This is a genomic window from Luteimonas endophytica, from assembly GCF_029887875.1.
Lineage (GTDB): Bacteria > Pseudomonadota > Gammaproteobacteria > Xanthomonadales > Xanthomonadaceae > Luteimonas > Luteimonas endophytica.
In genome coordinates this window covers 257,852-313,113 of sequence record NZ_JARXRM010000043.1, presented here as the reverse complement: position 1 = coordinate 313,113, position 55,262 = coordinate 257,852, and the positions used below count along the sequence as shown (strand labels likewise).

54 protein-coding genes and 3 tRNA genes are annotated in these 55,262 nt (G+C 71.1%); 19 read left to right on the top strand and 38 right to left on the bottom strand.

Features of this window, described 5'->3' with window-relative positions:
* The first annotated feature begins 137 nt into the window (after positions 1-137).
* Positions 138-779 carry a pyroglutamyl-peptidase I gene (gene pcp / locus QFW77_RS14925; RefSeq protein ID WP_280575566.1) on the top strand — a complete coding sequence of 214 codons (642 nt, stop codon included), beginning with the start codon at positions 138-140 and terminating at the stop codon, positions 777-779.
* 99 nt (positions 780-878) lie between these two features.
* Here the strand turns inward: pcp and dcd are convergent, their stop codons facing one another.
* A complete protein-coding gene (dcd, locus tag QFW77_RS14920) occupies positions 879-1,448 on the bottom strand; it encodes a dCTP deaminase (protein ID WP_280575565.1) in 570 nt (189 codons plus the stop codon).
* Between the two features lie 319 nt (positions 1,449-1,767).
* Positions 1,768-2,637: an iron-sulfur cluster carrier protein ApbC gene (apbC, locus tag QFW77_RS14915; protein WP_280575564.1), complete on the bottom strand. Its 870-nt coding sequence runs from the start codon at positions 2,635-2,637 to the stop codon at positions 1,768-1,770.
* 151 nt (positions 2,638-2,788) lie between these two features.
* On the opposite strand from apbC, the gene QFW77_RS14910 reads away from it, so the two are divergent.
* The 3 genes from QFW77_RS14910 (at position 2,789) to rnfB (ending at position 5,966) form a co-directional block, all read left to right on the top strand.
* The gene (locus QFW77_RS14910) at positions 2,789-3,223 is read left to right on the top strand and encodes a DUF2147 domain-containing protein (protein ID WP_280575563.1); all 435 of its coding nucleotides are present in this window, start codon (positions 2,789-2,791) and stop codon (positions 3,221-3,223) included.
* Positions 3,224-3,379: 156 nt separating this feature from the next.
* A complete protein-coding gene (gene metG, locus QFW77_RS14905; protein ID WP_280575562.1) occupies positions 3,380-5,482 on the top strand; it encodes a methionine--tRNA ligase in 2,103 nt (700 codons plus the stop codon).
* Between the two features lie 10 nt (positions 5,483-5,492).
* Positions 5,493-5,966 carry an Rnf electron transport complex subunit RnfB gene (gene rnfB, locus QFW77_RS14900; RefSeq protein WP_280575561.1) on the top strand — a complete coding sequence of 158 codons (474 nt, stop codon included), beginning with the start codon at positions 5,493-5,495 and terminating at the stop codon, positions 5,964-5,966.
* A 168-nt stretch (positions 5,967-6,134) separates the two neighbouring features.
* Here rnfB and QFW77_RS14895 read toward each other — a convergent pair whose 3' ends face one another.
* From QFW77_RS14895 to QFW77_RS14870, 6 genes are all read right to left on the bottom strand, one after another.
* The gene (locus tag QFW77_RS14895; protein ID WP_280575560.1) at positions 6,135-7,109 is read right to left on the bottom strand and encodes a TraB/GumN family protein; all 975 of its coding nucleotides are present in this window, start codon (positions 7,107-7,109) and stop codon (positions 6,135-6,137) included.
* 40 nt (positions 7,110-7,149) lie between these two features.
* Positions 7,150-8,133, bottom strand: coding sequence for a DUF1684 domain-containing protein (locus tag QFW77_RS14890; RefSeq protein ID WP_280575559.1), 984 nt, complete (start codon positions 8,131-8,133; stop codon positions 7,150-7,152).
* A gap of 7 nt (positions 8,134-8,140) precedes the next feature.
* Complete coding sequence (gene mutL / locus QFW77_RS14885; protein WP_280575558.1) at positions 8,141-9,958, bottom strand: DNA mismatch repair endonuclease MutL; 1,818 nt, start codon at positions 9,956-9,958, stop codon at positions 8,141-8,143.
* A 289-nt stretch (positions 9,959-10,247) separates the two neighbouring features.
* Complete coding sequence (locus QFW77_RS14880) at positions 10,248-11,732, bottom strand: N-acetylmuramoyl-L-alanine amidase (protein WP_280575557.1); 1,485 nt, start codon at positions 11,730-11,732, stop codon at positions 10,248-10,250.
* An 81-nt stretch (positions 11,733-11,813) separates the two neighbouring features.
* Entirely contained in the window at positions 11,814-12,302 is a 489-nt protein-coding gene (gene tsaE, locus QFW77_RS14875) for a tRNA (adenosine(37)-N6)-threonylcarbamoyltransferase complex ATPase subunit type 1 TsaE (protein ID WP_425603345.1), read from the bottom strand.
* An 8-nt stretch (positions 12,303-12,310) separates the two neighbouring features.
* On the bottom strand, positions 12,311-13,828 hold the full coding sequence (locus QFW77_RS14870) for an NAD(P)H-hydrate dehydratase (protein WP_280575556.1): 1,518 nt from the start codon (positions 13,826-13,828) through the stop codon (positions 12,311-12,313).
* 23 nt (positions 13,829-13,851) lie between these two features.
* Here QFW77_RS14870 and queG point away from each other — a divergent pair, with 23 nt between their 5' ends.
* Positions 13,852-14,934 (top strand): tRNA epoxyqueuosine(34) reductase QueG, encoded by a 1,083-nt coding sequence (gene queG / locus QFW77_RS14865; protein ID WP_280575555.1) that lies wholly within the window; start codon positions 13,852-13,854, stop codon positions 14,932-14,934.
* Between the two features lie 153 nt (positions 14,935-15,087).
* Here the strand turns inward: queG and QFW77_RS14860 are convergent, their stop codons facing one another.
* From QFW77_RS14860 to pcnB, 7 genes are all read right to left on the bottom strand, one after another.
* Positions 15,088-15,600: a GNAT family N-acetyltransferase gene (locus QFW77_RS14860; protein WP_280575554.1), complete on the bottom strand. Its 513-nt coding sequence runs from the start codon at positions 15,598-15,600 to the stop codon at positions 15,088-15,090.
* A gap of 103 nt (positions 15,601-15,703) precedes the next feature.
* Positions 15,704-17,233, bottom strand: a complete 1,530-nt coding sequence (gene pgi / locus QFW77_RS14855; RefSeq protein WP_280575553.1) for a glucose-6-phosphate isomerase — start codon at positions 17,231-17,233, stop codon at positions 15,704-15,706.
* A gap of 2 nt (positions 17,234-17,235) precedes the next feature.
* On the bottom strand, positions 17,236-17,616 hold the full coding sequence (gene panD / locus QFW77_RS14850; protein WP_180677035.1) for an aspartate 1-decarboxylase: 381 nt from the start codon (positions 17,614-17,616) through the stop codon (positions 17,236-17,238).
* A 103-nt stretch (positions 17,617-17,719) separates the two neighbouring features.
* A complete protein-coding gene (panC, locus tag QFW77_RS14845) occupies positions 17,720-18,577 on the bottom strand; it encodes a pantoate--beta-alanine ligase (protein WP_280575552.1) in 858 nt (285 codons plus the stop codon).
* 48 nt (positions 18,578-18,625) lie between these two features.
* Positions 18,626-19,435, bottom strand: a complete 810-nt coding sequence (gene panB, locus QFW77_RS14840) for a 3-methyl-2-oxobutanoate hydroxymethyltransferase (protein ID WP_280575551.1) — start codon at positions 19,433-19,435, stop codon at positions 18,626-18,628.
* On the bottom strand, positions 19,432-19,989 hold the full coding sequence (gene folK / locus QFW77_RS14835; RefSeq protein WP_280575550.1) for a 2-amino-4-hydroxy-6-hydroxymethyldihydropteridine diphosphokinase: 558 nt from the start codon (positions 19,987-19,989) through the stop codon (positions 19,432-19,434). Before folK ends, panB begins: the two co-directional genes overlap by 4 nt.
* The gene (pcnB, locus tag QFW77_RS14830) at positions 19,986-21,326 is read right to left on the bottom strand and encodes a polynucleotide adenylyltransferase PcnB (RefSeq protein WP_280575549.1); all 1,341 of its coding nucleotides are present in this window, start codon (positions 21,324-21,326) and stop codon (positions 19,986-19,988) included. The genes folK and pcnB overlap by 4 nt, the downstream gene beginning before the upstream one ends.
* Before the next feature lie 143 nt (positions 21,327-21,469).
* Between pcnB and QFW77_RS14825 the strand changes: the two genes are divergently transcribed.
* Positions 21,470-21,545 (top strand) — tRNA-Glu (locus QFW77_RS14825).
* 241 nt (positions 21,546-21,786) lie between these two features.
* Entirely contained in the window at positions 21,787-22,110 is a 324-nt protein-coding gene (gene fdxA, locus QFW77_RS14820) for a ferredoxin FdxA (RefSeq protein ID WP_280575548.1), read from the top strand.
* Between the two features lie 95 nt (positions 22,111-22,205).
* On the opposite strand, the gene QFW77_RS14815 is transcribed toward fdxA, so the two are convergent.
* Together QFW77_RS14815 and dapA are read right to left on the bottom strand one after the other, a co-directional pair.
* A complete protein-coding gene (locus QFW77_RS14815) occupies positions 22,206-22,727 on the bottom strand; it encodes a hypothetical protein (RefSeq protein ID WP_280575547.1) in 522 nt (173 codons plus the stop codon).
* Between the two features lie 14 nt (positions 22,728-22,741).
* Positions 22,742-23,647 (bottom strand): 4-hydroxy-tetrahydrodipicolinate synthase, encoded by a 906-nt coding sequence (gene dapA / locus QFW77_RS14810; protein ID WP_280575546.1) that lies wholly within the window; start codon positions 23,645-23,647, stop codon positions 22,742-22,744.
* Between the two features lie 139 nt (positions 23,648-23,786).
* Between dapA and QFW77_RS14805 the strand changes: the two genes are divergently transcribed.
* The 8 genes from QFW77_RS14805 to QFW77_RS14770 all read left to right on the top strand — a co-directional run bounded on the left by QFW77_RS14805 (position 23,787) and on the right by QFW77_RS14770 (position 30,831).
* Positions 23,787-24,404, top strand: a complete 618-nt coding sequence (locus tag QFW77_RS14805) for a glycine cleavage system transcriptional repressor (protein WP_425603355.1) — start codon at positions 23,787-23,789, stop codon at positions 24,402-24,404.
* 29 nt (positions 24,405-24,433) lie between these two features.
* The gene (locus tag QFW77_RS14800; protein WP_280575544.1) at positions 24,434-24,913 is read left to right on the top strand and encodes a peroxiredoxin; all 480 of its coding nucleotides are present in this window, start codon (positions 24,434-24,436) and stop codon (positions 24,911-24,913) included.
* Between the two features lie 109 nt (positions 24,914-25,022).
* Positions 25,023-26,420, top strand: a complete 1,398-nt coding sequence (locus QFW77_RS14795; RefSeq protein WP_280575606.1) for a PhoH family protein — start codon at positions 25,023-25,025, stop codon at positions 26,418-26,420.
* Between the two features lie 9 nt (positions 26,421-26,429).
* Complete coding sequence (locus QFW77_RS14790; protein WP_280575543.1) at positions 26,430-27,035, top strand: GNAT family N-acetyltransferase; 606 nt, start codon at positions 26,430-26,432, stop codon at positions 27,033-27,035.
* Between the two features lie 131 nt (positions 27,036-27,166).
* Complete coding sequence (locus tag QFW77_RS14785; protein ID WP_280575542.1) at positions 27,167-27,418, top strand: helix-turn-helix domain-containing protein; 252 nt, start codon at positions 27,167-27,169, stop codon at positions 27,416-27,418.
* Positions 27,419-27,422: 4 nt separating this feature from the next.
* Positions 27,423-29,129 carry a SulP family inorganic anion transporter gene (locus QFW77_RS14780; RefSeq protein ID WP_280575541.1) on the top strand — a complete coding sequence of 569 codons (1,707 nt, stop codon included), beginning with the start codon at positions 27,423-27,425 and terminating at the stop codon, positions 29,127-29,129.
* A 5-nt stretch (positions 29,130-29,134) separates the two neighbouring features.
* Positions 29,135-29,941, top strand: a complete 807-nt coding sequence (gene thiD / locus QFW77_RS14775) for a bifunctional hydroxymethylpyrimidine kinase/phosphomethylpyrimidine kinase (RefSeq protein ID WP_280575540.1) — start codon at positions 29,135-29,137, stop codon at positions 29,939-29,941.
* On the top strand, positions 29,938-30,831 hold the full coding sequence (locus QFW77_RS14770) for an alpha/beta hydrolase family protein (RefSeq protein WP_425603344.1): 894 nt from the start codon (positions 29,938-29,940) through the stop codon (positions 30,829-30,831). Before thiD ends, QFW77_RS14770 begins: the two co-directional genes overlap by 4 nt.
* On the opposite strand, the gene QFW77_RS14765 is transcribed toward QFW77_RS14770, so the two are convergent.
* The 16 genes from QFW77_RS14765 to QFW77_RS14690 form a co-directional block, all read right to left on the bottom strand.
* Complete coding sequence (locus tag QFW77_RS14765; RefSeq protein WP_280575539.1) at positions 30,792-31,616, bottom strand: EcsC family protein; 825 nt, start codon at positions 31,614-31,616, stop codon at positions 30,792-30,794. The genes QFW77_RS14770 and QFW77_RS14765 overlap by 40 nt on opposite strands.
* Positions 31,617-31,736: 120 nt before the next feature.
* Positions 31,737-31,813 (bottom strand) — tRNA-Arg (locus QFW77_RS14760).
* 349 nt (positions 31,814-32,162) lie between these two features.
* Positions 32,163-32,255, bottom strand: a tRNA-Ser gene (locus QFW77_RS14755).
* A 75-nt stretch (positions 32,256-32,330) separates the two neighbouring features.
* Positions 32,331-32,534 (bottom strand): carbon storage regulator CsrA, encoded by a 204-nt coding sequence (gene csrA, locus QFW77_RS14750; RefSeq protein WP_280575538.1) that lies wholly within the window; start codon positions 32,532-32,534, stop codon positions 32,331-32,333.
* Between the two features lie 150 nt (positions 32,535-32,684).
* Positions 32,685-35,315 (bottom strand): alanine--tRNA ligase, encoded by a 2,631-nt coding sequence (alaS, locus tag QFW77_RS14745; RefSeq protein ID WP_280575537.1) that lies wholly within the window; start codon positions 35,313-35,315, stop codon positions 32,685-32,687.
* Between the two features lie 157 nt (positions 35,316-35,472).
* On the bottom strand, positions 35,473-35,964 hold the full coding sequence (locus tag QFW77_RS14740) for a regulatory protein RecX (RefSeq protein WP_280575535.1): 492 nt from the start codon (positions 35,962-35,964) through the stop codon (positions 35,473-35,475).
* A 48-nt stretch (positions 35,965-36,012) separates the two neighbouring features.
* Positions 36,013-37,059, bottom strand: coding sequence for a recombinase RecA (gene recA / locus QFW77_RS14735; RefSeq protein WP_280575534.1), 1,047 nt, complete (start codon positions 37,057-37,059; stop codon positions 36,013-36,015).
* 195 nt (positions 37,060-37,254) lie between these two features.
* On the bottom strand, positions 37,255-37,902 hold the full coding sequence (gene lexA / locus QFW77_RS14730; RefSeq protein ID WP_280575533.1) for a transcriptional repressor LexA: 648 nt from the start codon (positions 37,900-37,902) through the stop codon (positions 37,255-37,257).
* Between the two features lie 33 nt (positions 37,903-37,935).
* The gene (ubiB, locus tag QFW77_RS14725; RefSeq protein WP_280575532.1) at positions 37,936-39,621 is read right to left on the bottom strand and encodes a 2-polyprenylphenol 6-hydroxylase; all 1,686 of its coding nucleotides are present in this window, start codon (positions 39,619-39,621) and stop codon (positions 37,936-37,938) included.
* A gap of 43 nt (positions 39,622-39,664) precedes the next feature.
* Positions 39,665-40,156: a CinA family protein gene (locus QFW77_RS14720; RefSeq protein WP_280575531.1), complete on the bottom strand. Its 492-nt coding sequence runs from the start codon at positions 40,154-40,156 to the stop codon at positions 39,665-39,667.
* A gap of 191 nt (positions 40,157-40,347) precedes the next feature.
* Complete coding sequence (locus tag QFW77_RS14715; RefSeq protein WP_280575530.1) at positions 40,348-42,999, bottom strand: TonB-dependent receptor; 2,652 nt, start codon at positions 42,997-42,999, stop codon at positions 40,348-40,350.
* Between the two features lie 335 nt (positions 43,000-43,334).
* The gene (gene arsJ / locus QFW77_RS14710) at positions 43,335-44,543 is read right to left on the bottom strand and encodes an organoarsenical effux MFS transporter ArsJ (protein WP_280575529.1); all 1,209 of its coding nucleotides are present in this window, start codon (positions 44,541-44,543) and stop codon (positions 43,335-43,337) included.
* The gene (locus QFW77_RS14705; protein ID WP_280575528.1) at positions 44,540-45,565 is read right to left on the bottom strand and encodes an ArsJ-associated glyceraldehyde-3-phosphate dehydrogenase; all 1,026 of its coding nucleotides are present in this window, start codon (positions 45,563-45,565) and stop codon (positions 44,540-44,542) included. The genes arsJ and QFW77_RS14705 overlap by 4 nt, the downstream gene beginning before the upstream one ends.
* 10 nt (positions 45,566-45,575) lie before the next feature.
* On the bottom strand, positions 45,576-45,899 hold the full coding sequence (locus QFW77_RS14700) for an ArsR/SmtB family transcription factor (RefSeq protein ID WP_280575527.1): 324 nt from the start codon (positions 45,897-45,899) through the stop codon (positions 45,576-45,578).
* 107 nt (positions 45,900-46,006) lie between these two features.
* Positions 46,007-46,651, bottom strand: a complete 645-nt coding sequence (locus QFW77_RS14695) for a cation efflux transmembrane domain-containing protein (protein ID WP_280575526.1) — start codon at positions 46,649-46,651, stop codon at positions 46,007-46,009.
* 202 nt (positions 46,652-46,853) lie between these two features.
* On the bottom strand, positions 46,854-47,729 hold the full coding sequence (locus QFW77_RS14690; RefSeq protein ID WP_280575525.1) for an acetolactate decarboxylase: 876 nt from the start codon (positions 47,727-47,729) through the stop codon (positions 46,854-46,856).
* A 93-nt stretch (positions 47,730-47,822) separates the two neighbouring features.
* On the opposite strand from QFW77_RS14690, the gene QFW77_RS14685 reads away from it, so the two are divergent.
* Positions 47,823-48,731 carry a LysR family transcriptional regulator gene (locus QFW77_RS14685; protein WP_280575523.1) on the top strand — a complete coding sequence of 303 codons (909 nt, stop codon included), beginning with the start codon at positions 47,823-47,825 and terminating at the stop codon, positions 48,729-48,731.
* Positions 48,732-49,297: 566 nt separating this feature from the next.
* On the opposite strand, the gene QFW77_RS14680 is transcribed toward QFW77_RS14685, so the two are convergent.
* Positions 49,298-50,521, bottom strand: coding sequence for a hypothetical protein (locus QFW77_RS14680; protein WP_280575522.1), 1,224 nt, complete (start codon positions 50,519-50,521; stop codon positions 49,298-49,300).
* Between the two features lie 344 nt (positions 50,522-50,865).
* Between QFW77_RS14680 and QFW77_RS14675 the strand changes: the two genes are divergently transcribed.
* Positions 50,866-51,174 carry a hypothetical protein gene (locus QFW77_RS14675; RefSeq protein ID WP_280575521.1) on the top strand — a complete coding sequence of 103 codons (309 nt, stop codon included), beginning with the start codon at positions 50,866-50,868 and terminating at the stop codon, positions 51,172-51,174.
* 76 nt (positions 51,175-51,250) lie between these two features.
* Here QFW77_RS14675 and QFW77_RS14670 read toward each other — a convergent pair whose 3' ends face one another.
* Entirely contained in the window at positions 51,251-52,870 is a 1,620-nt protein-coding gene (locus QFW77_RS14670; RefSeq protein ID WP_280575520.1) for a MobA/MobL family protein, read from the bottom strand.
* Positions 52,871-53,145: 275 nt separating this feature from the next.
* Between QFW77_RS14670 and traD the strand changes: the two genes are divergently transcribed.
* Positions 53,146-53,472 (top strand): conjugal transfer protein TraD, encoded by a 327-nt coding sequence (gene traD, locus QFW77_RS14665; RefSeq protein WP_280575519.1) that lies wholly within the window; start codon positions 53,146-53,148, stop codon positions 53,470-53,472.
* Between the two features lie 4 nt (positions 53,473-53,476).
* On the opposite strand, the gene QFW77_RS14660 is transcribed toward traD, so the two are convergent.
* From QFW77_RS14660 to QFW77_RS14650, 3 genes are read right to left on the bottom strand one after another with little or no spacing between them, the layout of a single operon-like run.
* Positions 53,477-53,986 (bottom strand): hypothetical protein, encoded by a 510-nt coding sequence (locus tag QFW77_RS14660; protein ID WP_280575518.1) that lies wholly within the window; start codon positions 53,984-53,986, stop codon positions 53,477-53,479.
* A 26-nt stretch (positions 53,987-54,012) separates the two neighbouring features.
* On the bottom strand, positions 54,013-54,315 hold the full coding sequence (locus QFW77_RS14655) for a hypothetical protein (protein WP_280575516.1): 303 nt from the start codon (positions 54,313-54,315) through the stop codon (positions 54,013-54,015).
* A 13-nt stretch (positions 54,316-54,328) separates the two neighbouring features.
* Complete coding sequence (locus tag QFW77_RS14650) at positions 54,329-54,784, bottom strand: hypothetical protein (RefSeq protein WP_280575515.1); 456 nt, start codon at positions 54,782-54,784, stop codon at positions 54,329-54,331.
* Between the two features lie 59 nt (positions 54,785-54,843).
* On the opposite strand from QFW77_RS14650, the gene QFW77_RS14645 reads away from it, so the two are divergent.
* A complete protein-coding gene (locus tag QFW77_RS14645) occupies positions 54,844-55,233 on the top strand; it encodes a helix-turn-helix domain-containing protein (protein ID WP_331487962.1) in 390 nt (129 codons plus the stop codon).
* Positions 55,234-55,262 lie beyond the last annotated feature (29 nt).

The window sequence follows — 55,262 nt, the reverse complement described above, 5'->3', positions numbered from 1 at the left end:
GTCGAACGCCTTGCGGCGATGGCCGCCCTCCCCTTGCCCATGGCGGCAAGGGTGCCGTCGACGCGCACCGCCTGCGGCGACCCGTGGCCCGCGACCCGGCCCGGGCCCGCCTGATGGCCAGGCGGGCGATCCGGAACATGCCGACGGTGCTGCTGACCGGGTTCGCCCCGTTCGGCGGCGAGGCGGTCAACCCGAGCTGGCAGGCCGTGGCGTCGCTGCAGGGCGCGCGCATCGCCGGGCATCGCGTCGTCGCCCGGGAGCTGCCGGTGGAGTTCGGCACTTCGCTGCGGGCGCTGCGCGCGGCGATCCGCGAGGTCGTCCCGGCGCTGGTGCTGTGCGTGGGCCAGGCCGGCGGCCGCGCACGGCTGTCGCTGGAGCGGGTGGCGATCAACGTCGACGACGCGCGCATTCCCGACAACGCCGGCGCGCGGCCGGTGGACTGCGCGGTGGTGGCGGACGGACCGGCGGCGTACTTCGCCACCCTTCCGATCAAGGCGATGCTGGCGGCGCTGGGCGAAGCCGGCATCCCGGCCGAGGTGTCGCAGAGCGCCGGCACCTATGTGTGCAACCACGTGTTCTACGGGCTGATGCATGCGCTGCGCGCGCGGCGGGTGCGCGGGGGGTTCATCCACATCCCCTATTCGCCGGAGCAGGCCGCGCGGCACCCGGGTGCGCCGAGCATGGCCGTGGAGACCGTGGTGGCCGGCCTGCGGGTGGCCCTGCGCACCGCGCTGGCGACCGGCGCCGACCTGCGCGTCAGCGCCGGCGCCGAGCATTAGCCGGAGACGCGCCCGAACTCGCAGGAGCGGCCCATGGCCGCGAAGGCCGCGGGAAATCCGGTTGGCGCGCGCGATCGGCCGGTGGGGCGCCGTGATGGCTCAGGTGCGCGGCAGGGTCACGCCGCGCTGGCCCTGGTACTTGCCGCCGCGGTCCTTGTAGGAGGTCTCGCAGACCTCGTCGGACTGGAAGAACAGCATCTGCGCCACGCCCTCGTTGGCGTAGATGCGCGCCGGCAGCGGGGTGGTGTTGCTGAATTCCAGGGTCACGTGGCCCTCCCACTCCGGCTCCAGCGGGGTGACGTTGACGATGATGCCGCAGCGCGCGTAGGTGCTCTTGCCCAGGCACACCACCAGCACGTCGCGCGGGATGCGGAAATACTCGACGGTGCGCGCCAGCGCGAACGAGTTCGGCGGGATGATGCACTCGTCGGCTTCGATATCGACGAAGCTCTTCGGATCGAAGTGCTTCGGGTCGACGATCGTCGAGTTGATGTTGGTGAAGACCTTGAACTCGCGCGAGCAGCGCACGTCGTAACCGTAGCTGGAGGTGCCGTAGCTGACGATGCGGTGGCCGTCGGCGGCGTGCTTGACCTGGCCCGGCTCGAACGGCTCGATCATGCCGCCGTTCTCGGCCATGCGCCGGATCCAGAGGTCGCTCTTGATGCTCATGCGGTGCGGTCCGGCCAGTGCGGAGAAGCCGGGTATTGTAGGGGTGGAACCCCCGCCCTTCATCTCGGGGCCACCGCTCGCAGAAGCGACGGCTGTGGCGACACCGCGGAACCGGGCCGCCCCGGTCTTCACGGCGCCGGGGCGGCCCGTTGCGGCTGCCGTCGCTCCCACGAAGCCCGGCGCCTTCGCCTGGGCGGACACGACCGCTCCGGCGCTGCCGGGGCCGCTACGGTGGCCCGGCCGGCCAGCGGTGGTGGCCGCCGCGCTCAGGTGGGGGCAGACGTCGAACGCGCGACCGGCCGAGCGCCCGCGGCCGACGTCACACCAGCGACGCCGAGATCGGCATCGACGCGCGCGGCCGCTTGCCCAGCTCCTCGACCAGCCGGTGCGCGGTGTCGCGATAGGCCTGGGCCGCGGCGGAGTCCGGCTGCGCCGCCACCACCGGCACCCCGGCGTCGCCCTGCTCGCGGATGCCGCCTTCCAGCGGCAGCGATCCCAGCAGCGGCACCCCGTACTGCTCGGCCATGCGCGCGCCGCCGCCCTGGCCGAACAGGTGCTCGACGTGGCCGCAGTTCGAGCACACGTGCTGGGCCATGTTCTCGACCAGGCCGAGCACCGCCACGTCCACCTTGCGGAACATCTGCAGCGCCTTGCGCGCGTCCAGGGTGGCCACGTCCTGCGGGGTGGTGACGATGACCGCGCCGGCCACCGGGATCTTCTGCGCCAGGGTCAGCTGGATGTCGCCGGTGCCCGGCGGCAGGTCGACGATGAGGTAGTCGAGGCCGTTCTCGCCGCCCCACAGGGTCTCGCCCAGCAGCTGGGTGAGCGCCGAGGTGGCCATCGGCCCGCGCCAGATCATCGGCGTGTCCTGCTCGACCAGCAGGCCGATCGACATCGCCTCGATGCCGTGCGCGCGCATCGGCACGATCGACTTGCCGTCCGGGCTGTCGGGGCGCCCGGACAGGCCAAGCATGGTGGGGATGCTGGGCCCGTAGACGTCGGCATCGAGCACGCCGATCCGCGCGCCCTCGCCGGCCAGCGCCAGCGCCAGGTTCACCGCGGTGGTCGACTTGCCCACCCCGCCCTTGCCCGAGCCGATCGCGATGATGTTGCGGACCCGCGGCAGCGGCTTGAGGCTGCCCTGGACGGCGTGCGCCTGGGTGCGGGTGGATGGTGTTTCCGTTTTCATCCCCCCAGTCTACTCCTGGCCCCGACTGCGACCCCGCGCCGGCTCATGAATGGACGGTGCGGCGGCGGACCCGCCGCCGCACCGATCGGTTATAAAGGCGCTGACCTGCCGCCTGGCCGGGGCCGGACCGACTGATCATTCGGAGGGAATCATGTCCATGTCCATACGCTCAATCGCACTCGTCGTGCTCGCGGCACTGCCGCTGATGGCCGGCGCCCAGGACGGCCCCACCGGCCGCTGGAAGACCATCGACGACGAGACCGGCCGCGCCAAGTCGATCGTCGAGATCACCGAGGCCGCCGACGGCACCCTGACCGGCCGGGTGGTGGAGATCCTGCAGTCCGACCGCGGCCCCAACCCGACCTGCGACAAATGCAGCGGCGAGCGCAAGGACCAGCCGATCGAGGGCATGACCATTCTCTGGGGCCTGGAACGCGACGGCGACGCCTGGTCCGGCGGTACCATTCTCGACCCGGCCAAGGGCAAGACCTACCGCTCGAAGGCGCAGCTGATCGAACCCAACCGGCTCGGCGTGTCCGGCTGCGTGGCCTTCATCTGCCGCGAGCAGGTCTGGCAGCGGGAGTGAGCCTCCCGCGGCGCTGAACCCCGAACGGCCCGGCTCCCGCCGGGCCGTTCGCGTTTGGGACGATGGGGAGGCGAAGCACCGCGCCGCAGCCCGCGCGGGCGGCGGGAGCCCGCGGCGGGCATGCGATAATCGCCGGCCGTCCCCGCGCCGGCCGCCATGTCCCGCACCGCGATCGTCACCACCGCCCTGCCCTATGCCAACGGCCCGCTGCACCTGGGCCACCTGGTGGGCTACATCCAGGCCGACATCTGGGTGCGGGCGCGGCGAATGGCCGGCCAGACCACCCACTTCGTCTGCGCCGACGACACCCACGGCACCCCGATCATGCTCGCCGCGGAGAAGGCCGGCACCACTCCGGAGGTCTTCATCGCCGCGGTGCAGGCCGGGCACGAGCGCGACTTCGCCGACTTCGGGGTCGCGTTCGACCACTACGACTCCACCCATTCGGCGCGCCACCGCACGCTCACCGAGGCGTTCTACGCCAAGCTCGAGCGCAACGGCCACATCGCGCGGCGCGCGGTCGAGCAGTTCTACGATCCGGCCAAGGGCATGTTCCTGCCCGACCGCTACATCAAGGGCACCTGCCCCAACTGCGGCACGCCCGACCAGTACGGCGACAACTGCGAGCACTGCGGCGCCACCTACGCGCCGACCGACCTGAAGGAGCCGCGCTCGGTGCTGTCCGGGGCGACGCCGGAGCTGCGCGAGTCGGAGCACTTCTTCTTCGAGGTCGGCGACTTCGAGCCGTTCCTGCGCGAGTGGCTGCAGGGCGGCGTGGCGCCGCCCGGGGTCAAGGCCAAGCTGCGCGAGTGGCTCGACGGCGAGGGCGGGCTGCGCGCCTGGGACATCTCCCGCGACGCGCCCTACTTCGGGTTCCAGATCCCCGGCCATCCGGGCAAGTTCCTGTACGTGTGGCTGGACGCGCCGATCGGCTACCTCAGCAGCTTCCAGGCCCTGTGCGAGCGCGAGGGGCTGGATTTCTTCGGTTTCCTGGCGCCGGGCTCGGACTCCGAGCTGCACCACTTCATCGGCAAGGACATCGTGAACTTCCACGGCCTGTTCTGGCCCGCGGTGCTGCACGGCGCCGGCTTCCGCGCGCCGACCCGGCTGCACGTCAACGGCTATCTCACCGTCGACGGCGCCAAGATGTCGAAGTCGCGCGGCACCTTCGTGATGGCGCGCACCTACCTGGACTGTGGGCTGCCCCCCGAGGCGCTGCGCTACTACTACGCCGCCAAGTCCTCCGGCGGCGTCGACGACCTCGACCTGAACCTGGCCGACTTCGTCGCCCGGGTGAACGCCGACCTGGTCGGCAAGTTCGTCAACCTCGCCAGCCGCTGCGCCGGCTTCATCGGCAAGCGCTTCGACGGCCGCCTGGCGGCGGCGCTGCCGGAGCCGGCCATGTACGACCGCTTCGTCGCCGGGCTGGCGCCGATCCGCGAGGCCTACGGCCGCAACGACGCCGCGGCCGCGCTGCGCGCGGCGATGGCGCTGGCCGACGAGGCCAATCGCTACATCGACGAGAAGAAGCCCTGGGTGATCGCCAAGGCCCCCGGCGCCGAGGCCGAACTGCAGGCGGTGTGCACCCAGGGGCTGAACCTGTTCCGGGTGCTGGCGGCGGCGCTGCGCCCGGTGCTGCCGGCGCTGGCGGCGCAGGTGGAGCACTTCCTCGCCGCGCCGATGGGGCAGTGGCGGGACCTCGATGCCCCGCTCCTGGACCATCCGATCCAGCCGTACGCGCCGCTGTTCACCCGACTCGACCCGAAGCAGATCCAAGCCATGACCGAAGCCAGCCGCGACACCATGGGGGGCGCTGCCGCCGGCGCCGCGACGCCCGATGCCGAATCCACCAAGGGCAAGCCCGAGCCTGCCAAGGCGGGCGCCCAGGGCAGCAAGGCCGGCGGAAAAGTCGCTCCCCAGCAAGCCGGCACGATCGCCATCGACGATTTCGCGAAACTCGACCTGCGCATCGGCCGGGTGCTGGCCTGCGAGTTCGTGGAGGGTTCGGACAAGCTGCTGCGCTTCGAGCTGGATGCCGGCGAGCTCGGCCGGCGCCAGATCTTCTCCGGCATCCGCGCCAGCTACGGCGAGCCGGACACGCTGGTCGGACGCAACGTGGTGTTCATCGCCAACCTGGCGCCGCGCAAGATGCGCTTCGGGCTGAGCGAGGGCATGATCCTGTCGGCCGGTTTCGATGGCGGCGCGCTGGCGCTGCTGGACGCCGACCAGGGCGCGCAGCCGGGCATGCCGGTGCGGTGAACGGCCACCGATGAGCGGCAGCGCCGACATCGTCGAGCGCATCGACCGGCTGCTGCCGCAGACCCAGTGCCGGCAGTGCGGCTTCGACGGGTGCCGGCCGTACGCGGTGGCCCTCGCCGCCGGCGATGCCGACATCGACCGCTGCCCGCCCGGCGGCGACGCCGGCGCGCGGGCGCTGGCGCGGCTGCTCGGGCGCGAACCGCGGCCCTACGACCGCACGCGCGGCGAGCACGCTCCGGTCCCGCAGGTGGCGCTGGTGGTCGAGGCCGACTGCATCGGCTGCACCAAGTGCATCCAGGCCTGCCCGGTGGACGCCATCGTCGGCGGCGCCAAGGCCATGCACACCGTCATCGAGCCGCTGTGCACCGGGTGCGAACTGTGCCTGCCCGCCTGCCCGGTGGACTGCATCGTGATGATCGCGGCAGCGCCCAACGGGAGCTGCGCTCCGGCCGCCGCTACGCCGCTGGATCCGTCGCCCCTGTAGGAGCGGCCCATGGCCGCGAAGGCCGCGGGCGCCTCCGATCCGGATGGCGGCGATTCCCGGCGGTGGCGGCCATGGGGGCTTTCGCGTGCATGGCACGCTCCTACGGGGAGCAGGCCGCTGCGTGACCTGTAGGCGCGGCCGATGGCCGCGACCGGGACGTCCGCCGCATCAGCGGCACGCCGTGCAGATCCGCTCCACCTCGAGTCCCTTCACTTCCAGCTTGGCGACCACACCGTCTTCGCCGAGCAGGTGCAGCGCGCCGACCACGACCAGGGCGTCGCCTTCCTCGGCCAGGATCGCCTCCAGCTTCGGCACCCAGGCGTCGTTGCGCTCGACGTTGATGCGGCGGTACAGCTCCGGGAACTGTTCGCGCATCTGCGCGGCCATGCCTTCCCACATGCCCTGCGCATCGCCGTCGCGCCAGGCCTTGTGCAGCTTCTCGATCTCCTCGCGGCCCTTGTCGCCGGTGGCCTTCAGCGATTCCTGCAGGAACTGCAGCTGCTCCTTGCGATCCATGCCGTCGAGGAAGGCGATCTGCTGCTCGCCGGTCTCCAGCCCCGAGGTGGGCTTGCCGGCATCGGCGGCGCGCTTGGCCAGGTGCGCGTCCAGCCCCAGCGCGGGGTCCAGGCCGTACTTGGTCATCTCGGTGATGGTGACCATCAGGCCCACGAACCAGGGTTCGAACATCTGCAGCACCTGCGGGGTGAGCTGCATCTTCTGCAGGTTGGAGGCGTTCGCGGCCAGCCAGCCCTGCAGCTCCGCGGCGGTGCCGGGCGGCAGCTCGCTGTCGAGCTGGGTGCCGTCGGTGCGCATCGCCGCCTGGCCCATCTTCATGCCCAGGGTGGGCGAGTTCATCTCTTCCGGCGGGATCTCGAACACCAGCCGCTCGGCATCGTCGAACGCGGCATCGACGTCCGCCGAAAGCGGGTAGTCGCCGGGCTTGAGCAGGTGGAACGAGCCGAGCAGATAGACCGTGCTGTCCTCGTCCGAGACCTTCCACAGCAGCGGCACCGGCGGCGCGCCGGCGGCGGCCGGCGCCTCGGGCGCGGCGCGGGGCTTCTCGGCGTGGACGCCGCCGACCAGGGCGATGGCGAACGCGGCCAGCAGCAGCGGCTTGAACGGGATTCGTTTCGACAGGCGCATGAAGACGTCCTTGCTTTGCGTGGGAAGAGTTCGCCCGGAATCAGCTGGCGGGCTTGGCGTAGGCCTTCTCGCCGGCGGTGATGCGCAGGTCGAGGCGGTTCTCGGGCGGCGGCAGCGGGCAGGTCGCGTGCGCGGTGAAGGCGCACGGCGGATTGTAGGCGCGGTTGAAGTCGAGCGTCACGTTGCCCTGCGCGTCGGGCGCGTCGGTGTACAGGTATCGCCCGGCGCCGTAGCTGCCCTGGCCATTGGTGCGGTCGGCGAGGATCAGGAACAGCGCGCCCTCGCCGCCCTCCAGCGCCTCGAGCCGGTACTGCTGGCCGTCGCGCTCGAACTCGACCGCGCCGGGGTTGGGCTGCGCTTCGACGATGCCGATGATGTTGGCGATCTCGATGGTGCGGCCCGGCGGGTGCGCCACGAACTTGCCCTGCACCCGCCAGCCGGGGTCCATCGGCCAGTAGTCGAGCCCGGCGAAGCCGGTGCGCCCCTCGGCCTCGTCGTGGCGGACGCGCAGCGCACGGCGGCCGCCGCGGGCGATGACCGAGATCTCGCCCTTGCCGTCGTCGAAGCCGATCGTGCTCGGCGTCGCGCTGAAGTCGTCGTGCAGTTCCACGCGTCCGGTCAGCGGTTCGCCGTCGAGGGTCAGCTCGACGTCCTTCTCCGGAGTGAAGAACAGGCGCCCGCCCTCCTGCTGCAACAGCCCGATCCGCGGCGGGCCCTTGGCCAGGCGCAGGCCGCTGCCGCTGCCGACGTAGTGCGCCTTGAGCTCGATCCAGTGCAGGCCGATCAGGCCGGTCCAGCCGTCAGGCGCCAGCAGGCTCTCGCGGCGCTGCTCGCGCCAGGCTTCCTGTTCGCGCACGAACGCCGCGTCCGCGCCGGGCACCGCGGCGATCTCCGCGGTCTCGGCCGCCGGTTCCGCATCGGCTCCGGCCATTGCCGCCGCATCCTCCGGGCTCTGCGGCGTGCGCCCGCAGCCGGCCACGAACGCGGCCAGCGCCGCGGCGATCCACACAGACTTTCCGGTCATCCCCATCTCAGCGCCCCCGCATGAACCAGCGATCGATTTCCGACAGGCCGAAGCGCGCCCAGGTCGGGCGCCCATGATTGCATTGTCCGGAACGCTCCGTCTCCTCCATCTGCCGGAGCAGGGCGTTCATTTCGGGCACGGTGAGCCGGCGGTTGGCGCGCACCGCGCCGTGGCAGGCCATGGTCGAGAGCAGCTCGTCGCGCGCACCGGCGACGCGGCGGCTGGCGCCGTGCTCGCGCAGGTCGGCCAGCACGTCGCGCAGCAGCGCCTCGGTGTCGCCTTCGGCCAGCAGCGCCGGCACCGCGCGCAGGAGCAGCGACTGCGGGCCGGCGCGGGTCACCTCGAAGCCGAGCTCGGCCAGCGTGGCCGACTCGCGCTCGGCCACCTCGGCTTCGCGCTCGGACACGGCCACCGTCTGCGGCACCAGCAAGGGCTGGGTGCGCAGGCCCTCGCTGTCGTGCGCGGCCTTCAGCTTCTCGTAGCCGATGCGCTCGTGGGCGGCGTGCATGTCCACCACCACCAGGCCGTCGGCGCACTGGCTGAGGATGTAGATGCCGTGCAGCTGCGCCAGCGCGTAGCCGAGCGGCGGCGGCGCGGCGTCGTCGTGCGCGGGCATGGGCGTGGCCACCGCGCCGGCCGGTGCGCCCGGGCCGCCGGTGCCGGGCGCGCCGTACAGTGCGGCATAGCCGGCGCGCGCCTCCTCGACGCGCAGCGCCAGCCCGGACTGGTCGCGGGCGCTCGGCTGCCAGGACACCGCGCCGCCGGCACCCGCCCCGGCGGCGAACGCCGGCTGGGTGCCCGGCGCCTGCGCCGGCGCCTGCTGCAGCCCGGCACGGGTGCCGGCCAGCGCGTCGTGCAGGCTGCGGTAGACGAAGTCGTGCACCAGCCGCGCGTCGCGGAAACGCACTTCGTGCTTGGCCGGGTGGACGTTGACGTCGACGCGGTGCGGATCGAGTTCGAGGAACAGCACGTACGCCGGCTGGCGGCCGTGGTAGAGCACGTCGGCGTACGCCTGGCGGACCGCGTGCGCCACGCTGCGGTCGCGGATCGCGCGGCCGTTGACGTAGAGATACTGCTGGTCGGCGCTGGCACGCGAATAGGCCGGCTGCGCGATCCAGCCGTGCAGCCGCAGCCCGGCGCCCTCGTGCTCGACCCGCAGCGCATGTTTGGCGAACTCGGCGCCGAGGGTCTCGTGCAGGCGCTCGTCGGAGAACAGCGCGCCGCCGCCGCGGTAGCGCCGCGCCGGCTTGCCGTTGTGCGAGACCCGCAGCTCGACGTCCGGCCGCGCCAGCGCCAGCGAGCGCAGCCACTCCTCGATGTGCCCCAGCTCGGTGCGCTCGGCGCGCAGGAATTTGCGCCGCGCCGGCACGTTGAAGAACAGGTCGCGCACCTCGACGGTGGTGCCCTGCGGATGCGGCTTGGGCGTGACCTCGCCGACCCGCCCGCCGTCGACCGCGAGCGCGGCGCCGTGTTCATCGGCGGCGCGGCGCGAGACGATGCGCAACCGGCTGACCGAGGCGATCGACGGCAGCGCCTCGCCGCGGAAGCCCAGCGTGGCCACCGCTTCGAGGTCGTCGAGCGAGGCGATCTTGCTGGTGGCGTGGCGCGATACCGCCAGCGGCAGGTCGCCCGGGGCCATGCCGCCGCCGTCGTCGCGGATCCGCACCAGGCGGACCCCGCCCTCCTCCAGGTCGACGTCGACGCGGGTGGCGCCGGCGTCGAGGGCGTTCTCGACCAGCTCCTTGACCACGGAGGCCGGGCGCTCGACCACCTCGCCAGCGGCGATCTGGTTGATCAGGGTGTCGGGAAGCTGGCGGATGCTCAAGCTGCGGGCGGTTGCGCGCTGCGGCGCTGCGGTTCGGATCAGCGCTGATGATAGCGGCAGCGGCGGCGGCGTGGCCGCCGGGCGCCGCTCGCTCGCAGGAGCGTGCCATGCACGCGAGACGGCGATTCCGGCCATGCCCGGAATCGCCGCCGGCCCCGCCGGAGCCACCCGAGGCCTTCGCGGCCATGGGCCGTTCCCACGAGAACGCGTGCGCCGCGGGGAGCGCGCGGTGTGCAGCGCGGCGCGGAGGAGCCACGCGCCCGCGCCCGGGCGGCGCGCCTTGCGCTAGCTAGGGGCTGCCGCCGCCGGCCGCGCCGGTGCCGCTGCCGCCGCTCGCGGCGGCCGCGCGCGCGGCGTACAGCGTGCCCGGGGGCGGCTGCGAGGAGAAATAGGTGTTGACGCCGTCGAGCACGGCGCGCGCCACGGTGCGCTGGAATGCCGGGTCGACCAGGCGCCGCTCCTCCTCGGGATTGGAGAGGAACGCGGTCTCGACCAGCATCGCCGGCATGTCCGAGGTGCGCAGCACCGCGAAGTTGGCGCGCTCGATGTGGGGCTTGTGGTTGTTGCCGATGCGCTTGAGGCCGTCGAGGATGTGGCTGCCGGCGTCCTCCGACGCCTTCATCTGGCCGCTCTGGGTGAGGTCGAGCAGCACCGAGGCCAGGGTATCGTCGGTTTCCTGCAGGCGCACGCCGCCGATCAGGTCGGCCGCGTTCTCCTTGTCCGCCAGCCAGCGCGCGCGCTGCGAGGAGGCGCCGCGCAGCGACAGCACGTACACCGACGAGCCCTTGGCGTTGCGGTTGTGGGCGGCATCGGCGTGGATCGAGATGAACATGTCGGCGCCGGCCTCGCGCGCCAGCTGGGCGCGGCGGTTGAGCGGGATGAACACGTCGCGGTCGCGGGTGAGGTACGAGCGCAGGCCGGGGGTGGCGTCGATCTGGCGGCCGAGTTCGCGGGCGATCGCCAGGGTGATGTCCTTCTCGCGCTTGCCGGTCGGGCCCACGGCGCCCGGATCCTGGCCACCGTGGCCCGGGTCGATGGCGATCACGAGCGGGCGCATGCCGGCCATCGGCGCGCGCGGCAGCGGGGTCGGCGCGGGCTGCGCGCTGGCCTGGGACTGGGATTGGGATTGGGGCTGGACTGTCGTCGTCGCCGCCACCGCCGGCGCGGACTGCGGGGGGGGGTCAGGCGCAGCCGCGGCGGACGCGGAAGCGACCCCGGAGACCAGCCGGGAAGTCGCGTCCCTGGAGGCGGCAGCCGGGTCCGGCGTTCCGGCGCCCGGAGGCGGCCGCGCGGCGGCCGCGGCGTTGCCCGGCGTGGTCGCGGCCGGCTGCGCGACCCGGGCGATGACCTGCCCGATCGGATCGCCGCCGGCGTCGCCCGGCCACTCGACCACCAGCCGCACGCCGTCGGCACCCGGCTCGAAGCGGGGCCGCAGCGCCACCACGGCCTCGGCCAGATCGAAGACGATCCTGGTGACGCCCGGCTCGGGTTGCCCGCTGCGCACCGCCCGCACCAGCCCGGCCGGGGCCGGCAGCGCGACGCCCTTGCCCAGCGAGACCCCGGGCAGGTCCACCACCAGGCGGTCCGGGTTGGCCAGCGAGATCACCTTGTATTCGGTTTCCGCCGGCAGGGCGAACTCGGCGCGGGTGCCGGTGGCACCGGCATCCAGCCGCAAGTGCTTGATTTCAGAAGCCGAGGCAGCGCCGCACGCCAGTCCGGCCAGCAGGACCAGACGGATCAGGATTTCCTGGAGCGGGGTTCCCCGGCGGCGCATGCGCGCTAGTCAAGCACCAAGCCAGATGCTTTGCAAGCGGTTTTCCTTTGTAAATCCGGGCCCTGGCGGCTGTTCCTGCAGTCACGGTTCAGGAAGGACCCGCAACTCGGACCCGGGATCGGCCAGCGCCGGCGCCCGCAGCCAGGCGGCGCCCCGCTGGCCGCCCGGCAGCAGCCGGGCGTCGCGGCCGGGGCCTGCGATCGCCAGCTCGACCGACAGGTCGGGGGCCGGGAGCGCGCCGGCGCCGCGCTCCGGCCATTCCACCAGCCACAGCGCCGCCCGGGCCTCGTCGAGACCCAGGAACTCGAGCTCGCCGGGGTCGCCGATCCGGTAGAGATCCAGGTGCACGGCCTCGCCGCCCCCCGCCAGCGGGTAGCGCTCCACCAGGGTGTAGGTCGGGCTGCGCACCGTGCCGGCGACGCCGAGCGCGCGCAGCCAGGCGCGCGCCAGGGTGGACTTGCCGGCGCCCAGATCGCCGTGCAGGTAGACCACGGCGGCGGCCGGCGCGCTGGCGGCGAGCGCGCGTGCCAGCGCGCCGGTCGCTGCCTCGTCGGCCAGGTGCAGGCGCAAGCCGCCGCTCAAGGATTCACCAGGCGCCGCAGCTGCGCGATCAGGTCGCTGGGCAGCAGCCCGCGCTCGCCGCCGGCCGCGGCGGCATCGCCGGCGGCGGCATGCAGCAGCGCGCCGGTGGCGGCGGCCTCGAACGCGGGAAACCCCTGCGCACGCAAGGCGGCAATGCAGCCGGTCAGCACGTCGCCCATGCCGCCGACCGCCATGCCGGGGTTGCCGGCGGCGATCACCCGCGGGCGCTGCCCGGGCGCGGCCACCACGGTGCCGGCGCCCTTCAGCACGACCGCGCAGCCGAAACAGGCGCACAGCAGCCGCGCGGCCGCGAAGCGGTTGGCCTGGATCTCGCGGGTGGAGATGCCCAGCAGGCGCGCCGCCTCGCCCGGATGCGGCGTGAGCACCGCGTCGGCCGGCGGCGACTGCGCATGGCTGGCGAGCAGGTTGAGCGCGTCGGCGTCGAGCACCAGCGGCCTGCCGCTGGCGAGCGCGGCCTGGTGGAGCGCCCGGCCCCACGCCTCCTGGCCCAGCCCGGGGCCGACCGCCAGGACGCCGGCACGCTGCACCAGCGGCGCCAGCGCGGACTCCGATTCCACCGCCTGCACCATCGCCTCGGGGCAGCGCGCCAGCAATGGCGCCACGTGCGCGGGGCGCGTGGCCACGCTGACCAGGCCGGCGCCGCTGCGCAGCGCGGCCTCGGCGGCCAGCAGCACCGCGCCGCCCTTGCCTTCGTCGCCGCCGATGCAGAGCACGTGCCCGGAGCCGCCCTTGTGGCTGTTGCGCGGACGCGGCGCGAAGCGCGCGGCCAGCATCGAAGCGTCCAGGCAGGCGGCGACCGCTTCGAAACGGTTCAGCAGATCCGCCGGCAAGCCCAGGGAGGCCAGCGCCAGCAGGCCGACGTGGTCCAGCGCGGCGCCGGTGCGCAGGCCGGCGTGCGCGGCGAGGAACTGCACGGTGACGTCGGCGCGCACCGCGGAGCCGGGCACGTCGCCGCTGTCGGTGTCCACGCCGCTCGGCGCATCCAGCGCCAGCACCGGCGCGCCGCTGGCCGCGATCGCTTCGATCAGTGCGCCGCAGGCGGCGTCCGGCGCCCGCGACAGGCCGATCCCGAACAGCGCGTCGACCACCGCGTCGGCGCCGGGCAGTGCGCCGTCGAACTCCAGCACCCGGCCGCCTGCGGCGAGGTAGTCGGCGCAGGCGCGGCGCGCAAGCTCGGTGCCCGGCGCATGCGCGGCCAGCCGCACCGCGCGCACCTCGCAGCCCGCGGCATGCGCATGGGTGGCCAGCACGTAGCCGTCGCCGCCGTTGTTGCCGGGGCCGCAGACCACCACGATGCGCCGGGCCTGCGGCCAGTGCCGCAGCAGTTCGCGCCAGGCGGCTTCGCCCGCGCGGCGCATCAGCTCGAAGGCATCGCCGCCCAGCCGGGCGCTGGCGGCGGCTTCGAGCGCGCGCAGCGCGGCGCCGTCGTACAGGCCCGGCGGAGGCGGGCCTGGCGACGACGGGGCCGGGTCGCGCGGAAGGTCGGCGCTCATGGGCCGGATTCTATACTCGGCCGATGACAGCCACGCCCGCACCGGCCACCCCCGCGGCCGATCCCGCCGCGCTCGCGGCGCGGATCCGCGCGCTGGCGCGCGAGGCCGGCTTCCAGCGCTGCGGCATCGCCGGGATCGAGCTGGGCGAGGACGAAGCGCACCTGCGCGACTGGCTGGCGCGGGGGCTGTACGGTTCGATGGAATGGATGGCGCGGCACGGCGACAAGCGTTCGCGGCCGCGCGAGCTGGTGCCCGGCACGCTGCGGGTGATCTCGGTCGGGCTCGACTACGGCCGCAACGACGACGACGACGCCTGGCGCACGCTCGCCGACGGCGAACGCGCCTACGTCGCGCGCTACGCGCTGGGGCGCGACTACCACAAGCTGATGCGCGGCCGCCTGCAGAAGCTGGCCGAGCGCATCGCCGCCCAGATCGGTCCGTTCGGGCACCGGGTGTTCGTGGATTCCGCGCCGGTGCTGGAGCGGGCGCTGGCGCGCAACGCCGGGCTGGGCTGGATCGGCAAGCACACCTGCCTGATCGACCGCGACGGCGGTTCCTGGTTCTTTCTCGGCGAGATCTACGTCGACCTGCCGCTACCGGTGGATGCGCCGGCCAGCGCGCACTGCGGCAGCTGCACGCGCTGCATCGACATCTGCCCGACCGCGGCGATCGTGGCCCCGCACCGGCTCGATGCGCGGCGCTGCATCAGCTACCTGACGATCGAGCACGAGGGCGCGATCCCCGAACCGCTGCGCCCGGCGATCGGCAACCGCATCTTCGGCTGCGACGACTGCCAGCTGGTCTGCCCCTGGAACAAGTTCGCCCGGCGTACAGACGAACCGGACTTCCGCGCCCGCAACGGCCTGGACACCGCGAGCCTGGCGGAGCTGTTCGCCTGGGACGAGGCGGAATTCCTGCGCCGCACCGAGGGCTCGGCGATCCGCCGCAGCGGCCACCGCCGCTGGCTGCGCAACATCGCGGTGGCGCTGGGCAATGCGCCGACCACGCCGGAGGTGGTCGGCGCGCTGCGCGCGCGCGCCGACGCGGCGGACGGGGTCGTGCGCGAGCACGTGGCCTGGGCACTGGCGCGCCACGGCGCCGGCTGACCGCCCGGCACCGGCCGGCCGCGAGCGTGCGGCTTCGTAGGCGCGTGCCATGCACGCGAAGGCCGGCGCGGTCGGACAACTCCGGGATCGCCGCCACGCCGGCCGGAGGCATCCGCGGCTTTCGCGGCCATGGGCCGCTCCTACCGGGGCGGTTCAGGCGCTCGTGGCCGGCGCGTGCCGCGCCATCAGGTGGACGTCGACGTAGTCGCCGTCGCGCAGCGCGTAGCCGCGGGCGATGCCTTCCCGGACGAAACCGTGCCGTTCGTACAGCGCGATGCCAGGGGCGTTGTCGGTGTACACCTCCAGCTCAAGCCGGCGCACGCCGTGCCAGCGTTCGGCGGTGTCGATGACCGCCTGCAGCAGCTGCGCGCCGATGCCCTGCGCCTGCCGCGACTGCGCCACCGCCATGCCGAGGTTGGCAGCGTGGCGCCGGCGCGGGTTCTGGAACACTTCGAAGCCGGCACCACCCACCAGCGCGCCATGGTCGTCGATCGCCACCAGCTGCACGATGTGCTTCGGCAGATCCGCCAGGGCGTTCTGCCATGCGGCCAGCGACGGGAACGGCGGCTGCAGCGTGCCGGCATACGCGCCCCGCTCGGAAAACAGCGTGTAGAGCCCGCCGGCGTCCACCGGCTCGGCATGGCGGATGCGGATCGCCTCGTTCAAGGGCCGCGGTGCCAGGCCATCGCGCACGAAACGACTGCGCAGGACATGGCGCAGCGCGCGCCGGCATCGCCCGGTCTGGCGTGGCGGATACGGATCGCGCCGGTCAAGCGCCGCTGCGCCGGCGCGCCGCGATTTCGTCGAGCAGCGCGCGGGTGACCGGATCGGAGACTTCCGCGCCCTCGCCCCTCACCGCCGGCAGCAGCTCGCCGGCGATGCGCTTGCCCAACTCCACGCCCCACTGGTCGAAGGCGTTGATCCCCCACAGCACCGACTGCGCGTAGACGCTGTGTTCGTAGAGCGCGATCAGCGCCCCCAGCGAATGCGGGGTGAGCGCATCGAGCAGCAACAGCGTCGAGGGCCGGTTGCCGGGATAGGACTTCTGCGGATCCTCCGCGGCATGGCCGTTGGCCAGCGCCTCGGTCTGCGCCAGCAGGTTGGACAGCAGCGCGGCATGATTGTCGGCGTAGCCGTGGTCGGGATTGACCACGCCGATGAAATCGGCCGGAACCGTCTGGGTGCCCTGGTGCAGCGCCTGGAAGAAGCTGTGCTGCGAGTTGGTGCCGGCCCCGCCCCACAGCACCGGCACCGTGTCCAGGCCGGCGGCGTCGCCGGCAGGGGTGACCGACTTGCCCAGGCTCTCCATCACCAGCTGCTGCAGGTAGGCCGGCAGCAGCGCCAGGCGCTCGTCGTAGGGCAGCACCGCCTGGACCGGCAGGCCGAGGGCGTTGCGGTTCCACACCGCCGTCAGCGCGTGCAGCACGGCCAGGTTGCGTTCCGGCGGCGCCTCCAGCGCGTGCGCGTCGAGCTCGGCGGCGCCGGCGAGCAGGGCGCGGAAATGGTCCATGCCGACCGCCAGCGCGATCGCGAACCCGACCGCCGACCACAGCGAATAGCGGCCGCCCACCCAGTCCCACATCGGCAGGATGCGCGCGGCCTCGACGCCGAACGCCTCGGCCTTCGGCACGTTGGCCGAGACCGCGTAGAGGCGCTCGCCTCCGCCCAGCCAGTCCCTGAGGATGGTGCCGTTTAGCAGCGTTTCCTGGGTGCCGAAGCTCTTCGACACCAGGATCGCGGCGCTGCGCGCCGGATCCAGGCCGCGCAGGGTGTGCTGGGCGTCGCTGCCGTCGACGTTGGTCAAAAAATGCACCCGGAAGCGCCCGCTGCGCGCGTCCTTGAGCGCGTCGACCACCAGCCGCGGGCCGAGGTCGGAGCCGCCGATGCCGACGTTGACGATGTCGGTGACGTCAGAATTCGCCAGCGCCTGCACCATCGCGGCCATCCGCGCGTGGGCGTCGACGGCCTGGGCGCGCGCCCGGCGCGCGGTGTCGGAGGCGCCCAGGTCCGAACGCAGCGCCACGTGCAGCGCGGGACGATCCTCGGAGCGGTTGATCCGCTCGCCCTCGAACAGCGCCCGGAAGGCTTGCGGCAAGGCGGCCTCGCCGGCGAGGCGCAGCAGCGCGCCGAGCGCGTCGCGGTCGAGGCGCTGGCGCGAGAAGTTGGCGTACAGCGGGCCGACCCGGAGCGCGAGGCCGGCCGCTCTCCCCGGATCGGCCGCCACCAGCTCGGCGATGCGGGCGTCGGCCAGGCGCCGCGCATGCGGCGCCAGCAAGGCGGTGAGCGGCTGCCCCGCCACGGTCAGGCGGCCTGCGCGGGGATCGAATCGTTGGTGTGGGTCAGCCGGTTCTGGCGGTCGACGTAGACCAGGGTCGGCTTGAACTGCGCGGCCTCGGCCTCGTCGCAGGCGCCGTAGGCGCAGATGATCACCAGGTCGCCGGGCTGGGCCTTGTGCGCGGCGGCGCCGTTGACCGAGATGATGCCGCTGCCGGGCTCGGCGCGGATCGCGTAGGTCGCGAAGCGCTCGCCGTTGTTGATGTTGTAGATCTCCACGCGCTCGTACTCGCGGATGCCGGAGATGTCGAGCAGGCGGCCGTCGATCGCGCAGGAGCCCTCGTAATGCAGCTCGGCGTGGGTGACCGAGGCGCGGTGGATCTTGGCTTTGAGCAGGGTCAGTTGCATGGCATCGCGGGGCCGGGTTGCGGCGTCTGGGCGCGGAAAGACCGCCTGATCGCCAAGTATAGGGGCGATCTTGCGCATCGCAACAAAGGCCCCGACGGCCGATTCAGGCGCCCGCCAGCGCGAATTCCAGGTTGTCGATCAGGCGCGTCGCGCCCAGCCGCGCCGCGACCAGCGCGACCCGCGCACCGGCCGTCCCGTCCGCCGGCTCGGCCAGCCCGGGCGTGCGCACGGCGGCGTAGTCGACCGCGAACCCCGCCGCCTCCAGCCGCCGCCGCGCAGCCGACTCCAGCGCCGCGCGCGGCTCCCCGGCCAGGCTGGCGTCGCGCATCGCCTGCAGGGTGCGGTAGAGCTCCGGCGCCACGCTGCGCTGCGCCGGCGCCAGGTACTGGTTGCGCGAGCTCATCGCCAGGCCGTCGGCTTCGCGCACGGTCTGGCCGGCCAGCAGGTCGACCGGGAAGGCGAGATCGGCGGCGAGATGCCGGATCACCGCCAGTTGCTGGTAGTCCTTGCGCCCGAACGCGGCGACGTCGGGCTGGACCTGGTTGAACAGCCGCGCCACCACCGTGCACACGCCGTCGAAATGGCCGGGGCGATGCGCGCCCTCGAGCACGGCGGCGACGCCCGGCACCCGGATCCGCACTGCGGCCTCGGTCCCGAGCGGGTACATCGCCTCGATCGCCGGCTGCCAGAGCAGGTCGCAGCCCGCCCGCTCCAGCCGCTCGGCATCCGCCGCCGGGGTGCGCGGATAGCGCTCGAAGTCCTCTCCCGGCCCGAACTGCGTGGGATTGACGAACACGCTGGCGACCACGCGGTCGGCGTGGCGGGATGCCAGCCGGACCAGCGACTGGTGGCCCTCGTGCAGGTTGCCCATGGTCGGCACCAGGCCGATGCGCAGGCCTTCGCGGCGCCACCCTGCGATGCGCCGGCGCAGCCCGGCCAGCTCGGCGACGGTCTCGATCACGGCCGGCCCGCGACCCGCCGCATCGCCACCACCGCGGCGACCCGGGCCTCACTCATAGGAGTGCGCGGCATCCGGAAAGCTGCCCTCGCGCACCGCGGCCACGTACGCCTGCACGGCGCCCGCCACCGAGCCGCCCTCGGCGAGGAAGTCCTTGACGAACTTCGGGCGCCGATGGCCGCTGTCCAGGCCGAGGAAATCGTGCAGCACCAGCACCTGGCCGTCGCAGTCCGGGCCCGCGCCGATGCCGATGGTGGGCACCGGGCTGGCGGCGGTGATCGCACGCGCCAGCGCCGACGGCACCCCTTCGAGCACCAGCAGCGAAGCGCCGGCTTCCGCCACCGCCAGCGCATCGGCCCGCAGCGCCGCGGCGGCGGCGGCCTCGCGGCCCTGCACCTTGAAACCGCCCAGGCGCAGCACCGACTGCGGGGTGAGGCCGAGGTGCGCGCAGACCGGGATCTCGCGCTCGGCCAGGAACCGGATCACCTCGAGCTTCGGCCCGGCGCCTTCCAGCTTGACCATCCCGGCGCCGGCCTGGAGCAGGCGCGTGGCGGCCTCGAGAGCACGCTCGGCGGTGGCATCGGCCTGGAACGGCAGGTCCGCCACCAGCAGCGCCCGGCGCAGGCCGCGGGCCACGCAGCGGGTGTGGTAGGCCATGTCGTCCATGGTGACCGGCAGCGTCGAAGCGTGGCCCTGCACGACCATGCCGAGCGAATCGCCGACCAGCACCAGGTCGACGCCGCCGGCGTCGCAGGCGCGGGCGAAGCCGGCGTCGTAGGCGGTCAGCATGGCCAGTTTCCGGCCCGCCTCGCGCGCGGCGGCGAGGTCGGGGACGGTGAGCGGTCGGGCGGCGGCGTTCATGGCGCTAGCTTAGGGCCTGGCGCGGCCGGGGCGGTACCGGCGGCCGGGCCCGCCGGCAGCAGCGCGCGCACGTCCTCCGCGGCGATGCCGGCGAGCGCGTCGCGGGCCGGGCCGATCCCCGGGATCATGGCGTCGGGCAGCACCTCGAGCAGCGGCACCAGCGCGAACGCGCGCTCGTGCAGGTGCGGGTGCGGCACCCGCAGCCCGGGAACGTCGATGCGGCGGTCGGCGTAGAGCAGCAGATCGAGGTCGAGGGTCCGTGGGCCCCAACGATCGCTGCCGTCGGCGGCGCGGACGCGGCCGAACGCGCGCTCCACCGCCAGCAGCGCATCGAGCAGCGCGCGCGGTTCCAGGCCGGTCTCGACCGCCACCGCGGCATTGAGGAACGCGGGCTGGTCCTGTGGCCCCCACGGCGGGCTGCGGTACAGGCGCGAGGCGCGCAGCATCCGGGTCCGCGGCAGCCGCTCCAGCGCGGCGAGCGCCGCGCCCAGGGTCGCCACGACATCGCCGAGGTTGCCGCCCAGGCCGACGCAGGCGACGGCCGGCGGGGTCATTGCGGGGCCGGGGGACGGCGGCGGCGGCGGCGACGCGGGCGCGGCGCCTGGCCTTCGGCGTCGCCGGCGGCCTCGCCCTCGGGTTCGGGCGGGTGCGCGGCGATCGCGTTGTCGGGGTCCTGCTGCGCCTCGGCCCAGAACGCGACGTCGTCGGCGTGGTCGTCGGACGCCGCCTGCCGCAGCACCAGGAAATCGAACGCGGCGCGGAAGCGCGGGTGCGAGAGCGTGCGCACCACCCGCTTGCGCTGGCGCAGCGGGAAGCGCGACTGCAGCAGCCAGATCTCCTGCATCGGCAGCGAGAACCGGCGCGGCAGCGCCACCGTGCCGAGCTGGTGCAGGGTGACCCGGTCGGCGGCGCGGCGCTGCGCCTCGGCGGCATGCACGCCTTCGGCCTGCAGCGCCATCAGCGCGCGGCAGTATGCCGGCCACAGCAGCAAGGCGAACAGGAACGCGGGCGACACCGGCTCGTCGGCGGCGACGCGCGCGTCGGTGTTGCGCAACCCCTCGAGCAGCATCCGCCGCAGCGCGCCGCTGCGGTTCGCGGCCAGCGCCGCGGCCGACTCCGGGAACAGCGCCGGCAGCAGGCCGTGCCGCTCCAGGCCGAGGAAACTGGCCTCGGCGTGCCCCGACAGGAACAGCTTCAGGCATTCCTCGAACAAGCGCGCCGGCGCGGCCTCGGACAGCAGGTGCGCCAGGTGCGGGAGCGGCGCGGCGCTGCCCGGATCGATGCCGAAACCGAGCTTGGCCGCCAGCCGCACCGCGCGCAGCATCCGCACCGGGTCCTCGCGGTAGCGCAGCTCGGGATCGCCGATCAGCTTCATCACCCGGTTCTGCACGTCCTCGAAGCCGCCGGTGTAATCGCGCACCGAGAAGTCCTCGATCGCGTAGTACAGCGCGTTGGCGGTGAAGTCGCGGCGGATCGCGTCGTCCTCGATGCTGCCGTACACGTTGTCGCGCAGCAGCCGCCCGCCCTCGTGGAGCTCGCGGTCGCCGCTGCCGTCGTCGACGTTGGCGCGGAAGGTGGCCACCTCGATGATCTCGCGGCCGAACACCACGTGCGCCAGGCGGAAGCGCCGGCCGATCAGCCGGCAGTTGCGGAACAGCGCCTTGACCTGCTCGGGGGTGGCGTCGGTGGCGACGTCGAAGTCCTTGGGCTGCAGGCCCACCAGCAGGTCGCGCACGGCGCCGCCGACCAGGTAGGCTTCGTGGCCGCCTTCGCGCAGCTTGTAGAGCACGCGCAGCGCGCTGGGGCTGATGCCCTTGCGGGAGATCGGGTGCTGGTCGCGCGGGATGCTGCGCAGCTCGGTCAGGGGCTCGGTCTGGGTCTGGGTGGGCATCTAGGATTCGGTCGGGTGGCTCGTGGGGCGCCGGCCGTTGGCCTCGTTGCAACGCCCATCGTCCTGCTATACTAGCAAGCTGCACGGCCGATCCGGCCGCCGCAGACCGGTCGTCCAGCCGGTGGCCCCACGGGGCCGTCCCCGCTCCCTTCGTCTAGAGGCCTAGGACGTGGCCCTCTCAAGGCTAAAACACGGGTTCGAATCCCGTAGGGAGCGCCATCTCCAGGAGCCCGCGTCCGCAAGGACGCGGGCTTCCGCGTTTTGGATTCTCTCATCCCCCACCCAAGGGGAGACGGCCGTCCGCCGTCCCGCTCTCGTGGGAGCCACGGAAGTCGCGACGAAGCGCGATTCGCACGCCGACTCGCTGGCGAGCGGCTTCGCGGGCAGGCCGGCGCGCACCGCGATCGCGTCGCGCGGCCGCCACGGCGTACACTATCGCGGTCACCACAGGACGCGCGCCATGCCTTTCGTCGTCACCGAAGACTGCATCAAGTGCAAGTACACCGACTGCGTGGAGGTGTGCCCGGTCGACTGTTTCCACGAGGGCCCGAACTTCCTGGTGATCGATCCGGACGAGTGCATCGACTGCACCCTGTGCGAGCCGGAATGCCCGATCAACGCGATCTACCCCGAGGACGACGTGCCGGGCGGCCAGGAGCACTTCATCCCCCTCAACGCCGAGCTGTCGAAGGAGTGGCCCGTGATCACCGCGCGCAAGGACGGCCTGCCCGACGCCAAGGAATGGGAAGGCAAGCCGGACAAGCTGAAGCTGCTCGAACGCTGACCGAAAAGGCGCGGTCCGGACGAACGAACGGGCGCCGACGGCGCCCGTTTCGCTTGCAGCCAGCCGCCGGTCCGGCGACGAAACGCGCGGGCCGATCAGCCCTCGAGTTCGGCGCGCAGCGCCGCGATCACCCCGGCCGGGGCCGCGCCGCTGGCCGGCAGGCCGCGCGGATCGACCGCCGAGATGTAGGCGCCCTCGCCGGTCTGGGCGATGCGCACCAGGAAGTCGCTGCCCTGGTAGCTGACGTCGTAGGTGCCGAGCAGGCGGGCGCTGCTGGAGATCTGCAGCCCTTGCATCGCGCCGAGCAGCTCGCCGACGCGGGTGAAGATCTCGTCGCGGTTGCCGGCGACGTTGAACCCGGTGGTGCTGGCCACCGGCGCGCGCGCCGCCGGCGCGGTCTCCGAGCGGGTCACCGACTGCGGGGCGTCCGGCAGCGCCATCGCGCCATCGGTGGCGGGGCGGTCCAGGTCGGGCGGCACCTCCAGCGGACGGCTCTCGGCGCTCTGCGCATACAGCGCGTTCTCCTTGCGGAACCAGCGGCAGCCCGACGCTGCGAGCACCGCGAGGGCGAGGGCGACGAGCACGGTGGTGCGGAACACGGGACGGGTCTGGAACATCGGTGTCTCCTGGGTCAGGCCGCGAGTGTATCGCGGCAGGCACGTTCTAGTTCGTCGGCCAGCACGGCGGTGCGCGCCGCCGCGTCGGCATGCGCGGCGTCCAGCGCGGTCAACGGCAGGCGCAGGCCGCGGCCGATGCCGGCGAGCGAGAGCACCGCCTTGACCGGGATCGGATTGGGTTCGATGCCGGCGAAGTCGTAGATCGGGCGCAGCCGCGCATCCAGCGCCAGCGCGGCGTCCCGATCGCCGTCGCGGGCCAGCGCGCACAGCCTCCGCAGCGCCGCCGGCACGATGTTCGAGACCACCGAGATCACGCCGTCGGCGCCGGCCAGCAGCGCGCGCGCCGCGGTGGGGTCGTCGCCGCTGAGCACGGCGAATCCCTCCCCGCGCAGCGACAGCAGTTCCTGCATGCGGCCGGGTTCGGCCCTGGCCTCCTTGATCCCGGCGATGCGCGGGTGCGGGGCCAGCGCGGCGGCCGTCTCGGGCAGCAGGTCGCAGCCGGTGCGCACCGGCACGTTGTAGAGCACCAGCGGCAGCGCGCCGTCGTCGGCGACCGCCCGGTAGTGCGCCAGCAGGCCCGCCTGGGTGGGCCGGACGTAGGGCGGCGTGACCACCAGCGCGGCGTCGGCCCCCAGCGCGCCCGCGCGCCGGGTCTGCTCGATGGTCCGTGCGGTGCTGGACTGGCCGGTACCGGCCAGCACCGGAACCCGTCCCGCCACCAGTTCGACGGCGATGCGCAGCAGGGTGTCGTACTCGGCCGCGAACAGGGCCGCCGCCTCGCCGGTGGAGCCGGCCACCACCAGCCCCTCGGTGCCGGCGTCGAGCTGCTGCTGGAGCAGGCGGCGCCAGGCGTCGAGGTCGAGTTCCCCGGCGGCCGTGAAGGGCGTCGCCAGGGCGGTGATGCTGCCGGAAAGTCGCAAGATGACGGTCTCTGGGCGGGCCGGCATGCGGCGCGGAGTGCGGGTGGCCGCCTGCGCGGCAGCCCAAACGGAGCGCGCGTACGGCGGTGCACGATCTTACTTGCGGCTCCGAAGCACGGGCAAGTATGCTGGACGCGGCATCCGGTCGACGACCGGCCGCCGTTCAGACCCGACAGCCGCGGACGCCGCCTTGACCGATTCCGACACAGCAAACCGTCCTGCGCCGAACGAGAACCACCTGATCATCAATGCGTACACGACGCATCCGCAGTCGCCGCTGCTCTCGGTCAGCCGGCGGATCAGCGACAGCGGCTGCAACCTGGTCGATGCGCGCCTGTCCACGGTCGGCCGCGACGTCTCGGTGACCGCGCTGGCCACCGGTTCCTGGGACGCGGTGGCCAAGCTGGAGGCGATGCTCTCCCGCCTCGACCGCGAGGAAGGCATGAAGCTGGTGTGGTACCGCACCGGCCCCAAGCCGGTGCAGTCCAACCTGCTGCCGTACGTGGTCGAGGTGGTGGCCGCCGACAAGCCGGGGATCCTGTTCCAGCTTGCCGACTTCTTCGACCGCCAGGGCATCACCATCGAGAGCCTGCATTCCTCGCGCTACCGGGCGATGCAGACCGGCGCCGACATGTTCTCGGCGCAGGTGACCATCGGCGTGCCGGCCGACATGCACATCGCCGCGCTGCGCGACGATTTCCTCGAGTTCTGCGACCACTTGAACCTGGACGCGATCATGGACCCGATGAAGTTCTGAGCGCGCGATTCCCAAGGAACTGGCCTGGCATGAACGAAGGCGACACCCTCGACCGGACCCTCCGCAAGCTGCCGCTGCAGCTGTCCGGCGGCGCGGAGGCGACCCTGGCGGACTACGCCGAGCGCTGGCTGGTGCTGTACTTCTACCCGAAGGACTCCACCCCGGGCTGCACCACCGAGGGCCTCGACTTCAACGCCCTGCTGCCCAAGTTCAGGCGCCGCGACGCGGCGGTGCTCGGCGTTTCGCGCGATTCGGTGAAGTCGCACGACAACTTCTGCGCGAAGCAGGGCTTCGCGTTCCCGCTGGTCAGCGACCCGGACGAGGCGCTGTGCCGCGCTTTCGACGTGATCCGGGAGAAGAACATGTACGGGCGCAAGGTGATCGGCATCGAGCGCAGCACCTTCCTGATCGACCCGCGCGGCCGGATCGCGCGCGCATGGCGCAAGGTCAGGGTGCCGGGCCATGCCGAAGCCGTGCTGGAAGCACTGAAGGAAGCCCAGGCGCAGTGACCCCCCGCCGTCCCCGTCGCGTTCGCCGCCCCGCCCCGCGGGCCGCGGCGAACTGCCGCTGTGCGTTTTCCGACCATCCCCACCCCTTCAGGCGAACGACAAGCCGATGATGACCAAAGGCAAGCGCATCTACGTGCTCGATACCAACGTGCTGATGCACGACCCGACCGCGCTGTTCAAGTTCGAGGAACACGACGTCTACCTGCCGATGCAGGTGATCGAGGAGCTCGACAACGGCAAGAAGGGCACCTCCGAGGCGAGCCGCAACGCGCGCCAGGTCAGCCGCTTCATCAACGAGCTGATCGAAGCGCAGGGAACCGAGCGGATCGCGCCGGGCCTCACGCTCAGCCGCCCGAACGGCCTGCAGCTGCGCGGCGCCGAAAGCATCGGCCGGCTGCGCTTCCAGACCGGCGCGCTCGACGGCCGCCTGCAGGCCGACGGGCGGGTGCCCGACAACGACATCATCCACGCGATCCAGGTGTTGCAGCACGCCGATGCCGACCTGCCGGTGGTGTTCGTCTCCAAGGACATCAACCTGCGGATCAAGGCGGCGATCGCCGGCATCGCCTCGGAGGACTACGAGAACGACCGCGCGCTCGACGACTTCAGCCTGCTCTACACCGGCGCCACCGCGCTGCCGGAGGACTTCTGGCAGCGCTACGGCAAGGACCTGCGCTCGTGGACCGACAAGGGCCGTACCTACTATGAAGTGCGGCCCGGCGAAGCCGACGATTGGCACCCCAACCAGTTCCTCTACCTGCCCGGCGACGAGGAAGCGGAATTTCGCGTCTCCAGGGTGGAGGGCGACCGCGCCACCCTGCAGATCGTCGACGACTTCCGCAGCAGCCAGCACGCGGTGTGGGGCATCCTGGCGCGCAACCGCGAGCAGAACTTCGCGCTCAACGCGCTGATGGATCCGGAGATCGACTTCGTCACCCTGCTCGGCACCGCCGGCACCGGCAAGACCCTGCTGGCGCTTGCCGCGGGCCTGGCCCAGACCATGGACCAGCAGCGCTACCGCGAGATCATCATGACCCGCGCCACGGTGAGCGTGGGCGAGGACATCGGCTTCCTGCCCGGCACCGAGGAGGAGAAGATGACCCCGTGGATGGGCGCGCTGACCGACAACCTCGAGGTGCTGACCCACAACCAGGAAGGCGGCAGCTGGGGCCGCGCGGCGACCAACGACCTGCTCGCCTCGCGGATCAAGATCCGCTCGCTCAACTTCATGCGCGGACGCACGTTCCTGAGCCGCTGGCTGATCCTGGACGAGGCGCAGAACCTGACCCCGAAGCAGATGAAGACGCTGATCACCCGCGCCGGCCCGGGGACCAAGATCGTGTGCCTGGGCAACGTCGAGCAGATCGACACGCCCTACCTCACCGAGACCACGTCCGGACTGACCTACGCGGTGGACCGCTTCAAGGCCTGGCACCACAGCGCCCACGTCACCCTGCGCCGCGGCGAGCGTTCGCGCCTGGCCGATTACGCTTCGGAAGTGCTGTAGGGGCCTGCCGTGGCGCGGTACCGCACCGACGCCGGCCCGGTGACGGTGGCGCCCGCCACCGGGGCGCGCTGGAAGGACCTGCAGACGGTGCTGGGCGCACGCGGCCAGGCCGCGAAATGCCAGTGCCAGCGCGCGATCCTGCCGCTGCGCGACTACTGGCACATGCCGCGCGAAGTCCGCGAGGCCTTCCTGCACGGCGAGGTCTTCGCGCCGGAACCGGCGCCCGGCCTGCTCGCGTACCTCGACCGTGAGCCGGTCGACTGGTGCAGGCTCGGCCCGCGCAGCCGATTCGCGCCGCTGCGCAACTCGCCGGTGCCGTGGGCCGGGCGCACGGAGGACCGCGACGATGCCGGCGTGTGGGCGGTGGTGTGCTTCGTGGTCCGCGCCGGATACCGCCGTCGCGGCATCGGCGGCGCGCTGGCCGCGGCCGCGGTCGACTTCGCCCGCAGCCAGGGTGCCGGCGCCCTCGAGGGGTACCCGATGCTCACTTCCGGCACCGACATCCCGTGGGGCGAGCTGCACGTCGGCGCGCACGGCGCGTTCGCGGCGGCCGGCTACCGCGAGATCACCCGGCCCACCAAGCGCCGCTGCGTGATGCGGATCGACTTCGGCTGACCGCGGCGGCGATGCCCCAGCCAGCATGACCGCTGATGATGATGTCTTAGACATCACTTTGCTGGTCATACACTTGCATCATCAAGCTTCATGGCGCGACAATCGCCCTGTTCTCTTCAGGGCCGCAGCCGATGATCTCCGCCGCACAACTGCGCGCCGCACGCGCCCTGCTCGGCATCGACCAGCGCACGCTGGCGGCGATGGCCGGGGTCTCGCTGCCGACGATCCAGCGCATGGAATCGAGCCGGGGCGACGTGCGCGGCGTGGTCGGCACGCTCACCCGCATCGTCGAGGCGCTGGACGCGGCCGGGATCGAGCTGATCGGCAACGAACAGCCCAGCCAGGGGCGCGGCCGCGGGGTGCGCCTGAAGGACCCGGCATAGCGGCATGGACCGCGCACGCTCCCTGCGGCAGCAGTTCGAGCCCAAACTGCTGACGGTGCTGCGGCAGGGCTATTCGTTCGGCGACCTGCGCGCCGATGCCGTCGCCGGGCTGACCGTGGCGGTGGTGGCGCTGCCGCTGGCGATGGCGCTGGCGATCGCCAGCGGCACCACCCCGGACAAGGGGCTGACCACCGCGATCGTCGCCGGCTTCCTGATCTCGGCGCTGGGCGGTTCGCGGGTGCAGATCGGCGGGCCCACCGCGGCCTTCATTCCGGTGGTGTTCGCGGTGATCGCCGAATTCGGCTACGGCGGGCTGATCCTGTGCACGCTGCTGGCCGGGCTGATGCTGATCGCCGCAGGCCTGCTGCGGCTGGGCACGCTGATGAAGTACATGCCGCAGCCGGTGATCACCGGCTTCACCGCCGGCATCGCGGTCAGCATCTTTTCCAGCCAGGTCAAGGATGCGCTCGGGCTGCGCATGGAGCAGGTCCCCGCGGAGTTCGTGGCGCGCTGGATCGCCTACGGTCGGCACCTGGGGACCACCCAGCCGACGGCCGTGGCGCTGCTGGTCTGCGGACTGCTCATCATCGTCGCGCTGCGGCGCTGGAGGCCGAAGTGGCCTGGGTTCCTGATCGCCTTGAGCGCATGCACCGCGATCGCGGTGGCGTTCGCGCTCCCGGCCGAAACCATCGGCACGCGTTTCGGCGACCTGCCGTCTGCGCTACCGGTGTTCTCGATTCCGCAGATTCCGTTCGGGCGCACCCTGGAGCTGCTGCCCGCCTCGTTCACCATCGCCTTCCTGGCCGGGGTGGAGTCGCTGCTGTCGGCGGTGGTCGCCGACGGGATGACCGGCGGCCGCCACCGCTCCAACGGCGAGCTGGTCGCGCAGGGCGTGGCCAATGTCGGCTCGGCGCTGTTCGGTGGGCTGCCGGCCACCGGCGCCATCGCGCGCACCGCCACCAACGTGCGCGCCGGCGCGCGCTCGCCGGTCTCCGGGATGCTGCACGCGGCGTTCCTGCTGGTCTTCCTGCTGCTGTTCGCGCCGCTGATGCGGCACGTGCCGCTGGCGGCGCTGGCGGCGGTGTTGCTGGCGGTGGCCTGGAACATGAGCGAGCACCAGCAGTTCCGCCACACCCTGTCGGCACCCTGGGGCGACCGCCTGGTGCTGCTGCTGACCTTCTTCCTGACCGTGTTCGTCGACCTCACCGTGGCGATCCAGGCGGGGATCGTGATGGCTGCGTTCGTGTTCATGTACCGGATGTCGGAATCGGTCGAGATCAGCGGCGGCATGCATCCGGACGACGACGGCGACGGCGGCGATGCGGAGGGAGCGCAACGGCGGCGGCTGCCGGCCGGGGTCGAGGTGTACCGGATTTCCGGGCCGCTGTTCTTCGGCGCGGCCAACCGCCTGGACAACCTGCTGGACCAGTTCGTCGAGACGCCACGCGCGTTCATCCTGCGGATGCGGCTGGTGCCGATCATCGACGCCAGCGGCGCACACGCGCTCAAGGCGCTGGCCGATCGCTGCCGGCGCCGCGGCATCGTGCTGATCGTCTCGGGGCTGCAGGCGCAACCGAACCGGATCCTGGCCGACATGGCGCTGGGCCGGGAGGGCCAGGTGCGCTTCGCCTCGGATTTCGAGCGCGCGCTGCAGCTGGCCGAGACCATCGCCTCCGAGCGGGCGCCGGCACCGGGATCCGTTGCACAATAGCCGGCATGCAGGAACCCGGCACCGTCTGCGCACTCGCCATCGCCGGCTCGGACTCGGGCGGCGGCGCCGGCATCCAGGCCGACTTGAAGACCTTCGCCGCGCATCGGGTGCACGGGCTGTCGGCGATCGCGGCGCTCACCGCGCAGCACACCCGCGGCGTCGTCGCGGTGCACGTTCCGCCGGCGGGGTTCCTTCGCGCCCAGATCGACGCCTGCTTCGACGATTTCGCCATCGGCGCGATCAAGCTGGGGATGCTGGCCAACGTGGAGACGGTGGCCGCGGTGGCCGACGCGCTCGAAGCGCATGCGCCGGTCCCGGTGGTGCTAGATCCGGTCATGGTCGCGACCTCGGGCGCGCGACTGCTCGAGGACGCGGCGCTGGATGCCCTGCGCCGCCGGCTGCTGCCGAGGGCGTCGCTGCTCACCCCCAACCTGCCCGAGGCGGAACTGCTGCTCGGCCGCCGCATCCGCGACCGCGCGGCGATGCGCGCCGCCTGCGGCGCCCTGCTCGCGTGCGGCGCCGGCGCGGTGCTGCTCAAGGGCGGCCACCTGGAGGAGGAGGCCGACACGGTGCTCGACCTCTATGCCGATGCCGATGGCATGCACGAGATGACGCACCCGCGCCTGCCGCGCTCGGCGCACGGCACCGGCTGCACCCTGGCCTCGGCGGTGGCGGCGCAACTGTGCCTGGGCCGCTCCCGGCGCGAGGCCTGCGTGGCCGCGACCGGCTACGTGCATCGCGCGCTCGCCGGCGGCTACGCCCCCGGGCGCGGCGGGGTGCTGGTGCTCGACCACATCGGCGCGGCCGCGTGACGGTGACCGGCCGCGAGCTGGCGGTGCAAGGGCCGGATGGCCACCGCTGGTCGCTGGCGGGGCGGGTCCCCGCACAGCCGCACGCGGCGCTGCTGTGGCTGCCCGCGCTGGGCGTGGCCGCGAAGCACTATCTGCCGTTCGCCGATGCGCTGGCCCTGGAGGGCGTGGCGGTCTACGTGCACGAGTGGCGCGGCCACGGCACCAGCGACCTGCGCGCCTCGCGCGAGTGCGACTGGGGCTACCGCGAGCCGCTCGTCCTGGACCTGCCCGCCAGCGAGGCCGCGCTCGCGGCCGACCTGCCCGGAACCATGCGGGTGATCGGCGGGCACAGCCTCGGCGGCCAGCTGGCCTGTTGCCGGATGGCGCTGGCGCCGGGCGCGGCGCAGCGGATCTGGCTGGTCGCGAGCGGGGCGCCGTACTGGCGCGCGTTTCCGGCGCCGCGGCGGCTGTTGCTGCCGCTGGCGTACCGGTTCCTGCCCTGGCTGGCGTTCCGCCGCGGCGCCCTGCCCGGCCGCGCCATCGGCTTCGGCGGCAACGAGGCGCGCAGCCTGATTCGGGACTGGGCCCGCACCGGCCTGGCCGGGCGCTATGCCGCCGCCGGCCTGGAGGCCGACCTGGAGGCCGCGCTCGGCCGGGTGAGCGCCCCGGTCGACGCCGTGCTGCTGCGCGACGACTGGCTGGCGCCGGCCTCCTCGCTGCGTTTCCTGCTGTCCAAGCTCGAAGCCCCCGGCGACACGCTGACGACGCTCGGTGCGCAGGACCTGGGTGTCCCTGCCGACCACTTCGCCTGGATGCGGCAGCCGGCGGCGGTGGCGGCCGCGCTGCTCGGCGGCGAAAGCGCCGGCTCCACTCAGGCCGTCGCGACGTCCTCGCGCTCCAGCGCCGCGTAGGCCTCGCGCACCGCCGCCGCGCCGACCCGGCGTTCGAGCCGGCGCACGGTGAAGTGGCCGCGCGCCATGTGCTGGAAATGGCGCATGAACAGCGTATTGAGCGCCGCGCCGCTGACCGCGCCGATCACCGGCACGCTCTGCACCGCGACCTTCTTGGTGACGTTGATCGAAAAGCGCGAGGCGATCGCCGCGAGCAGCTGCACGATCGCCGGCGCGCCGTTGCTGATCAACCCGTGCGCGGCGATGTACTCGGCGGCGGTCGCCACCTGTTGCGCCAGGACCGCGCGGGCGGCGAAATAGCCGGACTCGGCGCCCTCGTCGCGCGCGCTGCGCCCGCCCATGGTGAGCACCTCGAAGCAGGCCAGGGTGGCCCCCGGGTCGGCCAGGTCCTCGCCCTCGCTGCGGGCGATGTCGGCGATCGAGCGCAGGATCACCGTGGTGGTGACCGGCAGTTCCAGGACCAGCCCGAACAGCCCGAACGCGCCGCCCAGCGCGCCGGTGGTCGCGACCGCCGCGGCGTGGGCGCCGCTGCGTGCCGGCTGGCTGCGCGCGTCCGCGTCGAGGGTGGCGGTGGCGAACCGCAGCGATTGCTCCAGCGCCCTGCGGGTGGTGCTGTTGATGAGGCGGGTCACCGGTGCCGGCAGCCGCCTGGCGAACACGTACTCCATCGGCGCCCCGACGGCATTGGCCAGCTGCGCGGCCAGGCCCGGGCTCTCCAGCATGCGGCGCGCCCGGCGCAGGTCCTGGAGGTCGGATTCGGAGAGCAGCGGGACGAGTGCGTGCATGGCGCCACGATACTCCCGCGCGACGGCGGCGATCCACCGCCGCATCGCCTGCGCGGATGCAAAGGGCGCGGCCGGAAAAGAGCGAGGGCCGATGGTTTCCCATCGGCCCTCGCTGGTGAATGGCGCGCCCGGAAGGATTCGAACCTCCGACCCCCAAGTTCGTAGCCTGGTGCTCTATCCAGCTGAGCTACGGGCGCGCAGAAGGGAAATTATGACGGGCGCTCCCGCGGTTCGTCAATCCGTCGCCGGTCCGCGGCAGCCTTGGCGCGAGCGGCGAACCGTTGCCGCGATCGCCCCGCCCGGCCGCCTGTAGGAGCGTGCCATGCACGCGAAGACCGGCGCGGCAGGTCGCGCCGGGCATCACCGCCGACTCCGCCTGAGTCTCCCGCGGCCATGGGCCGCTCCAACGAGCCATCCCTGCGAGGGATGGCGGAGAGTGAGGGGCGAAAGCGGACCGCTTGCGAGCCACCGGCTCGCGTTCGCTCGAGCGCCCGGCGCACTGCGCCGGGCCGGAAATCGCGAACTCGGAGCCATCCCTGTGAGGGATGGCGGAGAGTGAGGGATTCGAACCCTCGATGGAGTTTTAAGCCCCATACTCCCTTAGCAGGGGAGCCCCTTCAGCCACTCGGGCAACTCTCCGTTGACAGCGCCGTGACGGCGCGCTGGCGCGAGTGCCCGCGCAGGATACCGGCTCGCCGCGGACGCGGCAAACCCTCAGTCGCCGGCAGCGCCACCCTCGGGAGACTCGTTGCCCGCACCGCTGTGGATCCGCTGGTAGATCTCCTCGCGGTGGACGGCGACGTCCTTCGGCGCGGTGATGCCGATACGCACCTGGTTCCCCTTGACGCCCAGCACGGTCACCGTGACGGAGTCGCCGATCATCAGGGTCTCGCCGACGCGTCGAGTCAAAATCAACATGAGAACTCTCCATGGACCGGCGGATCGTCCGCCAGCGGCGGGCGGAAGCCCCGTTTTGGGCCTCCGCCTCGCTCTTGGGAATCAGTAACGACAAACGGCCATGATAGCGGCCGCCGGTCGCGCGCGAGTAGGTGAAAAGTCACGCTGCAGTCATGAAAGCCGCGTGGAGACCCAGGCCTGCACGCCCTGCAATGCCTGTGCCAGGGCGGGGCCGTCGTCACCCCCGCCTTGAGCGAGATCCGGCCTGCCGCCACCCTTGCCACCGATCTGACCGGCGATGTGGGCCATGAGTTCCCCGGCGCGGACCCGACCCGCCGCGGCGCCGCTGACCCCGGCGACGAGCGCGGCGCGACCCTCGCTGGCGCCGGCCAGCACGATCACCGCGTCGCCGAGCTGCTGCTTGAGGCGGTCGATCGCCTCACGCAGGGCCTTGGCATCGAACCCTTCCAGCCGCGCCGCCAGCACCCGGACGCCCTGGACCTCGATCGCCGACCCGGCGAGGTCGGCGGTGGCGCCGCTGGCGGCCTTGGCCTTGAGCGCCTCGAGCTCGCGCTCCAGCCGCTTCTGACGCTCCAGCAGGCCGCGCAGCTTGTCGGCGACCTCGGCGGTGGTGCCGCCGAGCAGTCCGGCGGCCTGCTGCAGCTGCCGCTGCTCGGCGCCGACGTGGTCGAGCGCGGCCTGGCCGGTCAGCGCCTCGACCCGGCGCACGCCGGCGGAAACGCCGCCCTCGGACACCACGCGGAACAGCCCGATCTCGCCGGTGCGGCGCACATGGGTGCCGCCGCAGAGTTCGACCGATTCCCCCATCGCCACCACCCGCACGCGTTCACCGTACTTCTCGCCGAACAGGGCGATGGCGCCGGCGTCCAGTGCCTGCTGCATGTCCATTTCGCGGATCTCGACCGGGTGATCGGCGCGCACCTCGGCGTTCACCAGGCGTTCGATCTCGGCGATCCCCTCGGCCCCGACCGGCTCGAAATGGGAGAAGTCGAAGCGCAGCCGGTCGGGCGCCACCAGCGAGCCCTTCTGGGCGACATGGGTCCCGAGCAGTCCGCGCAGCGCGCCGTGCAGGAGGTGGGTGGCGCTGTGGTTGAGCACGGTGCGCCCGCGCCGGGCGTCGTCGACCGACCCGAGCAGGCGGTCGCCGACGCGCAGCTCGCCCGCCTCGAGCTGGCCGAGGTGCCCATGGAACTGGCCGGCGAACTTCTGGGTGTCGCCGACCCGGAAGCGCACGCCGTGTTCGTCGAGTTGGCCGGTGTCGCCCACCTGGCCGCCCGATTCGGCATAGAACGGGGTGCGGTCCAGGAACACCACCGCCTGTTCGCCCACGCCGACCGCCTCCACCGGGCGGCCGTCGCGCAGCAGGGCCACGATCTCGAGGCCTCCGGCGCGAAGCTGGTCGTAGCCGAGGAACTCGGTAGGCTGCAGCCGGGCCACCAGTTCGGCGGGCAGCCCCGCGCTGGCGGCGAACCTGCCGGCTGCGCGGGCGGTCTCGCGCTGGCGCGCCATGGCCGCGTCGAATCCATCGACGTCCACCTCGAGGCCGCGCTCGCGGGCGATGTCAGCGGTGAGGTCGAGCGGGAACCCATAAGTGTCGTAGAGCCGGAAGGCGTCCTCGCCGGGGATGCGGCCGCCGCAGCGGCCGGCGATCTCGTCGAAGATCCGCATGCCGGAGTCCAGGGTCTCGGCGAAGCGCTCCTCCTCGGCCCCGAGCGCGCGCTCGACCAGTTCGCGCGCGGAACGCAGCTCCGGATAGGCCTCGCCCATCAGCGCGTCCACGTCCCCGACCATGCGGTGGAAGAACGGCTCGCGCATGCCGAGCATCCAGCCATGGCGCAGCGCGCGGCGGATGATCCGCCGCAGCACGTAGCCGCGGCCCTCGTTGGAAGGCAGCACGCCGTCGACGATGAGGAAACTGCAGGCGCGGATGTGGTCGGCAATCACCCGCAGCGACTTGTTGCCCAGGTCGGCGGTGCCGGTGAGCTCGGCGGCTCGACGGATCAGCGCCTGGAACAGGTCGATCTCGTAGTTGCTGTGCACGCCCTGCAGCACCGCGGCCAGGCGCTCCAAGCCCATGCCGGTGTCGACGCACGGCGCCGGCAGCGGCAGCAGCGCGCCATCGGGCTGGCGGTCGAACTGCATGAACACCAGGTTCCAGATCTCGATGAAGCGATCGCCGTCCTCGTCGGGGGATCCGGGCGGGCCGCCGGCGATGTGCGGGCCGTGGTCGTAGAAGATCTCGGTGCACGGGCCGCAGGGGCCGGTGTCGGCCATCTGCCAGAAGTTGTCCGAGGCGAACGGGGCGCCCTTGTTGTCGCCGATCCTGATGATGCGCTCCGGCGGCAGGCCGATGTCGTCGCGCCAGATGGCGTACGCCTCGTCGTCGGTCTGGTAGACGGTCACCAGCAGCCGCTCGGCCGGCAGCTTCCACACCTCCGTCAGCAACTCCCAGGACCAGGCGATCGCCTCCCGCTTGAAGTAGTCGCCGAACGACCAGTTGCCGAGCATCTCGAAGAAAGTGTGGTGGCGTGCGGTGTAGCCGACCGAATCGAGGTCGTTGTGCTTGCCGCCGGCGCGCAGGCAGCGCTGCACGTCCACCGCCCGCACGTAGCTGCGTTTCTCGGCGCCGAGGAACACGTCCTTGAACTGCACCATGCCGGAGTTGGTGAACAGCAGGGTCGGGTCGTTGCCGGGGACCAGCGATGCCGAAGGCACGATGGTGTGGGACTTGCCGCGGAAGAAGTCGAGGAACTCGCGGCGGATCTCGGAAGTGGTCTTCATCGTCGGCGTGGGAATGCGTGAAGGGCGCCGGTCCGGCGCCCGACCGCCTGATGCGGCCACGACGTGGAGCTGACAACCCGATCCGGCAAGGGTAGCAGGCCGGCCGCCCCGCTGGCTGCGCCGGGGGCGATCCCCTGCCTTTCCGCTGAATCGGCGTTCAGTCCTCCGGGTCGAACCCGGTCGCGCGCCGCGCGCTGCCGATGCCGAAGCCGCGCCGGATCAGGAACTCGGCGGCCTTGCGCCGGCGCCCGGCATCCTCCGGCCCGAACTCGCCGAAACGACGCGCTACCAGCTCGCGCGCGGACGCGTCCCAATCGTCTTCTCCGTCCTCCGCCAGGGCCGCGAACGCGGCCTCGACCACCCCGGCGTCCAGGCCGTGCGATTCCAGCTCGATCCGGATCCGCAACGGACCGTACCCGGCACTCGCGCGGGAGCGCGCCAGGCTGGCGGCGAACCGCGTGTCGTCCTGCCAGCCCTCGGCGGCCATCCGCTCGACGGCGCGGGCCGCGTCCTCCGGCCCCACCCCGCGGGCGGCGAGCTTGCGCTCCAGTTCGCGGCGCGAATGCTCGCGTCGCACCAGCAGCGCCAGGGCGCGCTGCGCCGGGGTGGGCTCTGGCCGTCTGCGGCCGCGGCGGAGTGAATCGGGCATCGTTCCGGTGCTGTCGGCCCGGCACCGCCAGGCGGTGCCGGGCGTCGGTCAGGCCTCCTCTTCCTCGGCTTCCTTGGCCTCCCTGGCGTCGGGCTTGATGTCGGCAGGCACGAACTGGGCGCGCAGCGCGGCCTCCAAGGTAGCGGCGACCTCCGGGTTCTCCTTCAGGTACTGGCGCGCGTTCTCCTTGCCCTGGCCGATCCGCTCCTTGCCGTAGCTGTACCAGGCGCCGGCCTTTTCGACCAGCTTGGCCTCCACGCCCATGTCGATCAGCTCGCCCTCGCGGCTGATGCCCTCGCCGTAGAGGATCTCGGTGATCACCTGCTTGAACGGCGGCGCCATCTTGTTCTTGACCACCTTGATGCGGGTCTGGTTGCCGATGATCTCGTCGCCCTTCTTGATCGCGCCGATGCGGCGGATGTCCAGGCGCACCGACGCGTAGAACTTGAGCGCGTTGCCGCCGGTGGTGGTCTCGGGGCTCTGGCCCGGCATCATCACGCCGATCTTGTGGCGCAGCTGGTTGATGAAGAACACCATGCAGTTGCTGCGCTTGATGTTGCCGGTCAGCTTGCGCAGTGCCTGGCTCATCAGCCGGGCCTGCAGGCCGGGGAGCTGGTCGCCCATTTCGCCCTCGATCTCGGCCTTGGGGGTCAGCGCCGCGACCGAGTCGATGACCACCATGTCGACCGCGTTGGAACGCACCAGCATGTCGGCGATCTCCAGCGCCTGCTCGCCGGTGTCCGGCTGCGAGACCAGCAGGTCGTCGATGTTGACCCCCAGCTTGGTGGCATAGCCCGGATCGAGCGCGTGCTCGGCGTCGATGAAGGCGGCGGTCCCGCCGAGCTTCTGGCACTGGGCGATGGTCTGCAGGGTGAGGGTGGTCTTGCCGGAGGACTCGGGGCCGTAGATCTCGACCACGCGCCCCTTGGGCAGGCCACCGATGCCCAGGGCGATGTCGAGCTGCAGCGAGCCGGTGGGAATCGACTCCACCGCCTGCGCGGTGCCGTCGCCCATGCGCATCACCGAACCCTTGCCGAACTGCTTCTCGATCTGGGTCAGGGCGGCGGAAAGCGCGCGCTTCTTGTTCTCGTCCATCGTGGTGGTCCTCGCGGGTTGGCTGTTCTGGTTGGCGGGCAATCTAGCGGCGGCGCATCGCACGGGCTGCGACGGGCGCGGGATGTGGGTCCATTGTGGCCATCGCGGCGGCCGGGCCAAGCCGTGAACGCCGCGCGCCGCTGTCGGAAAATCGCCGGGCGCGGCGTGGGCGCGGCAGAGGCGGCACGGCGGCGCTCACCGGTTCGGCCGCACCAGCCCGCAGTACAGGCCCTCGATCGCGAAGTCCTGGTCCGGCAGCACCTCGATCGGCGCGTAGTCGGGGTTGCGCGGCAGCAGGCGGATGCGGTCCTTGCCGAGCCGAAGCAGCTTGACGGTGATTTCCTCGCCGATCCGGGCCACGACGATCTGCCCGGAGCGCGCCTCCGGGGTGCGGTGCACGCCGATCAGGTCGCCGTCGAAGATGCCCTCGTCGCGCATCGAGTCGCCCTTGACCTTGAGCAGGTAGTCGGGCGCCGGCGAGAACAGCACGCGGTCCAGGACCACGTAATCGTCCGTGCCGGCGTCGGCGCCGATCGGCGCGCCGGCGGCGACCCGGCCGAGCACCGGCAGCCGCAGCGCGGTCTCCCCGGCGCCCGTATCGGCCAGCGGCAGCTGCTGCTGCGGCGCCTCGGGCGCGACCAGTACGCGGATCCCGCGGGCCCGGCCGGGGACCCGCTCGATCGCGCCCGCCGCTTCCAGGGCCTCGAGGTGGTACTGCGCGGCGCGCACCCCGGCGAAGCCGAGGGCGCGCGCGATCTCGGCCTGCGAGGGCGGCATGCCCTCGGCCTCGATGCGCTCGGCGATCAGGGCGAGGACGGCCTGCTGGGTGGCGGTGAGCTTCATGGTTAGTAGTAATACTACTAACCGGCGCCGCGGTCAACGGCGCCGGCCGCTGCGCCAGATCGAGACCAGGATCCACACCCCGGCGAATGCGGCGCCGAGGAAGCCGAGCACGCCCAGCGCCATCAGCCACCGGTTCGGCACGCCGCCGCCGACGCTGTTCATGACGATCGACGAGCCGATGATCAGCGCCGCGGTGACGATGCCCATGGTCATCCGGTTGGCGGCGCGGTCGATGCGCTCGCCGAACGCGTCCAGGGTCGGCACTTCGATCTGCGCCCGCATGCGGCCGCGGCGCGCGGCCTGCAGCAGCCGGCGCAGGTCGCGCGGCAGGTCGCCGAGCAGGTCGACCAGCCCGAGCATGCTGCGCCGGCCCCGCCGCGCCAGGGTTCGCGGCGAGTAGCGCCGCAGCATGGCCTGCTCGACGTAGGGCCTGGCCTCGCCGGCCATGTCGAAGTCGGGGTCCAGCTGGCGCCCCAGCCCCTCCAGGGTCAGGAAGGCCTTGATCATCAGCGCCAGGTCCGGCGGCAGGCTCAGGCGGTGGCGGCGCAGGATCGCGGTGACCTCCACCAGCATCGCCCCCATCCGCAGGTCCTTGAGCGGCACCCCGCGGTATTGATCGGTGAACTGCTCGGTATCGGCCTGCAGCCGCGTCTCGTCGACGTCGATCCCGCCGTCGGTCCATTCCAGCAGGATGTCGGTCACCGCCTCGGCATCCTGCGCCACCAGGCCGTGCAGCAGTTGCGCGACCTGCACCCGGCGTTGCGCGGAGATGCGCCCGACCATGCCGAAATCGATCACCGCGATGCGGCCGTCGGCAAGGTAGAACACGTTGCCCGGGTGGGGATCGGCGTGGAACCAGCCGTCCTCGAGCACCATCTTCAGGACGATGGCCGCGCCGGTGCGCGCCAGCGCGCGGCGGTCCAGGCCGGCGGCGTCGACCGCGGCCAGGTCGCTGCCGGCGATGCCGTCGACATGGTCCTGCACGTTGAGGCGCTCGCAGGTCCACTGCCAGTGCACGCGCGGGATCAGGATGCCGTCGAAGCCGGCGAAGTTGGCGGCGATGCGCTCGGCGTTGCGGCACTCGGCGGCGAAGTCGAGCTCGCGGCGCAACGAGATGGCGAACTGCTGCACGATCTCGCGCGGGCGGTAGCGCTTCAGGTCCGGGGCCTGCACCTCGACGATCTCGGCCAGCCGCGCCAGCAGCCGCAGGTCGGCCTCGATCACCTCGCGGATCCCCGGCCGCCGCACCTTCAGCACCACCGCGGTGCCGTCCGCCAGCCAGGCCCGGTGCGCCTGCGCCAGCGAGGCGGCGGCCAGCGGCGCGCGCTCCAGGCGAACGAACAGCTCTTCCGGGTCGCGGCCCAGGTCCTCGACCAGCTGCGGCCGGATCGCGTCCCAGGGCAGCGCCGGCACCGCGTTCTGCAGCCCGCCCAGTTCCGCGGTCCAGTCCGGCGGCAGCAGATCGACCCGGGTCGCCAGCACCTGGCCGAGCTTGACGAAGGTGGGGCCGAGCTCCTGCAGCGCACGCCGCAGCCGCACCGGCGACTCCATCCGCAGCATCTGCTCGGCGTGGTGCCAGTGCAGCAGGCGCCCGGCGCGCTCGAGCGCCCCGGCCATGCCGATGCGCTTGACCACGTCGCCGAAGCCGTAGCGGATCAGCACCGAGGCGATTTCCTGCAGCCGCCCCAGGTCGCGCACCGTGCCCAGGGTTTCCCACATCAGCGCATCCCCCACCGGACCCGGGCGACGCCGCCCCGGGGGCTCACAGGGCGTCCAGCCCCGCCAGCGCCGCAGCCACGGTCTGGCGGCGCACCGCCTCGCGGTTGCCGGCGAACTGGAACAGCTCGGCGCGCGGGTAGCCGCCCCTGCCCTTCCAGGCGATCCACACGGTGCCGACCGGCTTGTCCTCGGTCCCGCCGCCGGGACCGGCGATGCCGGTCACCGCCACCGCCACGCTGGCGCCGGAGTGCACCAGCGCTCCGGACACCATCTCCACCGCGGTCTCGCGGCTGACCGCGCCCTCCTGCTCCAGGGTATGGGGATTGACCCCGAGCATCGCCTGCTTGGCCTCGTAGCTGTAGGCCACCATGCCGCAGTCGAACCAGTCCGAGCTGCCGGGCAGGTCGGTCACGGTCTTGGCGATCCAGCCGCCGGTACAGCTCTCGGCGGTGACCAGGCGGTGCCGGGCTTCGCGCAGGCGTTCGCCGACCCGGCCGGCCAGCTCGTGCAGTTCTTCATCGGAGGGAACGGTCATGCGGCTGTGGTTCGAAGGGGGAAGCCCGTTGTAGCCCATCGAGCCACCGGGGGAAACCCGCCGCGTTGGCATGTCCCGCGCAGGAGCGGCCGGCCTTCGCTTGCAAGGCACGCTCCTACGCAGCGCGGCCCGTGCGCCAAGGCAGCGGCCCGCGGCCGCCGAGGCCGCGGGCGCTCAGGCCAGGGCGACGGTCAGTAGCGCACCCGGAAAGTGACCCCGTAAGTGGCAGGCGCTCCGAGGAACGCGTTGTAGGTGTTCATCGGATCGCCGGGCTGGGGGCTGCCCACCGCCTGCAGGGGGCCGTCGAAGCCGACCTGCACATAGTCCTCGTCGAAGATGTTCTGGCCCCACAGCTCCACCATCCAGCGGCGATCGCGGGCGCCGAGGCCGAGCCGCGCATTGACCACGGTGAAGGCGTCCTGGTGCTTCTCGGCGTCCAGGTCGGAGCCGGTGTTGAAGTCCGACATGTACTTGGCGCCGGCGTTGAAGCGCGCCAGCAGCCGGTCGCCGAGGTCCCACTCGTAGGTGGCCGAGAGCGAACCGGACCATTCCGGCGCGAACGGCATGCGCGCGCCCGGCAGCTTGTAGAGCGCCCCGCCCGGGGCCTGGAAGTCGGCCCCCGGGATGTCGTCGCCGAACGTGGTGTCGGTGTACATCAGCCCGCCCTGCAGCATCAGCCCCGGCGCCGCCGCCGGCTGCCACAGGATCTCGGTATCCACGCCCTTGGAGACCACTTCCGGGATCGAGCGGACCACGAAGCTGGTACCGAGGAAGCTGTTGAGCTGGAAGTCGTCGTAGGTCTGGTGGAACGCGGTGGCGTTGAGCAGCAGGTTGCCGCCGGCCCAGCTGGTCTTGGCGCCGAGTTCGAAGCTGTTGACGAACTCGCCCGGGAACGAGGTGTCGTCGACCGGGGTGATGCCCGGACCGCCGCTGGACAGGCCGTCGGAGGACTGCACCCGGTCGAGGTTGAAGCCACCGCCCTTGTAGCCGCGCGCGGCCGAGGCGTAGGTCATGACGCTGTCGTTCCAGCGGTAGGCGGCCTTGACGGTGCCCGACCATTCGTTCTCGGTGCGCTCCTGGAAGGTGTCGCGGCCGTCGTGCAGGGCATTGGCCCAGGGCAGGCACATGAAGCCGGCGATCCCCGGCCCGGTCTGGGCCATGATCGCGTCCTGCACCGGCGCCGGCAGCGAGGCGAACGCGGTGCTGCGCGAGGCGAGCGCCGAACGCAGCTGGGCGAAGCGCGCCGGATTGGCCGGGTTCTGGTCGATCAGCGCCGAGCCGCAGCCGAGGCTGCCGTTGGGATTGCTGTAGACCGAGTGCAGCTCCTTCTCCTCGCGGGTGTAGCGCAGGCCGAGGGTGAGATCGAGCGCGTCGGTGGCGTGCCAGGTGTTGTTGGTGAACAGCGCCATGCTCTTGGCGCTCTGGTCGTGCCGGTCGAGGGCGCCCAGCCCGCCGAAGTTGCTGCCGTACGGCACCCCGCTGACCTGCGACAGGAACGCCGCGGCGGGCAGGCCCAGCGGGTTGTCGAGCGGGACGCCGGCCGCGGCGAGGCTCTGCGCCACGTTCTGGTAGACCAGCGTCGACAGGTAGGGTTCGTAGTGCGCGCCGACGCGGTACGAATCGTTGCGGGCCAGGTCCTCGTCGGAGTAGAAGAATCCGACCATCCAGTCGATGCTGTCGGTGGCGCCGGTCAGGCGGAGTTCCTGGCTGAAGGTCTCGAAGCCCGAGAAGGATTCGTCCTGGTCGGCGTTGCGGTAGATGATGTCGGCGGTGGTGAAGTCGAAATCCAGGCCGTTGATCGCCTGCCACTCGCGGTAGGCGCTGATCGAAGTGAGGGTGGCGCCGCCCAGCGCGCCGAGTTCCCAGTCGACCTGCGCCGACACGCCCTTGTCCTTGATGTCCTGCTCGGTGCTGCGGTTGCTGTAGGCGACGCGCGCGAACGGGTCGGCGGGCATGGCGATGGCGTCGCCGCCGCCGAGCGCCTGGATGATCGGCGCGGTGCCGCCGGTCACCAGCTGCACCGCGGTGCAGCAGTTCTCCTCGCGGCTGGTGAAGTCGGCCGCGAACTGGATGTCGACGCTGTCGGTGGGCTCGAACAGCAGCTTGCCGCGCAGGGTGTGGTAGTTCTGGTCGTAGTCCTCGTCCTCCACGCGCGGGCCGGCGCCGGTGCGCACGTCCATCCAGCCGTCGCGCTTGCGCTTGGCGGCGTAGATGCTGAAGGCGGCGTTGTCGCCGAAGGCGTCGTTGTACGCCCCGGACACGCCGACCGCGCCGTAGTTGCCGACCGTCACCTCGCCCTCGGCGCTCTGGGTGTAGCTCGGGCGGCGGGTCATGATGTTGATGACGCCTGCCGAGGTGTTCTTGCCGAACACCGTCCCCTGCGGGCCCTTGAGCACCTCGATGCGCTCGAGCTCGCCGAGGTCGCCGAAGCCGACGCTGTTGCGCGGCCGGTACACGCCGTCGATCACCACGCCGACCGAAGACTCCAGGCCGACGTTGTCGCCCACGGTGCCGATGCCGCGGATGCGCGCGGTGGTGATCGCCTCGTTCTGGGTGCTGGTCACGGTCAGGCCGGGCACCAGCACCTGCATGTCCTTGATGTCGCGGACGCCGGTGTCGCGGATCAGCTGTTCGTCCATCACCGTGACCGAGATCGGCACGTCCTGCAGCACTTCCTCGCGCTTTTGCGCGGTCACCACCAGCCGCGCCAGGGTGGTCGGCTCGTCGGCCTCGCCGGCGGGCTCTGCGTCCTGGGCGTGCGCCGGCCCGGCCTGGGTCATCGAGACCAGGGCCGCCAGCACGGCGGTGGCAAGAATCCTGTGTTTCGGCTGCTGCGAAAGCATGTGGCGTCCCCCTGGCCTGATGGAAGTGCGGGTGTTGCGAATCGCCGCGGGCGGCGGCATGCGCGACCGCGGACGAATCCGCGGGCGGGCTGGACCGGCGTGGGGGACGGGTCCAGCGTGCCGCCATCACACGCATTACGGAAAGCTAACATAATTCCGGACGCCGGCAAGTACGCCGGGAGTCGCGAATGCGTCGTGTGCGTTGGGCCGCGGCGCGCCGCCCGGCGACCCGACCGTTTGGGCCTCCACCGCGGCCCGGTCGCGGCCGCGAGCCTGCCACCCCGGGTCGCCGCCTGGCGGCGGCGCGGGCTCCCCCGGTGCGCCCGGGCGATGCCTCAGGCGGCGGCGGGTCGCTCGCGCGCATGCGGCGGCAGCGCCAGCGCGATCAGCGCGGCCGCGGTCACGAACACCGCCGAGATCCACAGGCATGCGGCCAGCCCCGCCGCCTGGTACACCCAGCCCGAGAGCACCGTGCCGAGCAGCCGGCCCATCGCGTTGGCCATGTAATAGAAGCCGACATCGAGCGACACCCCGTCCTCGCGCGCGTAGCTGACGATCAGGTAGCTGTGCAGCGCCGAGTTCACCGCGAACAGCACCCCGAACAGCGCCAGGCCGCCGATCAGCACCGGCTGCGGCGGCCACGCCTGCATGGCGAGCGCGATGGCCGCCGGCACCCCCGACAGCGCCGCCGCCCAGCCGGCCGCCGCGCCGCGCCCGGGCGGCTGCCGGCGGTCGCGTCCGGTGAAACGCGGCGCCGCGGCCTGGACGATGCCGTAGCCGATCACCCACGCGGCGAGGAACGCCCCGACCCGCCAGTGGTCCCAGCCCAGCGCGCCGGCCAGGAACACCGGCAGCGCCACCACGAACCACACGTCGCGGGCGCCGAACAGGAACAGCCGCGCCGCCGATAGCACGTTGATCGCGCGGCTCTGGGAGAGCATCTGGCGGAATCTCGGCGCCGCCCTCGCCCGCCCCAGGTCGGCGCGAAGCAGCGCCAGGCTGGCCAGCCAGACCAGCGCCAGCGCGACCGCCATCGCCAGCACCGCGGCGCGGAATCCGAGCCCGCCCAGCAGCGCACCGCCCAGGAAGAAGCCGACGCCCTTGAGCGCGTTCTTGGAACCGGTGAGCGCCGCCACCCAGCGATACAGGGTGCCCTGCGCGCCGTCGGCCACCAGCAGCTTGACGCTGCTCTTGGCGCTCATCTTGTTGAGGTCCTTGGCGACGCCGGACAGCGCCTGCGCCGTCATCACCAGCGGCACCGTCAGCCAGGCGGTCGGCGCCGCCAGCACCGCCAGCGCGACGATCTGCAGCCCCAGGCCGATGTTCATGGTCCGGTTCAGGCCGATCCGCGCGCCCAGCCACCCGCCCACCAGGTTGGTGAGCACGCCGAAGATCTCGTAGAACAGGAACAGCAGCGCGATCTGCAGCGGCGCGTAGCCGAGCTGGTGGAAATGCAGCACCACCAGCATGCGCAGCGCGCCGTCGGTCAGGGTGAAGGCCCAGTAGTTGCCGGTCACCAGTGCGTACTGGCGAAGGCCGGTCATGCCGGCGATCCGGCCCGTCCCACCTTCAGCGCCAGCTCCACCGTGCGGTTCACGTAGCCCCACTCGTTGTCGTACCAGGCGTAGATCTTCACCTGGGTTCGATTGGTGACCCGGGTCGAAAGCGCATCGACGATCGCCGAGCGCGGATCGGTGCGGTAGTCGATCGACACCAGCGGCCGCTCCTCGTAGCCCAGGATTCCCCGCAGCGGGCCCTGCAGCGCGGCCGCGCGCAGCAGCCCGTTGACCTCGTCCACGGTGGTGCCGCGCTCGACCTCGAACACGCAGTCGGTGAGCGAAGCATTGGTCAGCGGCACCCGCACCGCGATCCCGTCGAGCCGGCCGCGCAGCTCGGGAAAGATCTCGGCGATCGCGGTGGCCGAGCCGGTGGAGGTGGGGATCAGGCTGCTGCCGCAGGCGCGGGCGCGGCGCGGGTCCTTGTGCGCGGCGTCGACGATGGTCTGGGTATTGGTGAGCGAATGGATGGTGGTGATGCTGCCGTGGCGGATCCCGAGCCCCTCGTGGATCGCCTTGACCACCGGCGCCAGGCAGTTGGTGGTGCAGGAGGCGGCGGTGACGATGCGGTGCACTCCCGGGTCGAACAGGTGGTCGTTGACCCCGACCACCGCGTCCAGCACGCCGGCCTGCTTGACCGGCGCGGTGACCACCACGCGCGGCACGCCCTGGTCGAGGTAGGGCTGCAGGACCTCCTGTTTTCGGAAGCGGCCCGAGGCCTCGATCACCACATCGCAGTCCGACCATCCGGTCTCGGCGATCTCGCGATTGCGCGTGACCTGGATCCGCCGGCCGTCGACGACCAGCGCGTTGCCGTCGTGGCCGATCTCGCGCCGCCATGGCCCGTGGATCGAGTCGAACGCGAGCAGATGCGCCAGGGCGGCCGCGTCGGCGGCCGGGTCGTTGATGCGCACGAACTCCAGCGCCGCCAGCTCGGCGCGTTCCAGCGCCGCGCGCAGGCAGAGCCGGCCCATCCGGCCGAACCCGTTGATGCCGATTTTCACGCTCATGCCCTGATGCTCATGCGGTCTTCCTGGCTTTCGGGGCGCAGCGCGCGGGATCGCCGCCGCAGCAGTTCTCGGTGAGATAGTCGACCAGCCCCTGCATCGCCGCGAAATCGGCGCGGTAGGTGATGCTGCGGCCCCGCTGCTCGGCCTCGACCAGGCCGGCCTGGGCCAGGGTCTTGAGGTGGAACGACAGCGTGGTGGCGGCGATGTCGAGCGCCCCGGCCAGCTCGCCAGGGGTCGCGCCGTCCGGACCGAGCCGCACGAGATGGCGAAACAGCGCCAGGCGCGATTTCTGCGCCAGCGCGGACAGGGCCTCGAGGGCAATCGGGGTCTGCATCGATTCGATCATACTGGAATTATGAAATTAATCTCGACTGGCCCGGGCGGCTTGCCGGCCGCCCGCACCTTCCTGCGCCAGCGACGGCAGGCGCGACGCGCGGCGCTTCAGCCGCCGGGCTGACCCGGCGCGGCGCTCCGCGCGGCCGCAAGCTCCCGCCGCGCGCTGCCGAGCACGCGCAGCGCCGAACGCGAGAACAGCAGCAGCAGCGCGGTGGCGACCACCAGGTCCGGCCAGCCGCTGCCGAACGCCCAGACCGCGGCCGCCGCGGCGAGCACCGCCACGCCTTCCCAGACGTCGTTGCGCGAGCACTCCCACACCGAGGACATGTTGACGTCGCCGTGCCGGTAGGGCGCCAGCAGCCACAGGCACACGGCGTTCGCGCCGAGGTTGAGCAGCGCGGCCACGCCCATGGTCTCGAACAGCGGCACCGCGGGGTGCGCCAGCCGCCAGGCGATCTGCACGCCCACCGCCACCGCGGCGCCGAGGATCAACACGCCCTTGAACAGCGCCACCCGCGCCTTGGCCCGCGCGCTCGCGCCGACCACCGCCAGGCTCAGCGCGTAGGTCAGCGCATCGCCCAGGTTGTCCAGTCCCCCGGACAGCAGCGACGACGACCCCGCCGCGAACGCCGCCGCCGCCATCATCAGGAACGTCGCCGCGTTGATCGCCAGCACGACGACCAGCACGCGCCGCTGCTTCGCCTGCAGGGCGCGGACCTCGATCGACTTGCCGCAGCACGAGTCGGCCATGCGCCCAGCATACCGCCACCGGCGACACGGCCGGCGCCGGTCGCCTAGGTGCGGTCCTCGGGCGTGCGCGACCGGTTCAGCGCACCATCGCATGGTGGATGGCGTGGATGTGGTCACCGCTCCCTGCCGTAGGCCCTGCGCCGGCCAGCCAAGGCAGACCAGGGCGTGCCGGCGCAGGCGAGTCGCGACGGGGCTGCTCGGATCACGGCGTCGCTCCCGATCCACCGTGCCCGGGGCGCAGCGCACGCCGGTAGGCGTTCTCATCGGTCGGCGCGTCCAGGGTCGCATCGTCGAACAGGACGTGGTCCGGCGTGATCACCGTCAGCGCCCTGGTCGTATCGACTCTCGCCGTCAAGCCGGTGGCCCGGAGGTCGAGGAGGTGGCCGCCGGCGCGCCTGCCCGCGTCGACGAAATGGAAGTGATAGCCGGGGGCGTTGACGCCTGCGGCCCAGGCGGGAAACCGGAAGCCGACCAGGGTGCCTTCGACCTTTTCGAGCGTGAACACCCGCTGCGACTTCACCACCTCAGCAACCGGCACGTAGGGGGGCGATTGCCGCGGCACGCTGCGCAGGCGGACGCGCTCGAAGGTCCCGTCCACCCGGATCGCGTGGATGCGATTGGGCGACCCTGTCCCGGCGTCCAGCGCCGCCGCCAACGCATCGAAGCCGCCGATGGAGCCCAGCACCAGCCGGCGGTCGGGCCGGAAGCGCTTGACCCACAGCACCGAGGCGCGCTCCCCGGGGTCGATGGTGCGCAGGCTGCCGTCCAGCCGCGCGTGGTAGGCCTCTCCGTCCAGCACGATGGCTTCCCCGTCCAGGGGGCTCAGGCCACCCAGGCCGAAGTCGCCATGTTCCAGCACCGAGCCGAAGGCGATGGGACTCTCCAGCACGCCAGCCAGCAAGCCCTGCAACGGCACCGCCTGGAACACCGCGTCCCCGGGACAGTACGCGCGGCTGCATCCGTCGCCGCCCGGCGCCGATGCCGGCGCCGCGACATGCGGCGCGCCGGACGCGTACGCCACAGCCGCGGCCGAGGCGCACGCCAGGCCAAGAACGAAAGCTCCGAGGGATCGATGCATGGATCTGGAGACCAGGCTTGCGGAGGAGCAGGCACCCTAACAGCCGTCAGCCGAGCGATAATCCGGCGCCAGCGAACTTCTTTCCTGCAGAAAATGAACGAATTGGGCGCGCTGACACCGACCCATCTGCGCGAGCTGGCGGGATTCGTCACGGCCGCCCGGTTCCTCAATTTCGCCCGCGCATCGCGTGAGGTCGGCTGCTCGCCGTCCGTGCTCAGCCGCCGCATCGCGTCGCTGGAGTCGCGCGTCGGCGGCCGCGTCTTCCTCCGCTCGACCAGGCGCATGACGCTGACGCCGCTTGGCGAATCGCTTCTGAGCCACTGCGAGCGGCTGGAGACGGCACTGGCGGCGGTGAACGCGGAGCTCCTCGGGCACCGGGCCGAACCCGCCGGCCTGGTCCGCCTGCACCTGCCCACGACCTATGGGCGCCGTTGCGTGGCCCCGCTGCTTCCCGGGCTGTTGTCGAAATACCCCCGTCTGCGCCTCGACGTCACCTTCGACGACGGCTATGCGGACCTGGTCGCGACACGCACCGACATCGCCCTGCGCATCGGCGTGCCGGCCGATTCGGGCCTGTCGGCGACCAGCCTGCGGCCGATCCGCCGCTTCCTCGTCGCATCGGCGCGCTACCTGGCCGATGCCCCGGCACTGGAGCGCCCGGAGGACCTGAAGGAGCATCGGTGCCTGGCGTTGCACGGGTTGCGTTCGGGAGAGCTGTGGACGTTCGAGCGCCAGCGCCAGCGACGGGTGGTCCGCGTGCGTCCGGTGCTGCGCGCGAACAACGCCGACGCGTTGCTGGAGGCGGCACTCGCAGGAAGCGGTGTCGCCCTGCTGGCCGACTTCGTCGCCGGGGACGCCATCGCCGCCGGAAACCTGGTCGAGGTGATGACCGGCTGGACGGTCACGCAGCCCGAGGTGCAGCTGCTCTGGGTGTCGGGCGCCGAGCGCATGCCGCGCGTGCGGGCGACCATCGACCTGCTGCGCGAGCGGCTCGGAAGATGAAGAGCGACGTTGCCCAGGCGGCCCGCCGGCCGCTCGGAATCCCTCGCTCGGCCACCCGCAGCCGCGCCGGCGCATCGCTTCCTTGCGCATCCCCTCACGCCCCACGTCGCGACAGCGTCGCGCCGTAGGGTGCCCGGAGATTCGCCGGCGCCTTGGCTACAATCCTGCTTCATGGCGCGCCGTCGCGCGGCAACGACTGCTGCCCCAGCCACCCGAGCCAGTTCGATCTCCACGGACTTCACCCGGGCGAAGCCCGCCGCCGGCGTCCGTCCTCCGCCGCAAAAATCGCGAACTTGTTCCCTAAGATCAGAGAGTTATGTCGCAAGCGAAGTCGACCGAGCACACCCCGCTGATGAAGCAGTTCTTGTGTGTATCAAAAAAATGCGGGCTTTTAAGCCACTAGTGGGCTCTAGACTCAACCCGGAGCTACTCCAGAGCTACGGCAACGTAGGGCAGACCGTCGAGTTGCCACCAAGCTGCAAACAAGATTCGCTGCTGCGACTCCATGACCTTGGGCCTGCTCGAGCTAGCCATCCTCCAGCCGGCAATCCAAACGCGCCGCTTCGCTACTGGCCGTCCGCAACCTTAGGGGGTGGAACTTCCCTCTCAGCACTGACTTTTGCTTGCTGATCCGCTCGATCTGAAGCGAGCTTGTTGGCGGCACTTTGCTCCTGGTGCATAGCTCGCAAGAGCGCGTTTTGTTCGCCCAAAGCCTCAATGATAGACGCCGTAGCACTTTCGTCTGCTCCTGCCTCGCTGCGGTCGGCACCATAGCCGATCACCGCATACCAAGCAGTAAACACCAGCGCCACAGCAGACACCGCGAGAGTCAACATCGCTAATCCGATTGCCCTGCGCGCATGCTTCTGACTTTCGACCGCCTCATTTCTAAGCGTTTGTAGCAACTTCGCAGTGACATCCGACATCTCGCCAGCATGTGCAACGACCAACCCCATCCCATCTTCCATTCGCCCTACGGCTGCTTCCATTTTCTCTGTTGAAAGTGCAGTGCGCCCCTGAGGCGTGTCGCTCAATCGCGGCAGATGAAGATTCTCGTATCTCGATTGGGTGGGCTCGATACCTTTTATCACCGACTCAGAAGCCAGATCTGAGTTGAACTTATCAAGGACAGAAAAGCTGTCCCTTGTAAGCCTCTGAAAGACGGAGCTGTTTTGCTCCTCCTGAAGCTTTCTCAAAGTCTTTCCTACCGCTTCATAGCCGGCCAAGCTCGAACCAAACATCTTATCTATCCGCTCTTTCAAAGAGCCGACATCACTTACAGAACTAGACAGCCCCGGCCAGTTCTTCATAATTTCAGTAGTGGCGCCAGCGCGTGCCATCGTAGTGGCGACGCTGTCTTTCAAACGCTTTGAGCTATCACTCCACTCCTTGTGCTCTTTTCGAATTAATGCGGCGAGCATAGCAACAGGATCTTTATCCGAACGAACCTCAAAGATATGGTGCAGATAGTCGCTCGCAAAGAGCCTCAGATCGTCATCCGTGAGACATTCAACCTCCTCCTCCGTCAGCGGCGGCGAAATATCATCGGGATCTTCAGATGGTCGAGCGGCCACGCATCCCGCGTAAATACGAACTAGGTCAATATCGGTAATCCCGTCTGGGTGAGGAGCCCTCGTTTCAAAGACTGCTCGCCTCCCCAGCGTCATGCGTCGAGCCGTGATCTCCCCAAGCCCTACCGTGACCAACGAGAACGGCGCACTCAGGCGCACGAGGAATTCCTTCAAGCTTGCCTTCTGCTTCGGCTCGTTCTTGTCGTCGTCTTCTGCCATTTACGCTCCCCCCATTCACTTCAAATTCTTGACTTGGAAGAAGCTCGTGTCAACGACGAGAGCCCAGCCTTCTTGTTCGTCGAGCCTGCTGCTCCTGCGGCCGCAGCATAAGCCGCGTTCGGCTCCAAGAGCCCGGTAGGCGCGCAACCCTTGCGAGCTCGCCTCGGAGCCCCACCAATGTAGAGAGCAAGCGCTTCACTCCGCTAGCCGTGAGGGACGACTTGTGGCGAATCGGCTACTCCTGAAGCAGTCGTTCCTATTCAGAATTGAGACATCGGTCCACTTGCGTTAAACGCAAATGCTGCTTGGATGGGGGCTCCCCCAACAGCGTGAGGAGCGCGACCATGCAGCAACAAGATCTGAAGCTTGATATTGCCAGCCGTCTACTGAGCGGCATCGTTTCCCAGGACCGTAACCGAAAACTCCTGGATCGTCTCGACGACATCGACCACTCACTGGAAGTTGCCGACGAACTAATTCGCCGCAGCAAGGGCGATGCACCGCCAACACGCGACCATACGCTCCAGCCCCGCCCGATCACTCGCACCCGCGAAAAGGTCATCCAGCGCGAGCAGCTGCCACTGCAGCAAATCCTGGAAGCCAGGCGCGCTGGCAGCCAGAGCAAGCCTAGCCGAGGCCCAACCCTTCACTAGCTTCATTTGATCCACATCTGCACTGCGTGGTGCCAGGGGGGGACCACGATCGATGCCTCGCGAAAGCGGGGCATCGTCATTTGGGACGCAGGCTGCTCGACGACTCGACGCTCGCCGGCTTAGCCGGCACACCTGAAGTCGATACTTCCGGCTGGTCCTCGGTGCTCACAGCTGGCTCGGCGCTGGCTGCCTTGCCTGCAGGCATTGTGTCCGCAGGCACCGGATAGCGGATCAGCATGCTCTGGCTCCAGGCCTCCAGTTGCTCCGCGCTGGCCTTGGCTTGAACGTTGTAGCCCTCTTGTGCCTCGGGTCCCGTGGCGTGCCGGGCACGACGGTGGGCGTCCCGCCGGGTCTGCACTGTTCGCAGGCGACGTGCTCGCCGTTTAGACCATTCAGCCCGGGACCAAAGCCCCGGCTTCGGATGATCCGCCTCAAATTGTTCTAGGGCACGCTCTGCTTGGCTAAGCAGATGCTGAGCTCGCTCTTCCGCGGCACGGCGACGCGTGAACCGCTCGGCGTCGTGCCGCAGCCGCTTGAGCCTCTTCACCAGCTCCCCCAGGTCGGACCGGAACTTGGGGACATGTGCGAATGCCGACAGGCGCTCGGCGCCATGCTGGAGCAGCTGCGAGGTCGCCTTGAAGGTCACCCCGACCTTGGCCATGAAGTCTTCTTTCCACAGCTGGATGGCTTCCGCCAGCAGGTTACGACTGGCACCCTGGCGTTCTCTCTCTGATCGCCTGCTCCCAGAAGGGGTCAACGCGCCGCGGCTCAAGCCCCTGACCACTCGGATCTGCCCCTGGCCGTGGACCGGAGATAGATCCAGGACCACTCCAGGTTTGACGCCCCGCTCTCTCCTGGCCTGCTCCTGACTATGCCCTGCCGAGACTGGCTGCAGCCTCCCCTCGCCTTCTAGCTGCGCCAGGGCTTCCTTCCATTGAGCCTCGTTGTCCGCAGTGATTGCCTCATTGGCTTGGACGCGCTCGCTCTCCACGCCCCGGCGATGCAAGGCGGTAGCGTCTTTGCCGATGTGCTCCGTCGGCTCGCGTGACAGAGCCAAGGCGGTCGCCTCATCCCCCAGATCGGCAGCCTCTGCTGCCTGTGCTTCCAGACTCCGATGGTCGACCCGCGCCTGGATCTGCGCGGCGGCCAAGTGCGAGTTGATCGTCTTAGCCACCATCTCGCGGATCCACTCCACCTCTCCGCGGCCCGACGGCCCGCCGTCGAGCTCGCGGGTCTTGTCGGCCAGCCCTGCGTCGCCGACCCGCCTTGTCGTGGCCAGCAGGTGGGCGTGGTAGTTCAGCCCATCTGGGGTCTGGGGCTCGTGGATGCTTGCCTGGATCGCGAAGCGGTAGCGCTCCACCAACGCTCGGGCGATATCGGCGGTGAGCGCGGAACGCTCATCGTCGGTTAGCTCGTGGGGCAGCGCAATCTCGAATTCGCGTGCCACCGTAGCGTCCTTACGCTTCTCCGAAGCCTCAGCGGCCGGCCACAGCTCACACGGATCGAAGGCCCAGTCGGGCGCTTCGTCCGGCGCGATGCAGCGGGTCTCCACGACACCGCCACGGCGGCGGTAGTCGTGCTTGAGACCAGTGCGGGCATCGACGATCAGCAGGCCGGCCCGATAGGCGGCTGCTGCGGTGGATGCGTGCCCTTGCGAGCGAGAGAAGGTCTTGACTCGAGTGTGGTAGATCGCCATCGCGTTGTTCCTTTTTGCGGGAGATCCTTCCTTTATGAAGCGGATCGCGAACTTGGCAAGCCGATCTGCGTTGCAGTTTTGAATTTGCTGTGGACGCGCAGCGTCGGGTCCAAGGGGGCTTGCCCCTTTGCGCACGCGTTGTCCGAAGGGCAATGCCTAAGTGCGCTATTGCACTATTGCAGTTGCCCTAGACGTTGCCACGGACGGCAAGATTTGCCCTTGACGCGCTCTCATTCTTTGCTTGCATGGAGCTATCCCACACACCGGAGAGAGCAATGGAAAACACGCAACATCTGCACCAGCAAATTGAGCGCGCAACGACACGTCTGGCGCAGCTCAAAGCGCGAGATCTACTCAACCAGCAGCGGGCGCAGTCGCGAGAACGCGAAGCACAGCGCAAGCGCCAGATGCGCAGACGTGGGGAGCTGGGGCAGCTCGTCATCGATGCGGGATGCCAGGATCTAGCCAACGGCGAAATCGTGGCTGCCCTGCTCGACTACCGGTCCACGTATCGGGACACCGGCAGCCGAGCCGAGGCGATGGCCCGGGGTGATGCACACCTGGCTGCAGGAGCAGCGGAGGGTGCGAGACGGCCCTCATAGCCGATCAGCGGATCGTCCGCATCCCCGCCCAGGCCTTGATGCGCGCAGCCCACTCGTTAACTTCCTGGGTGTTGCGCTCACTGTTCCAACGCCAGCGGTCATCGTGCCGCTGGAACATCACGTGCCGAACCGGCTTCTCCAGATCGGTGATCTCGACCTCGATGCGCTGACGATAGGCAGCCTTTCCGAAGTCCGAGTTGGTTCGGAAAGACGCGATATCCTCTGGCTTCAAGTAGGCCTCTTTGCCTTCGCGATCGCGGATCCAAAGCCGGTTCTGCTTGGTGTCCAGGGCGATGTGCTCGTGCACGAACTCAGGCTCGAAACCTGGTTCGAACTTGTGCTTCGGGTCTGCGCCCGCCCCGGAGTAGCCAAGACCCACTGGCCCCAGCCAGATCAATGCCGTGGCGAGCACAAAGGCCGCTCCCAGGAGGACGGAAAAAACGCCGTCGGTCTGGAACCACAGAACCAGCATTATCACAGTGAGGGCAATACGCACGACGTTCTTTGCTTCCATGTTCTCTCCTTGTTCGCCGCGAACCGTTAAAGCCGCCCGGTCACTTTCCATTGCCCACCGATCTCTTCGAGCACGAAGGTGCCTACGAGAGCTGTGGCTTGGCTGTGGCCAGCCATCCTGATGGTTGCCCTGCCGGTCACCGAGCACGCGTAGCCAGCGCGACCCGACGCTTCCTTGCATTCGCCCACCTCGAGTTCTTCGAGTTTTGTGTTGCCACCGGTTTGCTCGACGAAGGCGCGAACTGCCTCCTCCACTTCTCCCTTTCCAGGGCCGCCCGCGCAGCCCGCCAACAGCAGTGCCGCCATTGCGGCCAATAGCATCGTCTTCATGGGGTTCCTCGGTTCACTGGATCAGGTTGCAATGACCGACCACCGGCTCGGCGCTACCGGGCTGGAGATCGATGTCGGAAACGGTCCGGTCCTTGTTCAACAAGAAGACCAGCTCACTGGGCGTGGCCGAGGAGTCACGCTCGCGCTCGACCAGGTAGGCCAACGCAACCCGGTCCTCGAGCTCGTAGACCTTCCCGAAGCGGATCTGACCGCCAAGCTCGGGCGGCGGGACGATAGGCTCGCCGTCCAGGGTGGGAACCGAGCTGAATTCCGGGCCCTCGATGCTGTCGAGCGTGCCGATTGAAGTCTCGATGACGTAGGGCCCCTCTGCCACGCCATGGGCGTAGCTCCAGGCGAACGCTGTGCCCTCGACCCCGCTTTCCTGGATCTGGCATGACAGCAAGTCGCCGGCATGCACGTGTCCTGCCAGCAGCAGACCCGCTGCAAGCACACTGATCCTTCGTCTCATATCCCCCTCCTAGTCAGCCAAGGCCTATTTGCGTTCAACGCAAATGACGCGCTAAGCTTATGCGGGCAAACTCTCGGGAGTCAACGTCTTGTGTCTCCCGGATGCCCGCTGCCCTTCCCGCCTCCAGCACCCTTGGCCGCCGCCTGCGTGCGGCCCGCCTCGCAAAGGGGTGGACCCAGGCCCAGCTTGGCCAGCGCCTGCTGGAGCCCGACGACCCTGACTCGAGCACGGCGGCGCCCAGGATCAGTCGCTACGAACGTGGTATGCACAAACCGGACTTGGCAACCATCGAGAAGCTCGCAAAGCTGCTGGACCTTCCGGCGGCCTACTTCGTGGCGAGCTCCGATGTGGTCGCCGAAGCCATCCTGGTCATCTCTGAGCTGAGCCCGCGCAAGCAGCGAGAGGCCCTCGCACTGCTCAAGCGACTCGCGTCGAAGGCAGCCAAGTAGCGCAGAGGTCCCCGGCCCGGCCCCGGCCC

Coding starts and splice junctions, on each gene's coding strand:
- QFW77_RS14655 (WP_280575516.1), bottom strand. CDS start 54,315: ATGAAGACGATGCTATTGGCCGCAATGGCGGCACTGCTGTTGGCGGGC.
- QFW77_RS14650 (WP_280575515.1), bottom strand. CDS start 54,784: ATGAGACGAAGGATCAGTGTGCTTGCAGCGGGTCTGCTGCTGGCAGGA.
- QFW77_RS14720 (WP_280575531.1), bottom strand. CDS start 40,156: ATGACCGTTCCCTCCGATGAAGAACTGCACGAGCTGGCCGGCCGGGTC.
- QFW77_RS14715 (WP_280575530.1), bottom strand. CDS start 42,999: ATGCTTTCGCAGCAGCCGAAACACAGGATTCTTGCCACCGCCGTGCTG.
- QFW77_RS14695 (WP_280575526.1), bottom strand. CDS start 46,651: ATGGCCGACTCGTGCTGCGGCAAGTCGATCGAGGTCCGCGCCCTGCAG.
- rnfB (WP_280575561.1), top strand. CDS start 5,493: ATGAGCGGCAGCGCCGACATCGTCGAGCGCATCGACCGGCTGCTGCCG.
- QFW77_RS14700 (WP_280575527.1), bottom strand. CDS start 45,899: ATGCAGACCCCGATTGCCCTCGAGGCCCTGTCCGCGCTGGCGCAGAAA.
- csrA (WP_280575538.1), bottom strand. CDS start 32,534: ATGTTGATTTTGACTCGACGCGTCGGCGAGACCCTGATGATCGGCGAC.
- QFW77_RS14705 (WP_280575528.1), bottom strand. CDS start 45,565: ATGAGCGTGAAAATCGGCATCAACGGGTTCGGCCGGATGGGCCGGCTC.
- queG (WP_280575555.1), top strand. CDS start 13,852: ATGACAGCCACGCCCGCACCGGCCACCCCCGCGGCCGATCCCGCCGCG.
- QFW77_RS14675 (WP_280575521.1), top strand. CDS start 50,866: ATGCAGCAACAAGATCTGAAGCTTGATATTGCCAGCCGTCTACTGAGC.
- pcp (WP_280575566.1), top strand. CDS start 138: ATGCCGACGGTGCTGCTGACCGGGTTCGCCCCGTTCGGCGGCGAGGCG.
- ubiB (WP_280575532.1), bottom strand. CDS start 39,621: ATGTGGGAAACCCTGGGCACGGTGCGCGACCTGGGGCGGCTGCAGGAA.
- QFW77_RS14800 (WP_280575544.1), top strand. CDS start 24,434: ATGAACGAAGGCGACACCCTCGACCGGACCCTCCGCAAGCTGCCGCTG.
- QFW77_RS14660 (WP_280575518.1), bottom strand. CDS start 53,986: ATGGAAGCAAAGAACGTCGTGCGTATTGCCCTCACTGTGATAATGCTG.
- metG (WP_280575562.1), top strand. CDS start 3,380: ATGTCCCGCACCGCGATCGTCACCACCGCCCTGCCCTATGCCAACGGC.
- QFW77_RS14870 (WP_280575556.1), bottom strand. CDS start 13,828: ATGAGCGCCGACCTTCCGCGCGACCCGGCCCCGTCGTCGCCAGGCCCG.
- QFW77_RS14690 (WP_280575525.1), bottom strand. CDS start 47,729: ATGCATCGATCCCTCGGAGCTTTCGTTCTTGGCCTGGCGTGCGCCTCG.
- QFW77_RS14895 (WP_280575560.1), bottom strand. CDS start 7,109: ATGCGCCTGTCGAAACGAATCCCGTTCAAGCCGCTGCTGCTGGCCGCG.
- QFW77_RS14680 (WP_280575522.1), bottom strand. CDS start 50,521: ATGGCAGAAGACGACGACAAGAACGAGCCGAAGCAGAAGGCAAGCTTG.
- apbC (WP_280575564.1), bottom strand. CDS start 2,637: ATGAAAACGGAAACACCATCCACCCGCACCCAGGCGCACGCCGTCCAG.
- lexA (WP_280575533.1), bottom strand. CDS start 37,902: ATGAAGCTCACCGCCACCCAGCAGGCCGTCCTCGCCCTGATCGCCGAG.
- QFW77_RS14765 (WP_280575539.1), bottom strand. CDS start 31,616: ATGCACGCACTCGTCCCGCTGCTCTCCGAATCCGACCTCCAGGACCTG.
- arsJ (WP_280575529.1), bottom strand. CDS start 44,543: ATGACCGGCCTTCGCCAGTACGCACTGGTGACCGGCAACTACTGGGCC.
- panB (WP_280575551.1), bottom strand. CDS start 19,435: ATGAACGCCGCCGCCCGACCGCTCACCGTCCCCGACCTCGCCGCCGCG.
- QFW77_RS14740 (WP_280575535.1), bottom strand. CDS start 35,964: ATGCCCGATTCACTCCGCCGCGGCCGCAGACGGCCAGAGCCCACCCCG.
- fdxA (WP_280575548.1), top strand. CDS start 21,787: ATGCCTTTCGTCGTCACCGAAGACTGCATCAAGTGCAAGTACACCGAC.
- QFW77_RS14670 (WP_280575520.1), bottom strand. CDS start 52,870: ATGGCGATCTACCACACTCGAGTCAAGACCTTCTCTCGCTCGCAAGGG.
- pcnB (WP_280575549.1), bottom strand. CDS start 21,326: ATGCCCACCCAGACCCAGACCGAGCCCCTGACCGAGCTGCGCAGCATC.
- alaS (WP_280575537.1), bottom strand. CDS start 35,315: ATGAAGACCACTTCCGAGATCCGCCGCGAGTTCCTCGACTTCTTCCGC.
- folK (WP_280575550.1), bottom strand. CDS start 19,989: ATGACCCCGCCGGCCGTCGCCTGCGTCGGCCTGGGCGGCAACCTCGGC.
- QFW77_RS14795 (WP_280575606.1), top strand. CDS start 25,023: ATGACCAAAGGCAAGCGCATCTACGTGCTCGATACCAACGTGCTGATG.
- thiD (WP_280575540.1), top strand. CDS start 29,135: ATGCAGGAACCCGGCACCGTCTGCGCACTCGCCATCGCCGGCTCGGAC.
- QFW77_RS14645 (WP_331487962.1), top strand. CDS start 54,844: ATGCGGGCAAACTCTCGGGAGTCAACGTCTTGTGTCTCCCGGATGCCC.
- recA (WP_280575534.1), bottom strand. CDS start 37,059: ATGGACGAGAACAAGAAGCGCGCGCTTTCCGCCGCCCTGACCCAGATC.
- QFW77_RS14780 (WP_280575541.1), top strand. CDS start 27,423: ATGGACCGCGCACGCTCCCTGCGGCAGCAGTTCGAGCCCAAACTGCTG.
- dcd (WP_280575565.1), bottom strand. CDS start 1,448: ATGAGCATCAAGAGCGACCTCTGGATCCGGCGCATGGCCGAGAACGGC.
- QFW77_RS14685 (WP_280575523.1), top strand. CDS start 47,823: ATGAACGAATTGGGCGCGCTGACACCGACCCATCTGCGCGAGCTGGCG.
- panD (WP_180677035.1), bottom strand. CDS start 17,616: ATGCAACTGACCCTGCTCAAAGCCAAGATCCACCGCGCCTCGGTCACC.
- QFW77_RS14910 (WP_280575563.1), top strand. CDS start 2,789: ATGTCCATGTCCATACGCTCAATCGCACTCGTCGTGCTCGCGGCACTG.
- QFW77_RS14880 (WP_280575557.1), bottom strand. CDS start 11,732: ATGCGCCGCCGGGGAACCCCGCTCCAGGAAATCCTGATCCGTCTGGTC.
- QFW77_RS14785 (WP_280575542.1), top strand. CDS start 27,167: ATGATCTCCGCCGCACAACTGCGCGCCGCACGCGCCCTGCTCGGCATC.
- QFW77_RS14815 (WP_280575547.1), bottom strand. CDS start 22,727: ATGTTCCAGACCCGTCCCGTGTTCCGCACCACCGTGCTCGTCGCCCTC.
- QFW77_RS14890 (WP_280575559.1), bottom strand. CDS start 8,133: ATGACCGGAAAGTCTGTGTGGATCGCCGCGGCGCTGGCCGCGTTCGTG.
- traD (WP_280575519.1), top strand. CDS start 53,146: ATGGAAAACACGCAACATCTGCACCAGCAAATTGAGCGCGCAACGACA.